The sequence below is a fragment of the Cryobacterium sp. TMT2-15-1 genome (genome assembly GCF_004402345.1).
In the GTDB taxonomy this organism is placed as follows: domain Bacteria; phylum Actinomycetota; class Actinomycetes; order Actinomycetales; family Microbacteriaceae; genus Cryobacterium; species Cryobacterium sandaracinum.
Map to the genome: position 1 here is coordinate 1 of NZ_SOGD01000050.1, position 57,123 is coordinate 57,123.

Consider the following 57,123-nt stretch of genomic DNA (forward strand, 5'->3'; position numbering starts at 1 on the left):
GGGCAACTCTGAAATATCCAACTGAACTCTCAATTCCCCGCCTCAAGTGCGGCCTGTAGTGAAACACGAACTGTCTCACTACAGGCTGACACTCAGGGCCAGAACCCCGAAAAAGCGCTTTTACGGGAGAATCTCCGTCGAATTGGTTCAACGCCGAGCGGGCCCGACCTGCGTCGGGCGGCTACGCCAGCGTCAGGAAGAGCTTCTCCAACTCCTCGACGGTGAGGGAGTTCTCCCCCTCCGGGTTGTCGAGGCACTCGCGCATCGCCGTGGAGACGATGACGAAGCCGGCCCGGTCGAGGGCGCTGGACACCGCGGCGAGCTGGGTGACGACATCCTTGCAACTGCCGCCGGCCTCGACGGCGGTGATGACCGCCGCGAGCTGGCCCTGGGCCCGGCGCAACCGGTTGAGGATCTTCTTCTGGTTCTGTTCCCCAGCGACGTCGGCAGCAGCGACGTCGGCAGCGGTAGCGGTGATTTCGGTCATGCCGGAATCCTTTCAGACTTGGCGGCGATGACGGGCATCAGGCCGAGAGCGGTTTCGCCGGCGATCCAGGTGCGGTAGCCGCCGTCGAGGTTCTGCACGTCCAACCCGTTCTGGCTCAAGATGCGTGCGGCCGTGTGCCCGCGCTGGCCCACCTGGCAGTGCACGATCACAGGTGCGTCGGGCAGCTCGGCCAGGCGGTCCCGCAGTTCGTCCACCGGAACGTTGATCGCGCCGGGAATGTTCCCGGCGGCGAACTCCGCCGCCGAGCGCACATCCACGAGCACCGCGCCCGCGGCCCGGGCGGCGGCCAGCTCGTGCCACTGCAGCGCACGCGTCGTTCCCGCGGCAAGGTTGTCGGCGACATAGCCGAGCTGGTTGATCGGGTCCTTCGCCGACGCGTACTGCGGCGCGTATGCCAGCTCGAGGCGGGTGAGAGCGGATGCCGTCAGTCCGCCGGTCATCGCCGTCGCCAGGATGTCGATGCGCTTGTCGACGCCGCTGCCGCCGACGATCTGGGCGCCGAGGATGGCATCCGTCGCCGGGTCGATCAGGAGCTTTATCGACATGCCCTCGGCGCCGGGGTAGTAAGTGGCGTGCGACGCCGGGTGGGTGTGCACGACCCGGTGCGCGCGGCCGCGCTGCACGAGACGCTTCTCGCTCCAGCCGACCATGGCCACCGTCAGGCCGAAGATGCCGAGGATGGCGGTTCCGAGCACCGGGGAGGCCGACGCGGGCTCGCCGGCAATGCTGTCGGCGGCCGCCCGGCCGTGCCGGTTGGCGAGGCCGGCCATGGTGATCAGGATGCCGCTGTTGTCGACGGCGTCGATCTTCTCGACGCCGTCGCCGACCGCGTAGATCGACGGGTCGTTGGTCCTCTGACTGCCATCGACGGCGATGCCGCCGCTCGCGCCGATCGTGATGCCCGCTCGGGCGGCGAGCGAGGTGTCGGGGAGCACCCCGACGGAGTCGATGACGAGGTCGGCCGGAACGACGGATCCGTCGCTGAGCTTGACTCCCGCGTCGACGGCGGCGGCGACGGTCGTGTTCAGGCGTACGTCAACGCCCCGCACCAGCAGCTCGTCGAAGATCGGCGCGGCCATCTCGGCGTCGAAGGGCCCGAAGACCTGGGAGCCGAACTCGACCAGGGTCACGTGCACACCGCGGCGAACGAGGTTTTCGACGGCCTCCAGGCCGATGAACCCGGCGCCGATGACGACGGCGGAGGCCTGACCCGTGATACCGGCCAGCAGAGCGGTGATGTGGTCGACGTCGTCGACCGTGCGCAGGGTGCGAGTGGCGAGGCCGGCCGGGGTGATCCCGGTTCGGGGCGTCGCCCCGGCAGCCAGGATGAGGCGGTCGTACGTCTCGGTGGTCTCGGCGCCGGTCTGTGTTTGGCGCACGGAGACCGTCTTCGCTTCCCGGTCGATCGCCGTGACCTCGTGGTCGACGCGCACGTCGAGGCGGAAGCGGGCCCCGAGGGATTCCGGGGTCTGGAGCAGGAGGTTGCTGCGGTCCGTGATCACGCCGCCCACGTAATAGGGAAGTCCGCAGTTTGCGAACGAGACATAGTGGCCGCGTTCAAATATGATGATGTCTGCCGTCTCGTCCAGCCGACGCAACCGCGTCGCCGCCGACATTCCGCCCGCAACTCCACCGACAATGATCGTTTTCATTCGAACCTCCGGGATAAGTATACCCCAGGGGGTATAGAAAATGATCGGTGACCGCCCCGGCACACTCTAGCCTTAGACACATGCCCGCCGTCCAGAGCCGATTCGTCGTTCGAACCTTCGCGACGCTCGTCTTTTTCTCCGTCCTGGCCGGCCAGTTCTGGCGCAGTGTGTTCGGCTGGTGGGGCTACGGCGCGATCGCGCTGATCGTCGTCGTGAGCAGCGTCGTCGCCCTCGTGAAGTTGAACCCGGACTGGATGTGGTCGCGGTTCCCGAAATCGCTCATCGCCTTCCTCGGTCTGGCCACCCTGTCGCTGGCCTGGTCGTTCTACCTCGGCGCCTCCCTGATCGGGGTCACCCTGCAGTGGGCAACCACGCTGGCCGCGCTGTTCCTCGCCCTGTGCCTGAGTTGGGCCGAGCTGCTGCGCACGCTCGCCGCCGCACTGCGCTGGATCCTCGCCCTGTCCCTCGCCTTCGAGCTCATCGTCGCCCTGTTCGTGCGGCAGGCCCTGCTCCCTTTCTGGGTCGACTACGGCACCCGCAACGTGCCGGAGTCGTACTACTGGACCCGCGGCATCCTGTTCCAGGGCGGCCCGATCGAGGGCATCGTCGCCAACCGCAACCTGCTCGGATTCGTGGCGCTGATCGCCGTGATCGTCTTCGCCGTGCAGCTCGCCGCCGGCACCGTGAGCCGCAACTGGGGCCTGGCGTGGCTGGGCCTCGCGGTGCTCATGCTGCTGCTGACCCGGTCCGCGACCGTGACGCTTGCCGCCGCCGCCGTCGCCCTGGCACTGATTTTCGCCCTCTGGGCCCGCCGCCGGCCCCCCGAGGGGCGCCGGCCGGTTTACCTGGTGGCCGCGGCATCCGTGGTCGTCGGCGGTGTCGGCCTGGTGGCCCTCACGCCGCAGCTCCTCGCCCTGCTCGGCAAATCCGCCGACCTCACCGGCCGCCTCGACATCTGGCGCAGCGTGGCCGGGCTGGCCGCCGAGCGCCCGGTGTTCGGCTGGGGCTGGGTGAGCTACTGGGCCCCCTGGGTCGAACCCTTCGAGGGTCTCGCCGTGCGCCGCGGCGTCGTCTACCTTCAGGCGCACAACGCCTGGCTCGACGTCTGGCTGCAATTGGGTGTCCTCGGGCTGATCGTCTTCGCCGCCGCCGTTTTCTCCACGCTGTGGCGCTGCTGGTTCCTCGCGGTCGACCGGCCCAGGCGCGCCCTCGCCGACACGGAACCCTACGCGGCCTCCGCCCTGCTCCCGCTGCTGCTCCTGGTAGCCCTGATCGCCCAGAGCCTGGCCGAAAGCCGCATCCTGATCGAGTCCGGCTGGCTGATGCTGGTCGTGCTCGCCGTGATGACGAAGCGACAGCAGGCAACCAATCAACGGATGCCGTAGGCGGTAGCGTGGGAACGTCATGACTTACCGCGCGTATCCCCCCGCCGTGCCGGACCAGTTCACGCGGCTGTTCGCCTCCCCCAAGTTCGCCTCCTCGCTGGCGCTGGTCATCATCGGCTTCGCCTTTTCGACCACTGCCCTGCGCGCTGTGATCGGCCCGCCCGGCGTCGTCGGCATTCTCGTGGGCCTCGTCGTGCTGGCCGCGTTCTCGCTCACCGCCCGCTGGGCCGGCGTCGACTGGCACGGGCTCCTGCCGATCTCGATCATGGTCTTCGTGGGCTGGTGTGCCCTGTCGGTGCTGTGGTCCAGCTACCCGCTGCACACCCTCAGCGCCTCGCTCTACCAGCTCGCCTTCACCTTTTTGGCCATCTACATCGCCCTGGCCCGCGACACCATCCAGGTCGTGCGCGCCACTGGCGACGTGCTGCGGGTGCTGCTCGGAGTGTCTCTGGCCCTGGAGGTGCTCTCCGGCCTGCTGCTCGACACGCCCTTCGTCTTCCTCGGCATCCAGGGCAACATCGACTCTTTCGGGCCCGTGCAGGGCCTCTTCGGCTCTCGCAACGTGTTCGGGTTGGTCTCGCTGATCGCGGCGGTCACTTTCGCGGTCGAGCTGCGGTCCCGGTCGGTGCGGCGCGGGCTCGGCATCGGCTCCATCGCCCTGGCCGTGTTCGGCCTGCTACTCACCCGCTCCCCCGTCATCCTCGTGGTGGCCCTGTTCGTGGGCCTAGCCGCGCTGGCCTTGATCTGGCTGCGCGCCACGCCCGTCGCGAACCGGTGGCTGCTGCAGATCGGGCTGCTCGGCGGCACCGTCGTGGCCGGCATCATCGCGGTTGCGGCCCGCGCGCGCATCACCGACCAGCTGAACGCGGGCAGCGAGTTCGAGGCCCGCACCACACTCTGGAGCGAAATCTGGCGTCTGGCCATGCTGAACCCGCTCGAGGGCTGGGGCTGGGCCGGTCTCTGGCCCGTCGACGTCACGCCCTACGGCTGGCTCAGCTTCGTCACCGGGCGCCCGCAGGCCTCCGCGCTGAACGCGTTCCTCGACGTCTACTTCCAGGTCGGCCTGGTCGGCCTCCTCTCGTTCCTCGCGCTCGTGACGCTCGCCTTCTGGCGGTCGTGGCTGCTCGCCTCGGATAAGCGCTCGATGGTCTACGTCTGGTCGCCGCTGGTGCTGGTGACCCTGCTGGTCACCTCGGCGGCCGAAAGCACCGTGCTGGTCGACTTCGGCTGGCTGCTACTGCTGATCTGCGCCGTGAAGGCCGCGCAGGGCAAGAGTTGGCGCAGCCTGCTGCAGCCCACGCCGCACCGGCAGCCGGAGTAGCGGTCGCCGGCCGGGAGCGGAGAGCTCAGACCGGCTGCACCAGATCGCGCAGAATATCCTGCAGGCCGAGTCCGAAACGACGGTAGTCACCGGCACGCCAGCCCTCGAAAACCGAGGCGACCCGGGCCGCGCGCAGGGCCGGAAGGGTGCTGCGGCGGCGTTCGTGGGCCAGCTTGGCGTCGATCAGGGCAAGTGTTGTGGCCGAAGGCGCAGGCTGCAACTGCGCGGCCCGTGCTTGCAGCGACTGGGCTCGGGCCAGCAGACGGGCGTTGCGCGCCGTTCGCGGCGCTCGCAGCCGCCCCAGCTTGCCGGCCGCGTCGAGGCTTGAGGCACCGATCTGGTTACCCGCATGCTGCCGGTAGTCCAGCAGCGGGATTTCGAGCAGATCGACCTCTCCGGTCGCTGCGGCGACGATCGACAGCCATTCGTCGTGCACCCAGGAAGCCGGGAACGGGCGGGCCTGCTGCACCAGCCCGCGGCGCAGCATCGCCGTGGCGCCGGTGACGATGTTTCGGCGCAGCAGGATATCGAAGGCGTGACCCGCATGCTCCGAGGCCCGCTCGGCGGCGGATACCCCCAGGGTGGCGAGCAGGGTTCGGCCCGTCGGCCGGCCGGCCTCGTCGACGAGTCGGGCATCCGTATGGAGCAGTTGCAGGTCGGGGCGGGCCTGGAACTCGGCGGCCAGCAGGGCCAGCCGCTCCGGGGGCCACACGTCATCCTGATCGCTGAGCGCGATCAGCTCGCCTGCACAAGAACTGAGCGCCTGCTCGAAGTTCGCAGTGACGCCCAGCGGCGCAGAGTTGCGGATCAGGCGCAGGGTCACGGCCTGCCGCGGATGCTCTACCTTCCAGGCGGCGAAGACGCTTTCCACCTCAGCCGGGGTGTCGTCAGTGGAGCCGTCGTCGGAGACGACGATCTCCTGGGCGGGTGCGCTCTGACCGAGGATGCTGCGCAGCTGTTCCTCGATGAACTCGGAGCCGTTGTAGGTGCAGAGCGCCACGGAAACGCGCGGCACGGAGGACACGGGCGGGCGGGCGGCGGCACCGGTTGAACGACTCATCAGCGTCGGTTCAGGCCGACCGAGAGCACACCGAGGAAGAGGCCACCCATGACCGTCTGCGAGCCCAGCATCATCAGCAGGGCAGAAGGGATGGCCACCCGCACGGTGGCACCGGCCTCAAGCGCGCCATAACCGCCCGCCGCCCAGCCGATCAGCTGCGACAAGGCTATGCCCAGGCCGATCAGGAACAGCACGACCCCGAGGATCGCACCGCTCTCGAGGCTGATGCGTTTCTCGAGCCGTTCGAAGTTGCGGCTGCGGGGGATGCGGAACCCCTCGTGCTGGGCGTAGATCTTGGTGAGCAGGGCGAACAGGAAGGCCTGGTAGCCGACGACCGCCAGGGCGGCCAGGTAGATCTGGCTGGAGTAGGTGAAGCCCACCTCCCCCACCACGACGGGTCCGAAGCCGAGCAGCACGGTGCCGACCAGGCCGATCAGGAACGCGGAGATGCCGGGGATCAGGAAGAGCCAGCGCGGGCTGAAGATGAGCAGGAAGCGGAGGTGCCGCCAGCCGTCATGCCAGCTGCGCAGGTGCGGCGGCCGGCTGCGGCCGTCCTTCTTCAGGGTGGTGGGCACTTCGCTCACCCGGGACCCACCCAGGGTGGACTTGACGACCATCTCGCTGGCGAACTCCATGCCCGAGGTCTGCAGGTGCAGGGCAAGCATCGACTCCCGGTTGAATCCGCGCAGCCCGCAATGGAAGTCCTTGATCGGGGAACGGAACAGGGACCGTCCGATCCAGGACAGCACCGGGTTGCCCAGGTACTTGTGCAGAGACGGCATGGCGCCGGGTTCGATGCCACCTCGGAAGCGGTTGCCCATAACCAGTTCGTCGCCTGCGCGCAGCCGCTCGACGAAGCCGTCGAGTTCGCTGAAGTCGTAGCTGTCATCGGCATCGCCCATGATGACGAAGGTGCCCCGGGCGGCCTCGATACCCCCGATCAGAGCGCTGCCGTAGCCCTTTTCCGTGACATCCACCACCCGGGCCCCGTGGGCCTCGGCGATCTGCTGCGACCCGTCAGTGCTGCCGTTGTCGGCGATCAGGACCTCACCGGAGATGCCGCTGCGCCGCAGATATCCCTGGGCCTTGTCAATGCAGATCGCGAGCGTCTCGGCCTCGTTGAGGCACGGCATCAGGATCGAAAGTTCAATGGTTTCGGTGATTGTCATGCTCGCTGCAAGTCCCGTCATTGTTGGTCTGGCTCCCTCATCGTACAGAATGTGCTGTGTGGACCTTGGACTGGTGGTGACGACGCTCGGCCGTGTCGAGAGCCTGAAACGACTCTTCGATTCCCTGTCCGACCAGCTTCTCGCCGCGGACGCCCTCGTCGTCGTCGCCCAGCGCAACCTGCCGGAGGTGGAGGCGCTCGCATCCGTCTACCGCTCGGAGAGCATGCGAATCACCGTGACGACGTCGCCGCCTGGTGCGGCCCGCGGCCGAAACGCGGGCGTCGCCGCCCTTCCGGCCGACCGGGATCTGCTGCTCAATTTTCCCAATGACACAACCTGGTACCCGCAGGGCGCTCTGGCCCGGATGCGGCTCCTGGCCGAGACGTTCCACGCAGGCGCCCTCACCGTGGTCGACGAGAACGGGCCCAAGTTCGTGCTGCCCGAGCCGGGCGCGGCCCTGACCCGGTGGACGGTCTGGAGCGTGATCGAGATGGGCATCCTGATCCGGCGCAGCGTGTTCGACCGGATCGGCGGCTTCGATCCTGAGATCGGCACCGGCGCCCCGACGCCGTGGCAGGCCGGGGAGGCCACGGACCTGCTCCTGAGACTGATCCGTGCCGGGGAGCACCTGGACTTCGTCTGGCAGCCGCCCGTGCTCACGGTGGGCGGGATCAGCGACCCGAGCGGGCTCAGCAGCGCGGAACGACGCCACAAGCTGCGCGGCTACGGTCGCGGGCTGGGGCGGTTAGTGACCCGCTGGCGGTATCCGTTGTGGTGGCGGTTCGCGTTCCTCGGCGGTGGCCTGTTCTTCGGCCTGCGCAATCGTGGCACGAACGCCCTCCTCGACGGCTGGTGGGTGTTCCTCGGCCGCCTCGAGGGGATGCTCGGGCACACCCTCGGCCCGGCTGGCACGCTCACCGCGGTGACCCGGTGACGGCCGACCTGCCCTCCCCCCTCCGGCTGCGGCGGGCCACCCTCAGCCTGATCACCCTGCTCGGGGGCGTGTCGCTGGCCGTCATCCCCGCGGCCACGGTCGCCATCTCCTCCCGGCTGTTCAGCCGGCCGGAGCAGGGCGTCATCGCCGTGGCAGTGATGGTGGCCACCTTCGCCGGCCAGCTCACCTTCGCGGTCGTGCTGGAGTCCCGGCTCGGTTCGGCCGCCACCGAACGCCGGGTGGTGTTCCCACTCTGGCTGGCCGGCCTTGCCCTGGTCGCCGCCGTGGTGATCGCCCTCAACGCCACGGACCCGGTCGTGCTCTGCCTCGGCCTGCCCGTGCTGATCGCCGCCCTTGAAGTGGGCCGGGGTGTCTCGGTCGCCGAGCGTCTTGACCTGCGGGAGATCTGGGCATCCGTTTTCGTGGGTCTGGGTGCCCTCGGCGGCGTGCTGGCCGCGTTCACCGGTCAGGACTGGGCGCTGATCCCCCTCGTGGCCGGCATCGCCCTGGCCACCCTGGTGCGCTGCCTGCCGGTGACGCACCGGGCCAGCCGCCCCGAGCCGGCCGTGATGGGCTGGGTGGTGGCCGACACGGCGATCACCGGGGTGATCTACCCACTCCTGAACACGATGATCCTGACTCTGATCGGACCGGGCGAGGCGGTGCTGTTCACGGCCATCGCAACGGTGTCCGGCCTGCTCGCGATCCCGCTGAACTTCATGCGACTTCGCCTGCTCAAAGAGCATTCCCGACTCGATATCGCGGTGTCCGCCGGCGCGGTGCTCGGGGCCGTGGTGGTGCTGGTCGTGCTCGAACTCACGGGTGTGCTCGGCTTCATCTTCGGCGGAGTCTGGACCAGCTCAGCCGCCATCCTGCCGCTCGTGCTCGCCTGCGGCTGGCGGGCTGCATCACTCGCCACGACCATTCCGTTCGCCGCGCTGCGCCGGATGGGTGAGGTGCGGCTGCTCACCGGGCTGCGCGCCGCCGTCTCCGTGATGGCGTTCGCCCTCGCCGGGGTCGGCCTGGCACTGCACAGCCTGTCCGCCGTGTTCCTCGGTCTGCTCATCGCGGAGCTGGCGTCGGCCGTGGTCTACGAGTTCGCCCGGCGCCGCCGGGTGCGCGCCGTCGCGCTGGTCGTGGCGGCCGCCGCGTGAGCCGCGTCCTCGTCGACCTGCTCTTCTTCACCGGCCGCAAGGGCGGCATGGAGTCGTATGTGCGGGAGGTTTACGGCCGGATCGACCCGGATGCCGACGGGCTCGAGTTCGTCGGCTTCGCCTCGAGTGAGCTAGCCGGCTCGGACACGTCCTGGTTTCCGGGCGAGATCATCGACTCGGGCATCAGCGGCGAGAACCGGATCGCCTGGGCCCGCGGTGAGCTCGTCTCCGTCGCCCGCGCGGCCCGGCGGCTGCGCGCCGATCTCGTGCACTGTCCGGCGAACCTCGGTCCGGTCTGGTCGCGGGTGCCCGTGGTGCTCACCGTGCATGACCTGCTGCCGTTCCGGCATCCGGAATACGTGCCCGGGGCCTACTCGCGCATTCTCCGAACCATGATCCGGGTGGCGGCGCGCGGCGCCCGCCGTGTTCTCACCATCAGCGTCGCCTCGGCAGAAGACATCGTGCGCTACCTGCGGGTGCCGGCCGACCGCGTCGACGTGGTGCCGCTCGCGGGCCAGGACGCGGATGTGAGCCCGCACGCGTCGTCCCTCCCCCGGCTGCCGCGCCACGTGCTGGCCGTGGGCAACCGGATGCCGCACAAGAACTTCCCGCTGCTGCTGCAGGCCCTCGCCCTGATCCCCATCGAGTCCCGGCCGCACCTCGTCGTCACCGGCAGCCACGGAGACGACCCGCTCACCCCCCTCGTGGCCACGCTCGGCCTGGAGGCGTGGGTGTCGCTGCGGGGCTGGCTGAGCGCCGAGGAACTGGACCGGCTCTACGCCGAGTCGAGCCTGATCGTGTTCCCGACCCTGTTCGAGGGCTTTGGACTACCGGTGCTGGAGGCCATGTCCCGGGGCTGCCCGGTGGTCTGCTCCGATATCCCGGTGCTGCACGAGGTCGCCGGAGACGCGGCCGTGTACGTGGCGCCGAAGGATGCCGCCGCCCTCGCCGCGACGATTTCCCGTCTGCTCGACGACCCGGCCGAGCTGGCCCGGCTGTCAGGGCAGGGCCGGGAACGCGCCCGCGCCTTCTCGTGGGCGCGGACCGCCCGGCACACCGTGGCGTCGTTTCAGCGGGCTCTCGCCGAGCGGTAACGCGCCAGAATCTGGTCGACCGAGGCGCTCAGGCCGTGGCTGAGCCGCTCGCGCCGGAACCAGTCCAGAGTGGTGCGGCGCAGGGGCTCGCCGGCATCGACGGCCCGAACGATGGCCGCGCCGAGTTCGGCAGGGTCCACGGAGGCGGCCACGAAGCCGTTGACGCCGTCGACGACCAGCTCCGCTGCGGCGTTGTCGGGGCCCGCCACCACCACGCTGGGTGTGCCGAATGCCGCCGCCTCGGCGATGACGAGCCCGAACCCCTCCCGCGCCGACGGGTTGACCAGCACCCGGGCACCCTGCACGAGATCCCGGAGCTCCTCGTCACTCACCCGTCCGCGCAGCTTGACGACGGCGTCCAGGCCGAGCTCGGTGACCCGCGCGGCCACGCGGGACGTTTCGGGGCCGGAGCCCACGATGATCGCGTGCAGGGCCGGAGCCTGGCTGCGGGCCTGCCGCAGGGCCGGAACGAGGTCGATCAGGCGTTTGTCCGCGATGTGCCGGCCGACGAAGATCAGGTACGGGTCGGCCGGGCGTTCGGTCGTGGCATCGGGCTCGTCTCCGACGAGATCGACCAGTCCCAGGCTGACCGGCTCTGCGCTGCGCCGATAGCGGCGCAGCCGGGCGCCGGTGAACTCGCTGTTGACGGTGTGCAGGTCACCGAGACAGATGCCCACGGTCTGCAGCAGGAACGCGAGAGTCCCGGGCACGACGCCGGCGTACTCGCGCCACTTGCGCCCGGGCCAGACCTCGAGCCAGTCGGCGACCACGAAGGCGCGGGTGCCGAGGAGGGCCAGCCGGACCGCGAAGAGGTTGAGCACCGGCAGGGTGCTGACGACCACGACGTCGTAGCTTCCGCGTCGGCGGAGGAAGTGGCGAAAGAGCGCCCAGGCGAAAGCGACCGCGCTCCGGGGGGTGCGGGCGCCGCCGGCGTCATAGATGTCGCCCTGCCATACCGGAACGAGGGCGAAGGGAACTTCCGGGGGCGCATCCGTCGGCCATTGCCGTCGGGTCACGTAGTCGACGGGGCACCCTCGGGCCCCGAAGAGCTCCGCCAGACGGCGGTAGACCCGTTCGCCGCCACCGGTGTTGACCGGGAACAGGCAATCGAAGGCAACCGCGACCCGCGGTTCACGCACGGATCGTCTCGGTCTCCGACTCGGGCGACGCGGATGCGTCAATGTAAGCTTCGACTTCGGCTTCGGCTTCGGCTTCATCGTCGGCACGGGCGGTTCGCGCTGCCAGCCGGCCCGACCACAGCAGGAAGAGGAGTGAGACGAGGCCGTAGAGGGCCACCAGGGGTATCGTCCCCAGCGGGGGTTCCCAGCCGGGGCTCTCCCAGATGGTGCTGAACGACTGGTCCGTACCGACCCCGTAGCGGCGAAGCACCAGGAAGAATGCCGCCAAGCCGTAGGCGGCCAGGAGGGTGAGTCCGATCCAGGTCAGCCGGGTGGACAGGAACGCGAGACGCCGCCCCGAGCGACCGGACAGAAGCCACGCGGCCACGAGCGTCACCCCCACGTAGAGGAAGAGGCCGTAACGGCCCTGCCAGATGATGCCGGTCTGGTGCACGCTGTAACCCTGCACGAGAGCCGGGACCAGAAGTGCGGCCCCCGTGACGATCCCCATGGTCGCCACGCTGCGCCGGTCCAGTCCTGCGAAGGCGAGCGCCACCAGGATGGCCAGGGCGGCCACGAACGGCCAGTAGGCGGCAACAGACAGAGGCGTGTCGATCCAGCCGAAGAACCCGATGGCCTGCTGGAAATAGTCCGGCGTCAAGCGAATCACATAGGCGAAGCCCTGCACGAAGGAGGCCCCCACCTGAGGCGCATCCGAGGCATCTGCCTGGCCGGACAGGCTGCCGCCGGCGAGAGTCCAGAGAATAGAGAAAAGGCCGCCGGCCGCCACGAAAGCCAGCCCGACATAGGAGGAAGCCGTCGTGAAAAGCGTCTTCACCGCCCGCCACCCCATGGCGGCGAAGCACAGGCCCACCACGACGACGAGCCACAGCGGCCCCGTCGCGCGGGCTGTGGCCAGCACGATCGATGCCACGGTGACGATCAGCCAGAGGTGACGACGGGATAGCGACGACACCACTCCCGCATCGCGGCCGTCGAAGTGCTGCAAAAGCCTCAACAGGGAGATCCAGAGCGCGCCGGCCGCCGCGACCTCGATGCCGTTGGGGTTCACGGCCCCGAAGAGGTACACCACCATGGGTGCCGCAAGGAAGGCCAGCCCGAACGGCAGCCACCGCGAACGCCGCACCGACATCGCGGTTTGGAAGGCCCAGGCCACGAAGACGGAGCAAAGCAGGCCGCTGATGATGCGCATGGCGTAGATCCCGGCCGATCCGTCGAGCAGGAGGGTCGGCCAGCCGACGAGGTAGTAGTAAATCGGGTTGTAAGCGCTCACCCAGGTGTTGAACCAGTCGGTGCCGCCCTCATCCCCGAGCTCGAACCCGCAATCGGCGGTCATCTCGGGGTGAGACAGGTAGCAGACGATCTGCTGGCTGTAGGAATACCCCTCCGGCAGGTCGACGACGGAGTGTCTGACCCCCGCCACGGCATGCCCGGTGAGGTCACCTCGCACCTGTGCGATGGCCTTGGCGGCATGGGCGTTCTCGTCCGGGACGGAGAAGATCGGGCTGGCCATGGACCACAGGGTCGCGAGCATCGCCATCAGGGCGAAGGCCGTCCAGAAGACGGACCGTCCGTGACCTCGGGTTTGGCGCTCAAGGTTGCAGTCCTCAGCCGGGCTGATCATTCAACGCCTGTTCTGCACTGCGGCGCTGTACGCCTGAACATGCGCCTCCCGACAGCTTTCCCAGGTAAATTCCTTCGCCCGAAGAACGCCGGCAGCTTGCAACTCATCCGTGCGCCGGATCGCCTCGATAATGGCTCCGGCGATAGCGGCAGGTTCGTGGGGATCGAACTGGACTGCGGCCCGCCCAACTATCTCTGGGAGAGAACCCTCACGGGACACGGCCACTGGACACCCAGAGGCCATGGCTTCGAGGGGAGGCAGACCAAAACCTTCGTACAGGCTCGGAAAAATTAGCGCTGCCGCCGCCCGATAGAGGTCCTGGAGTTCGCTCTGATCGACGAAGCCCTTTCGGTCAACCCAATCCGGGAGATCCCCGAGCTGGTCAAGCCCCCCACCGGTCAGAACCAAACGGAGCCCGGGAACGGTTTTACGAGCGATTTCCACGGCCGTGACCAGCCGGGCATGATTCTTATGCGGCCACCCACGCGCCGGATACAGAACGAAGTTTTCACGCGGGCCAAGGTTGGGAACATATCGATCGGTGTCAACGCCCAAATGGGCGACAAAGATTCGGGCAGGATCCAAGCCGAGGCGGTCGACCATTCGCTGTTTGGCGAAATGGCTGATCGTGATCACGGCGTCCGCGCGTTTGGCAAAACCTTCATAGAACTTGTGCCGGTAGATCAACTCGCTCTTGCTGAACAGGTGCGGCAGGTCAAGGTGCTGAACGTCGTGCAGGGTCTGCACGGCGGCCTGGCCGCTTGATGGGGCGGGAAGCGCCACCGTGAACGGGTAGTGGACAACGTCCGCCTCGGCCATTTTGCGCCTGAGGTCTCCTGATCGTGCGGTGATCTTCGCCATCTGGAGCAGTCTCTGCCGAGTGCCCGGACCGCCGTTCAGCCTCTGTACAAGACGTTCCGGAATGCCACGGCTGAATCCGCGCGCCGAAGCGGGCAGGAATGCCTCGGCTCGCACCGCGGACGATAGCGCAAGCTGTTCAGTGAGCGCTTGGGCGTAGGTCTCTGTCCCGCCCATTCCCCCGCGAACCAACGTGAGCATTGACAATGCCACCCGAGGGCACGTGCTTGAACCAGCGGACAACTCGCTCACGCCGTCCTGGCTGTTCCCGCAGGGCGCACCTGCTTGGCATTAGATTCGGTCATGGGGTTCAACTCCAAATGTTGACTCTGAGATGGCGTCGAAGCGTTCGATTCCCACCGGACAGAACAATCTCAGCGTAGTGCAGGTACAAATCAACCCCGTCTACGTGCCGGTTCGCCGCACGACCCAGTTAAAGGATGCAGTTGACTCACGACAAACTCATTTCCCAGCGAGACACGACAGCCGGTAACGGGCGTTCAAGCCGCAACTTCAGGTCAATTCTGCAAATTCTTGCAGTACCACTCATCCTGGTGATAGCAGGCTTGGCGATGTCGATTGCAGTGACGACACAGCATAGCGATGCTTTGTCGCCCAGCGACGAGTGGGTGTACGTGGACTACCTGCACAAGTTCCCGCATCAAGGTCTGGTCCGTCAGGGAGAACCGATCGGGCAGGAATCTCTTGAGCTGATGGCCTGCTCAGGCGTGCGTGCCTACGGGCCGATGGGACCGCCCTGCGGGGGACCTTACGATGACATATCGGACTTTCCATTCGGCGGAGTGACCTCCGCCTACGGCTACACACCACTGTATTTCGCCCCGACATGGCTTGCCGCCACCGCGATCGACACGATCACCTCCGCTGATTTCCTCACGTCCGCTCGTCTGACCGGAGCCATTTGGCTGGCGTTGACGATGATCACCCTCTACTGGATGTTCCGCGAGTTCCGAGTGAAGCGATTAGTCGCACTGGCGCTCGGACTCTGCTTCATCGGCTCACCGTATTCATGGTGGCGGTACACCTATGTCACCACCGACGCCCCGACTGTCGCCATCACAGCCCTGATGCTGATCATGGCGCTGAGGTTCCTTCGCGGGCGCATGTCAGGCTGGTGGCTTGTCCCCGCAGGAACACTGGCGATGCTCTTCAAGCCTTCGAACATCCTCACCGTCGGCCTCATCGCTGTTTTCCTGCTTATCGAGGCCGGCCGACGCTGGCGGCAGAACCGTCCAACGGGCATTTCTCTGACGTGGCGGGCATTCCTGTCCGGCCCAGGTCCGGAACACCTGGTCGGTGTGGCTGCAGCGATGGTCATCGCGAGCGGCGTGGCGCAATTCCTCTGGCTCCAGGTCCAAAAAGCCATCGCCGTTGGTCTCCCGGCCGATCAGGGCCAGGGACGCCCCTTGACCGTCGCCGACATTTTCAGTCAGGCCGTCAATTTCTTGCCGGACACGATCGTTTCCAACGTGGTCCTGTACGGCACCAACACCAACTCCTACGCTATTCCTGCATCTATTGTTGAGCCGCTCTCCTGGCTCACGGTTGCCGGGGTGGCCGGCGGGATATGGATGCTCTCACGTCGGAATTCAAACGCTTCAATCATCTCAGCAATCGCCATTTCCGCAGTGGCATTCGCGCCTCTTCTCGCCCTGATGCTGCAGCTGACCCTGGGCGAGTATTACGAGATTCCAGCCCGATACGGCGCCCCCGTGCTGGCCGGTTTTCTTCTGGCCGCAGGGTTGACAGCTCAGAACCGCTGGGTTTCATACTTGGTGCTGACCTACGGAACCGCCTTGGTCATCTACGTGACCGTCCGAGCCCCAGTCTTCGCCTGAAATTGCTGGGAACGCGCTAACCGCGGGGCGTTCCCAGCGCTCGAGCTCTGGAATTGACTCGTTTCGCCGCCGCGTCGGAGGCCCAACGAACCGGATACTGCCACAGAGGGCTTACTGGCCGGAGGTAGGCGGGCAGGTGCCGCCTCTTCACGCCTTCCGATTCGAGGCTCGAATCCAACCGGTTGGCGACAGTGAGGGAGTCGGGGTGCCACCGGAAGGCCGCCACCGAGTCACGAGTCCAGGCGAATCGCCCGAATGAGCGCAGTTTCAGGAACGCGTCCAGATCCATCGCAAACCTGAGCCTCTCATCAAATCCACCAATGGAGGCCAGGGCATCCAACCGAATCATCGTGGCAGGGTGCGGCACGAGGTCAGGGCCCCACGCGAGCAGGATACGGGCCAGACGTCCGGCATTGCTGACGAAGATGGTGCGGCCCTCGCCATCGATGTAGTCGCAGCCTCCGTAGGCCAGTACTGCACCGGAGTCAGCTTCAAGGAGTTTCGCCAAGGAGGCGAGCCCACCCGGTCGAAACAGGTCGTCGTCACCGACCCAGGCGTAGAACTTTTCCGTGGTCCGTTCCGCCAGCCCACAATTGATGGCCGCCGAGATCCCGTCGCGGGGATCGTCTGCAAGAACGGCACCGAATGATAGGGCTAGCGTCCTCGCTTCTGTCGCAGCGACCGGGGCAACGACGACGAGAGTCAGGCCGATTGTCGCCGTCTGAACAACGACTGATTCCAAAGTCTCCCTCAAGGAATCAAGCCGGTCGCCAAGGGTTGGCAGGACAACAAGTACTTGAGCGTCTGAGGATTCCACGGCAGGCCTTTCGGATCACGGCACCAAGAACCCGATGCGCGAACAGACATTGTTCGAGAGTCCGACTCTTAAGCGGATCTGGGCGCAGGCGCACCTTGATATTATCGAACTATGACTTCAGACTTTGACGGGACGCTAATTGTTGTGCCCGCCTTGAACGAAGAAGCTTCCGTTGCAGTCGTCGTGCAGGAGATCCAGCATGCAATGCCCGGAATACACTGCCTCGTCGTCGACGACGGCTCGGTGGACGCGACGGCTGTCACAGCGATAGGAGCGGGTGCTGCAGTCCTTCGCCTTCCGTTTAATCTCGGTGTCGGCGGCGCCATGCGGGCAGGCTTCAAGTACGCCGAGGCGAACGGATACAGTCGGGTCGTGCAAATCGATGCCGATGGCCAGCACGACCCTGCGAGCGTTCCACAATTGTTGCTCGCGCTCGAGACAGCGGATCTGGTCCTTGGCGCCCGCTTCGCCGGCACGGGTGACTATCGAGTCACCGGCCCGCGGCAATGGGCCATGGTGGTTCTTGCACGAATTATCAGCAGACTGGCACACACGACTCTGACCGATACCACGTCCGGTCTTCGGGCCAGCGGACCTCGGGCCGTTCGACTTTTCGCGGAACACTATCCCGCGGAGTACCTCGGGGACACCATCGAATCGCTTGTCATCGCCGCACGCGCCGAATGTCGAATAGCCCAGATTCCGGTCGCGATGAGAGTCCGATCGGCAGGGCAGCCGTCGCACGACCCGTTCAAAGCCGCCGCGTACCTCGGCCGTGCCTGCATTGCACTCGTTTTCGCAATCATGCGGCCACCAATATCTATAAGTGATGGACGCTGAAGAAATGACCCTTACGTCCTACCTGCTGGGAGTTCTCACCGCCCTGTTCACGCTGGGCGTGGTCGTCGAGATGCTGCGACGAAGGCGGCTCCGGGAGCGTCATGCCATCTGGTGGCTCATTGCGGGTTCCCTCGCTCTCGTCATTGGAATCTTCCCCATCACCCTGACGTGGGCGGCAGCCGTCCTGGGCGTGCAAGTGCCGACGAACCTTGTCTTCTTCGTGAGCCTGGCAGTGCTGTTCCTGGTCAATCTGCAGCACGGAGCCGAGCTCACCACTCTGGAAGATCGCGCTCGCGTTCTTGCCGAGCATTCGGCCATGCAGGACATGCGAATTCGGAACCTCGAGCGCTCCGCATCCGACGGACGGCCCGTCAACTGAAACCGTGACCGAGTGCAGGTCCGTGAACGGACTCCCCCATGGGTTGCAGAGCACAGGCGTCAGTTACTGACCCTCTTGCGCCGGAAGAACATCGTCAAGCTCAGGAGATGAACAAGCAAACCGAGCAGGGGACCGATGAGGAGAGACGCGAGCACACGCGGCACCAGGTCGAGCGGGAGGAACATTGCAAGCACGGTCATCCCGGCCGCAATCATCCAGCCGGCGGAGTAGGCGGCGTGCAGGCCACGCGCTAGAACTGCAGGGCCACTGACACACAGGGCCCCTATCCCGAAGGACGACAAGACCAGCAGGGCAAGCGTTATGGCTTCAATCCGATACGCGTCACCAAACATCCACTCGAAGACCTGCGGCCCGATGAAGAAGGCGATCAAGGCCAACAGCGCAGCGACGAGTGCGATCCCAGCCAGAATGACCCAGACCTTGCGCAATACGTGGGCAACCTGCCCACGGAATTGGATGACCAGAAAACTCTGAAGTGACATGAGCGGCACCACAAGCGGAGCCCTCGTCAGAGTGATGGCCAGCAGAAGGACGCCCAAGGTTGCAGCGGGTTCTGTCCCCGATGTGGCGCTGACGATGAGTGGAAACCCGCTCACGATGATTGCGGTCGAAGCGGAAGCCGCAATCGACCTGACGATGTTCCATGACAGGCGCCCGAATCGGACGTCGATGGCGCTGCGGCCACGGACGCCCTTCCTCATGAAGAGCCAGAGTATGGCGGGTGTCAGTGGGAACGGTACGACGACCGCCCATGCGAGGCTCCCGGGGTCAGTTGTCACGAGCAGGGCCAGCCCCGTGCAGACAAGGCGCAAAATACTGTCCAATGCGATCATCCACGCCAGGGCCATCCACCCGCCGAGGCCGTAGAGGGTGCCGCAGAGAACCGCCACGACGACATAACCGCCCACGCCGATGGTGAGCGGAACGACATAAGCAACCGGATCACCCGAAAAGACCGTTTTCGACCACAACGGACTCGAGACAACGACCAAACCCATCACGCTGATCACGAGTATCGCCGCATAGTTCTGGAGCTTGGATGGACGAGCTGATTGGGCAGGTGGGCCGGCTGATTCGGTATCGACTGGGTGCGTGGCGCGCGTAATTTCCTGCTGGATGCCCGCGAGAGAGCCAACAATGAGGTAAACGGCCGACCAGAAAACTGCGAACTGAGCGTAGCTCGAAGGTCCGACCTGTGCGGCTACTAGCCAAAGCACCAGGTAACCGGAGACACCCGCCACAATCGTGGCCACGGTGAGCAAACCCAGACCATCCAGCCGCCGATGGCCCTTGACAGAACTCACAAAATCACACCTCACGGGAACACGACCACTCACCGGTCTGAGTCCTCAGACCGGTGCCTTAGTCTAGGTCAGGCGATCGCCGTCAGGAATTGTCAAACGTGACAGCACAACGAAGGGGAAGCCACCTCATGGGGTCTGCGATGAAAACCTCACCAGCTCCAAGCGCCCGCTCACTCGGAATCCGGTTCTTTGCAATCGCGTTCGTCCTCTTCCTCGCCCCCATGGCAATCTGGTCTCTGGCCTCACCCCTCATGTCAGTCCCGGATGAGCCCTCGCACGTGATTCGAGCGGCCTCCGTTGTTCGAGGCGACATTGCGGGGCATCCGCGCCCCGAGATCACGTGGCAGATCGAAGCGACGGTGCCCAACTACATCGCACACGCACATGAACTGACCTGCTTCGCGTTCGATCCGACAAAGTCCGCCGGCTGTCAGGGCCCCGTTGTCGGAAACCCGGACAGCCTCGTTGTGACCGGCACGACCGCCGGTTCGAACAGCCCTGTGTACTACGCAATTATCGGCCTCCCGACTTTGATTTTTTCGGGAAGTCAAGCTCTCTATGCGATGCGGCTGACGAACGCAATCGTCTGCGCGTTCCTCGCTGCTGGTCTCATCACTTCCCTGATGCAACTACCTCGCGCACGGTGGACCATTCTGAGCACGTCGGTCGCCGTCACGCCGATGGTCCTCTTCCTCGGTGGATCAGCGAATCCAAATGGCATCGAAGTCTTCGCGGCGGCAACTCTTTTCTCGACTCTCGTCGCGACCCTCAGCACACATTCTCCTGCCCGAGTCATGTGGGGACGCGGAACGCTCATCGTCGCCTCGGTTCTCCTGCTGACCGGCACTCGCAGCATCGCTCTCCTGTGGGTTCTCCTGGCCTTTTGCTCTGCTCTGTTTTTTGCGCGCCGAAGCGTGGCGGCTGAGCTCCTTCGAACCCCGGTGGCGTGGGTCACTTTGACGGTGAGTGCATTGGTGTGCGCAGGGGAGCTCATCTGGTTCACCCGGCCCAGCGTCGGCACGCCCTCACCGGTGTTCGAGGGCGCCGGAACACCTTTCAGAAAGGCGTTCGCCCAGATGCTCGACCAGACTCTGGACTTCGGCCAGGGCTGGATCGGGCTGTTCGGATGGGTTGACCGGCCGGCTCCCATGCTGACGTTCGCTATCTGGATCACTGCGATGGGCGCACTCCTACTGGTCACGCTGGCACTCAGCCGCGGACCCGCGCTCTATGCGGTCCTTTTTCTGACGGCCGCCATCGTTGCCGTTCCGGCAATCTCCCAAGCCGCTATTGCGGCAGAGGTCGGCTTCATCTGGCAGGGGAGATACACGCTGGCACTCGTGGTTTGCCTGGTACTTGCCTGCGGGGTCGCTTTGGACCGGGCGGTTCCATTCCCGTTGACGCGGGTGTCACGGAACCTTACTGTCACTGCGCTGATCACTATCGCTGTGGGTCACGTGGTCTGCTTCATTTGGGTTCTTCGCCGATACGTCGTGGGGACCGGTTCATCATGGCCGTCCATGATCAATGCGCCCCAGTGGCAACCCCCGGGAGGATGGGTTCCACTCACCGTTGCCTTCAGCCTCGCGGTCGGAATCGCAATGTGGGCGATCTGGCGTGCACTGTCAATCCGGGAAATCGACGAGCCGACAAGAGTCGATCGGAGAGCCGACGAGAGCACGAGCGACACGGACACCGCAAACGCACGCGTAGCCACACAGGCAAGGGCCTGATAGGCCGGCTGAGATGGAGCCGGCCAGCACACCCCGCTCAGGCTCGGAGTGCGTCCGCGTGTGCGTGGTACCACTCCACGGTTGACCGCAGCCCGTCTTCAAGGCCAATCTGCGCCGTCCAGCCTGCCCCGGCGAGCTTGGACACGTCCAACAGTTTCTGCGGGGTACCATCTGGCTTCGTGGTGTCCCACTCTGTCTCGCCGGTGAACCCGACCACCCGTGCGACCGTCTCCGCGATCTCACGGATCGTGACGTCGCTCCCGGTGCCCACGTTGACCTGCTCCGGCCCGTCGTAGTTTTCCAGCAGGTGCAGGCAGGCTGCCGCCATATCGTCGACGTGCAGGAACTCACGTCGCGGCGTGCCAGTGCCCCAGTTGGTCACACTCTGCGCACCCGACTTCGCGGCCTCGTCATACCGGCGGATGAGCGCCGGCAGCACATGAGATCCCGTGGGCGAGAAGTTGTCGCCGGGACCATAGAGGTTCGTCGGCATCGCCGAGATCCAGGGAAGTCCGTACTGGCGTCGCACAGCTTGAATTTGGAGGATGCCCGCAATCTTCGCAATCGCATACGCGTCATTCGTTGGTTCGAGATGCCCGGTGAGGAGAGAGTCTTCCCGGATCGGCTGCGGCGCAAGTCTCGGGTAGATGCAGGACGAGCCCAGGAACAGCAATCGCTCCACCCCATACTTCACGGCAGCATCGAGCACATTCACCTGGATACGCAAGTTGTCGCTGAGAAAATCTACCGGGTAGGTGTTGTTGGCAAGGATGCCACCCACTTTCGCGGCGGCGAGAACGACGTACCGCGGCTGAGTCTCGGCGAAGAATCCGAAGACCGCGTCCCGGTCCTTCAAATCCAGCTCGGCCGATGACCGGCCGACGAGGTCCGTGAACCCTTCAGCCTCGAGGTGACGCCAGATCGCGGAACCCACGAGGCCGCGGTGGCCCGCCACATAGAACCGGGAAGTCCGCTCCAACGCCGTCGGAACGAAGGCGCCCTGCTCCCGGTCGCCAGCATTTGACCCCGCAAGGATAGTCATCGTCAGTTCGCTCCGGCACTGACGGGGGCCGTGCCCCAGCTCGCAAGCTTGACCTCATCGATCCACCGGCTACCGGAATGCTCCAAAGCGGTGATGTCAGCGTCAACCATGATGCGAGCCAGTTCAGCGGTATCGACAGTGGCCTTCCAGCCCAGCTTGGCTTCAGCCTTGGAAGCGTCACCGACGAGCGCATCGACCTCGGTCGGGCGAAGGTACCGCTCGTCGAACCGAACGTGGTCCTCCCAGTTGAGGCCTGCGTGGCTGAACGACGTCTCAACGAAGTCGCGCACGGTGAAGTTGCCGCCGGTGGCGAGAACGAAGTCATCGGGCTCATCGACCTGCAGCATGCGCCACATGCCCTCGACATACTCCGCCGCATACCCCCAGTCCCGGATCGAGTCCAGATTACCGAGATACACGTGGTCCTGCGTGCCGGCCTTGATCGCCGCAACAGCACGGGTGATCTTGCGCGTCACGAACGTCTCGCCGCGGCGCGGGGACTCATGGTTGAAGAGAATGCCATTGACGGCGAACATGCCGTAGGCCTCACGGTAGTTCTTCGTGATCCAGTAGCTGTACACCTTCGCCGCACCATACGGGGAACGCGGATAGAACGGCGTCTCCTCATTCTGCGGCGGCGGGGTAGCGCCAAACATCTCGGATGAAGACGCCTGGTAGAAGCGTGTCGTAATGCCCGACATCCGCACAGCCTCCAGCAACCGGATGGTGCCCATCCCGGTCGTGTCCCCCGTGTGCTCCGGCTCATCAAACGACACCCGGACATGCGACTGCGCGGCCAGGTTATACACCTCATCCGGCTTGATCTCCGCGAGGAGCGTCACCAGACGGCTGCCATCGCTCAAGTCACCGTAATGCAGGAACAACTTGGCCGCCGGGTCATGCGGATCCACATACAGGTGATCAATACGCGACGTGTTGAACGTGGACGCTCGACGAATCAGCCCGTGCACCTCATACCCCTTCGAGAGCAGGAGTTCCGCCAAGTAGGAACCATCCTGGCCCGTGATACCGGTGATAAAAGCGCGCTGAGCCAAGTGAACCCCATCTATTTGTTCAGGTGAGCTGGATGCCGATAATTTGATCCGCGATCCCATCTCCGTACGATGCAAATATATGTATTTTAGATCAACTTCAGCCAGGCCTCGGAACGAACGGCGTTCCGACTGGAGGAACTCGGGCGGAGCCCGGGCTTCATCAGGCCGCGGCGCCCGAGGGAATGAGCCTCCCGAATGACCCCGGGACGTTCATCCAAGGAGTTCCATTACTCAAGGCCGCGAAGCGGGCCATGCTGGAAATTGAATGCTTCTGACCGCCGGCAAGCTGGTACAGACTTCCATCAGGCGTTCTGATGAACGCCGTGGCCGGAATACCGATGGTGAGTTGGCTGCAGGTGAACTTGTCCATGGATACATAGTCGAATGGAAACAGACTCAGCTGGTCCTGACCTACTGCGTGCAGACTTCCGTCACCGCTCACGTACTCCACTCCCCCGCACAAAACGCCATATGTCAGTGGCTTGCTTGAGATTGGATAGGCCTTGATTCGTTCATCCTGCGCAAACACGAAACCGTTGATACCCGCGCCCGATGGGAACTCAAAGTTGCTGAATGGAATCCGCGAGGTGACGCCATCGATCAAGTACACGGTGGCGTCCTGTGGTGAACGCACGAGGGTGCCCGCGGTGAGGGCAACAATGCCCTTCGGCAAGCCGTCAATGACACTATCGGGGAGAGTCTGGATCACGGGGGTGCCAGTCGGCGAGATCGCGAGGAGTGCAGCCCACGAGTTGATAGGGCGAACGTCAGTCGGCATGAGGACGTACACCGTCCCACTTGTCGGCGATTTGATCAGCGACCCGTCCTCGACCACGCCCTTGACCGGGTAGGCGTCCAGCAGCTGTTGCGCAACGGGGACCGGAGCCAGTCCCGATCCGCGGACAGCTGACTTCCACTCGTATCGACCGTCCGAGGCAAGGATGCTGATGCCGCTCTGGCCGGCCAGACTTGCGACGCCGGTGAAGGCCACGGGAGCGTTCTGAATCAGCTGGATGCTCGACGCGCCGAGCGAGCCGCTGTTTCTTGCCCCGACCCCTGAACCGTTCACGTTCACCGCGCTGATGGAATACCTCAGCCCGCCCGCGAGTAGGGAATACGTGGAAGTGGACCGGGTCCGCACAAATACTGAGTCCCGAACGATCGGCGTTCCAAGCTTCAGGGCGGACACAGCATTCTCACTGAGCACGTTGAAGCCAGCCGGGATCCCGGCTGCCTTCTGTGACGCGTCGTCGAGGATTTCCCGCTTCTCGCCCGCCTTGATGTAGTAACGGCTGCCTTCGACGGTGCCGAGCACAGAGGTCAGGGCTGGCCCCGTCTTGAACTCACCGATCTGGTAGGCGGTCAGCTGCACGTATCCGTTGGAGGCGCAGCTGGATCCATAATCGGCTGCCTGCGTGCAGGACGTGAATGGAAGCTTGATGCCAGAGTCGTAGAAGTAGATCGTTCCGTCCGGAGAGCGCAAGCTCCTGCCAACGTTGTGGGCGGTGGTGAATCGATCGAGATAACTCTGGGAGACGTAGCCGACATTTCCCAGGGGAGCCAACGAAATGAGGATTCCGATGCTCGGGACGGCGTACTTTATTTTGCCTGAAACGAGGTAAACAGTACCGTTATCAACGGTCCGGAGGAGGCTCGAGGAGGTGGTGGGTGAGCCGAACCAGTCTGAGAACATCCGCCAGAAATTGCGGTTGCCGTAGGAACTGCATGAATCGCCCGAACCATACAGGTTCGCGAGAGCGGCGCCGTTGGGCTGGTAGGGCGTGTAGTTATAGAGACCAGCCGTTGCCTGGTTCTGAATGAGAACTGAGCTCGAACCACAGGCGGAATTGGGGTGGAATCGGACGAAGTTGGTGCGTCCCGCCACGTGATTCCACCGCGTGGGGTTGGCGGCATAATACTTGAACTGAAGCGCGGCTGAATAGACTTGGTTGAAGAAGCCGTAGTAGTTCACATCACAGTCCGCGGTGTCAGGGCACCCGTATCCGGTCGCGCTTCGGTACTGACGGTCTGTGGGCCAGTCATCGCTGACGAGGCCTTGTTCCTTTTCAATAAGCACGAGCATTGCTTTTTGGCTCACGCCGCAGGCGATTCCGACTCTGGAGATAATATCGGCGGCTGACTCGTTTTGCCCGCTGTAAGCCGCACAAGCTCCACTCACCGCCGCTTTGCTCGGCGTCACCGTCCGGAAGTCCTTCAGACAGATGTATCCAGAGCGGCAGGTCGCGACCTTTGAGTTCAAAAAACTCTGAACGGATGAGGCGCTCATGGCCTGTCCGTCGTAGAAAGTGGCATCGCTGATGATGTTTCCGGGATCGAAGTCATTACCCGTTGCGGCCACCGCGGCGTCCGGTGCAACGACACTGCCCACACCCGAGAGGAGGGACACCCCGAGCAGGGCCGCAGTGGCGAGTGCGATCAATCGGCGAGTTTTCACGGGATCTCCATTTCAACGGGGACCCCGGTGACGGGGCCTCCCCCAACTGACGTGTACAGCAATGCCACATTCCATTCGCCTTTAGAAAGGCTCTCCACCGGGACCTGAGCGGAACGGCAGGAAGTGCCCGATGCGTTCGCGATCGAATCCGTCTGAACCTCGACCGTCGAGTCAAGATCGGTGAAAACAAACCGGCACAGGCCACCGTCCTCGATGATCCCCGAGACATAACCTGAAACGGTCACGTTCAGACCGTCGACGTCGACCCCGGCAACGACGATCACCGTCTCCGGCACGGCCGACGACATCGCGGTCGGTGTCGGTTTCTCACTCGGAATCTGGGTGACCGGTGGTTGCGGCCGCTCCGTTGCTGTCGGGATCGACGCGGAGCAGGCGCTGAGAAAGACGGCGACCGCGCCAACGAGCAAGACGGAGTGAAGGGTGCCACGGATGCCGTGATCGGCCTGCATCATACGGATATCTCCTCAATGCCAAGACGATCAGCTTCGCAAGGCTATCTGATGCGCCTCGCGCGCTTCCGCCGCAACACGCTAAGGTTTTCCGCCTAGAATCGAAGCTGACCTTTACCGACAAATGAAATGTGGCCTATGACAGGCTCTGCTGCAGACCAGCGCGCCCTCAAGATATCTGAAGAACCGCTCCGCCCCGTGGGGCAGCAATACGGCTTCGTCACCGGGACTGTGGAATCAATCAAAGATATTTGGGCACATCGCGAGCTGATGGGTCTCTTGGTTCGACGCGAAATCAAGGCTCGTTACAAGGACAGCTCGCTCGGATTCCTCTGGAGTCTCGTGCGACCGCTGACGCAATTGTTGATCTATTACTTCGCAATCGGCCAGATCATGGGCTTGGCGCGTAACATCCCCAGCTTCGCCATATTCGTGTTTGTGGGTCTGACGATCTGGGGTTTGTTCACAGAAATTGTTTCCAGCGGCACGACCTCCATCATCAATAACTCTGGCTTGGTGAAGAAGATCTACCTACCCCGGGAAATCTTTCCCTTGGGAAGCGTGGGTGGTGCGCTCTTCAACTTTGCGATTCAGTTCGGTATTCTTCTGCTCGCTACGCTCGTTGCGAGGCAGTTCCCACTGACGACTAACGTTCTGTACGCGCCCCTGGCTTTCCTCACCATTCTTATTTTCGGCACAGCGCTCGGGATCTTCCTCTCCAGCGTGAACGTTTATCTTCGAGATGTGCAGCACCTCGTCGAGGTTGCCTTGATCGTTCTCTTCTGGGCGTCGCCGATCGTTTACTCCTTCAGCTTCGTCCATGACAAGCTGAACGGAAATCTGCTGGAGCAGATCTACCTGCTAAACCCGATCACTCTCGCTGTTCTGGGCATGCAGAAAGCTCTGTGGGTTGCGGGAACTACGGAGTCAACAACGGCGAACTGGCCTCCGGACCTTGGCGTCCGGCTTCTGATCGTGATGGCCATCGGGCTCGTTCTCCTCTGGCTCTCCCAGCGCGTGTTCTCACGACTCCAAGGTAATTTTGCACAGGAACTTTGAAATGAAACAGCCAGCAACCATCATCAGCGTTACCGACGTTTCCAAACGTTTTGTGCTTCACAAAGACAAATCGGTGAAGGAACGACTGCTCAACTTCTCTCGCGCCAGAGCCCATCGCGAGGATTTCTGGGCTCTGAAAGACATCTCCCTCGACATTGCGACCGGATCCACCGTCGGCCTCGTGGGGCATAACGGTTCCGGAAAGAGCACCCTGCTCAAAGTCATTGGCGGGATCATCCAGCCAACAACAGGTTCCGTGCTTCGCCGCGGCCGAATGGCGGCGCTCCTCGAGCTTGGGGCCGGCTTTCACCCAGACCTCACGGGCCGGGAAAACGTTTACCTCAATGCCGCACTTCTGGGCCTCTCCAAGCAGGAAACAGACCGGGAATTCGATGAAATCGTCGAATTCTCGGGCATCGAAGAATTTATAGACACGCAGGTCAAGTTCTATAGCTCTGGCATGTACGTGCGCCTGGCTTTCTCGGTCGCCATTCACGTTGATCCTGATGTACTCCTCGTAGACGAGGTACTCGCCGTGGGCGACGAGCCTTTCCAGCGAAAGTGCATGGACAAGATCGCACAGTTCCAGAGTGAAGGTCGGACGATTGTCCTTGTGAGCCATTCAAGCGAGCAAGTCGGTCGGCTCTGCGATCGGGTCGTCGTGCTCGACAAAGGCAAGATCATGCATGATGGAGACCCGACTGAGGGCATTCGCATACTTCGCGAGGGATACGATGCGGCTTCACATCGTGTGGACACCTCCCTCACAGTTCCACGACCGCGGACGCCATATTCGCTGGCTGGAGCACGAGCACACACCCATCACGCGAATGGACGGTTGGATCTTGAAGTTGACATCGATGTCGATGTCAACGAACCTCAAGACCATTGGGGTATCGGACTGTCAATCGAGAACACCCTGGGCATGAACCTCTACGGAATGACAACGTTCACCATGGCAACTGAACTGCCAAACACCCCGGGCCGCCACATGATCCGTCTGGCCTTCCCCGACATCCACGTCGGTACGGGAAAGTACTTGGTGAACGTCGGCCTGGGCGACTCTGCGGGCACCACATTCGACCGTAGAAGCGGCGTCACATCCTTCAACGTGGTCGACGAGGGCCCCGGCAACGGCATCCTCAGCCTGAGGCCTGAAATCGTCCTCACGGCTGACGAAGACCGATAGCCGTATGTATACCACGCTGGGGAACCTCCTCTACGACTCGGTCAGCCCCAACACGGGCGACATCGCCATTGGTCTCGCGGGCCAGCAGGCTTTTGCTGAACTTGACGTTCGTGCCCGCATCATCGACCCCTTCGAACCGAATATGCCCAGTCCTCTGATCGTTGGCGGCGGCGAGCTGATCCGCGTCACCGGTGATCCGTTCTACGATTCATTTCGTCAGCGCGGTCGGCACATCCTAAATGCCGCGGGAGTATGGTCTTCGGCCGACGACCTTGACTATCTGAGGGAGTATGCTTTCGTTTCCGCCCGATCACAGCGTGAAGTCGAGGTACTTCGGAAGTGGGTGCCGGACGCTGAGGTCGTTCCGTGTGCAACGACGATCCTCAAGAGTGACCATTTCGAGATTCCCGGCGTCGAACAAGGGGAACCGTTGGTCGGTATCCATATGGTTCCTCATTCTCTGAGGCTGATTGAGGACCTGATTCCGCTCATTGATGCGATTCCCTACAAGAAGGTTTTCATTCCATTCACGCATTACAACAGTGACGCGTCGTTCATGAAGTCCCTGCCGTTCGATCGTACGAATAGCGTCATACTCGACCGTCTGACACCGCTGCAGCTGCATTCCGTCATCGGCCAGATGAAGTACGTCACCGTGTCCTCCCTGCACGCGTCGATCTTCGCGTACAGCCAAAACGTCCCCTTCATTTCTGTCCATCAGAAGAAGGCTGAGTATTACTTTGCGGACCGGGGGCTCATCGAAAATCTGGTCAAGTCGCGTGCGGAGTTCGTTGAGCAGCTCAATCGCCTCGAGGAGGAACGGCCGGATTACAGTTCGCTCGTCGAAGCGGACCAAGCCCGTGTCCGAACCACCTTCTTACGGTATCGCGATCTTATCTCAGACCACTCGACCGCCGACTGGCGGGAGTCCCCGGCCGCTCTATCCTCGGTCCGTGACGTCATCATGCTGGACCAGGCCCAGCACGTCATCGGCGATCGTGATCTGGCTCTTTCCTATTCAGAGTCGCGACGACTGAAACTGCGTGCTGACGCGAATCATCTCGCCATGGACCTGAGTCGGGCCCACACCGAACTCGACGAGTTGACTACCGCATACGACCTGCTGCGCACCGCGTGGTGGGTAGTGTTCGTTCGGGAGACGTCAGGCTTCGTGCGTCGAACTTTCAGACAAATTGCGGCTGTGTTCAAGAGATCCTGACTTGATGGCGTCGGGATCCGTCAGATCCGTCAGGGTCGACGCTCGGTAGCTCGTCCACTTCCGCACCTGGTAGCGGGGATTCATGGCGAGCCAGAAGAGCCGGCGCTTCCAGCTGAAGTCGGGGTCTCGGAGAATGCGCAGCGTGTCTCCGGCGATTCCCCGTGCGGTGAGGCGGAACTGTGCCCGCCCCGTCATGGGTGGGATCGGGAAACCGATCTGGCGCAGACCGATGGTCTCGTCGAAGATCCGCTTGCCGTATTCGGCCAGGGTGAGGTCGTTCGAGTGCTCGACCGCCGCACGACCTGCGTACGCCTTGCGATAGCCGGCCTCGATCAGGTCCTTGCCGAAGAGCTGGTCCTCCGCGTATCGCACATCGCGGTACGGGATGGTGTCGAGAAGAAAGTCCCGCCGCGCGGCCGAATTGACGTCGGAATAGAAGCTGATGGCGTTCAGCACACCCTCACTCTGCACGAACGCATCCTTGTAAAACACGGACGTACCCCAGTCAGGTCCGAAGCCCGCGAAAACACCCTGGATCTCGTACTTGAGCAAGGGGAAACAGCCGGAGCGAGGAATCTGCTTGCCCATCACGGCGACAATGCGCTCATCGAGCCGGAACGGTTCGAGCAACTCGCGCAGCCACTGGCGGGAGGCGGGGATGGCATCGTGGGTCAGGTATGCCACGAACTCGCCGGTCGCCAGCTGGGCGGCCAGGTTACGGGTCTTGCCGTGCCCGAACTCTGAGTTCGGGATCTCGTGCAGGCGCACCGAGGGGAATCGGCGCACGATGTGGAGGGTCGAATCCGTCGATCCTGAATCGATCACCAGCACCTCGACCGCTCCGTCGAGCTCCTGGCCCAGTACTTCGGTAAGGATGCGTTCGAGGTAGACCTCGCCGTTGTAAGTCAGGATCGCGACCGTCGCACGGATCGGGGTCGCAGAGGTCTGGTCAGTCATTCGGATGCTCTCGGATTTCTTCGTAGGTGAGCCTGACACCCTCGTCGAGCTCGGTCATGTCGGTGGTGCCGAACTCCAACCCGTAGCGCTCGGTGTCCAGCACCACCCGGTCCACGAATGTGGGCGGGGCGGGTCGTTCCTCGATGGCAAAGTCGATGCCAGTGACGCGGCGCAAGGAGTCGATAATGTCGGTCACCGAGTAGCCGATGCCACTGCCCAGATTGTAGAGATCAAATTCGGTGTCGACGCCTACCATCGGGGTCACCATCCGAACCAGGTCCTCGACGTAGACGTAGTCTCGCACCATCGACCCGTTGCCCAGCCGGATCACCGGTCGTCCCATGGAGATCTGTCGCAGAGCGATCGGAATCAGGCCCTGCTTCTTGTTGGGCTTCTGGCGCGTCCCGTAGGGGTTTGAAATGCGCAACGCGGTTGAATCGAGGCCGTGCTTGGTCTTGAAGTAATGCAGGTAGTGCTCAATCGACAACTTGCCGATCCCATACGGAGAAATCGGCAGCGCCCGGTCGATCTCGGAGTACTCCGCCTTGCCCTGCGGTCCATATATGGCACCGCCGGTCGAGGCGAAGTAGAACCGTTTGATCCCTGCGGTCGCGGCCGACTCGAGTAGCTCGACGGACTGGGCGACGTTGGTACGGATGTCCAGGGTCGGATCGCTTTCAGCGGTGGCCGGACTCGTGGTCGAGAGGAAGTGGAAGACGTAGTCCTGGCCGTCCACGGCACCTTCGAGATCGGAGCGGCTGAGGAACTCCCCCTGCAGGACCCGCACGCCGGGGGCATCGAACGTCGGGTTCTGAGAGCTGAACCGGTCGAAGGCGGTGACGTCATGCCCTGCGGCGGCGAGGGAATCGACCAGGTGGGAGCCGATGAAGCCGTTGGCGCCGATGACGACTGTCTTAGCCACGCATGGCCCCTTCGAACGCCGAGAGGAATTGCACGCCGGAATCCGACCAGTTGACGTGCGCGACCGACTCTGACATCGCGATCGATCGTTCGACCGCATCGGGATGGTCGAACACCTCGGCCATTTTGCGGGCAATGGCCAGCGGCGAGGCGGGCACGTACTCGATGAAGGGGTTGTCCGAGACCATCCGGTTGTTCGGCCCGTCGTTGACCACGGGAGTGACACCGCTCGACAACAGCTCTAGCGGCAGCAGGGACATATTCGAGAGCGACATCACCAGACCCGCGGCGCAGCGATTGTACACGGCGTTGAGTTCGGAGATGTCGAGGCTTGAGAGGTTGGTGTATTCGAACGGGATGTTCCAGTTAGAGACGTCCCAGCCGGCAAGGTTGATGCGCACATCGGGCTTGAGCTGGGCGAACTCCGCCAGGGCGAGCAGCCCGAATTCGAAGGCGCGGCGCGGGGTGACGGGCCGGGCGTAGAAGAAGACCTCGTTGCGCCGTTCCACATTCGTGACGCTGTAGTGGGTCTTGTCGACCGCGAAATCAAAGTGGTCCGTGGTCATGCCGTACTCGGTGGAGAGCTTGTGTGCCAGCCATCCGCCGGCGGTGATGCCGTGGAAGCCGAATTTGTAGGTGTTGCCAGCCAACAGGGATTCGGAGCCGAGAGGGTAGAAGCTCGACTCGTAGTCCTGCACGAAGTAGAACCGGCGGGCGTGAGACATGTCGAGGTACGCCGGGTAGGCGGTCTCCCAGCCCGTGGCGAAGATGGCCTGGGTGTTCTCGTCGACGCCCTGCTCGCGGTCGTACATCGTGATGCGGGCGGCCACTTCCGGGTACGCCGCGGCCGACTTCAACATCGCGCGAATGTCGGGGATGCTCACTTCGGCGGCGCTAGTCGTATAGAGATAAATCGAGCAGCGGTGCCCGGCTTTCTCGGCGATGTCGATGAACCGGAACAGGTTCTGATGCCCGCCACTTTCGAGGCCGGGAGGCGACATGATCCAGGCGATGTCGACTAGCCCTTCTGTGACCACCGTCGGGGAGACTCGCCAAGGCGGTGACTGGGTCCAGTCCAGCTCCGCCGCATCCCTGTTCGCGACGAGCATGACGGTCTCATGACGCGCGATCTTCGAGCTGGCCTTGGTCAGGCTGCGCACGATAAAAACGCGCGGACCCTCCGCACGCAGAACTCGCGCGGGCCGCAGGGCGATGTGCAGCGCCTTGCCTACAAAGACTTTGGGACCCTGTTCGCGGATAATGCGGAGGCTCCTGCGGAACACGGTCAAGAGATCCCCTTGTCGGTCGTCATCGGATCGGTGTCAGTAGTTATAGGCATGTCCGCCTCATTCTATCAACGGGCCCGGGACAAGCCTGATCCCGGCCGATCGCGACGGAGACCCGGGACAACATGGGCACTGAGTATGCTTGACTCTGATGTCTAGCCCTCTCCTTGAGACCACGATAGTGGTCACGGTTACCTACAATTCGAGCTCCCACCTGCCGAAATTCCTCGACTCGGTGCGGACCAGCGAAGATCACCAGCTCACCGTGGTCGTGGCCGACAACCACTCATCTGACCTCGAGGCCACCACGGAAATCGCCCGCCTGCAGGGCGCGCGGCTCTTAGCCCTCGACGAGAACCGGGGCTACGGCGGCGCCATCAATGCGGCGATCGCGTCCCTACCCCCGCACATCACCTCGATCCTGATCTCGAATCCGGACGTCGAGCTTGGCCAGGGCGCGATCAGCGCACTGATTCTTGAACTCGCCGCTGATCCCCTCGTCGGCTCGGTCGGTCCGAGGGTGCTCAATGCCGACGGCACCACCTACCCGTCCGGGCGGCAGCTGCCCTCTCTCCGAAACGGAGTGGGGCATGCGCTTTTCGCACGCGTCTGGCCCGCCAACCCGTGGAGCCGCTCTTACCGGGCTGAGAGCCAAGGCTCGGAGGTGCGCCGCCCGGTCGGATGGCTGTCCGGAGCCTGTCTCCTCGTGCGGCGCACCGCGTTCGAGGAACTCAACGGTTTCGACGAGGGTTTCTTCATGTACTTCGAAGACGTCGATCTCGGCTACCGGATGGGGAAGGCTGGGTGGAAGAACATCTACTCGCCTCAGGCATCGGTCGTGCACACCGGTGCGCACTCGACCAGTGCTGAGTCGGGCAAGATGGTGCTGGCCCACCACGACAGCGCGTATCGCTACCTCGAGAAGAAGTACTCGGCTCCTTATCTGGCTCCCGTACGCTGGGTGCTCAAGATCGGCCTGGCGGTGCGGGCCCGCCTGTTCACCCGCACCGGCCGACTCGGCTAGTTCAGTTGTTCGTGGCGATGAGCCCGGTCAGGTAGCGACCGTAGCCGCTCTTCTCAAGCGGCTCCGCCAGGGCTTCGAGTTCGGAATTGGAGATCCAGCCGGCGCGCCACGCGATCTCCTCGATGCAGCCGACCTTGAATCCTTGACGGTCTTCGATCACACGCACGTACTCGGATGCCTGCATCATCGACTCGAACGTCCCGGTATCGAGCCACGCCGTGCCGCGGTCGAGAACCTGCACGTGCAGGTTGCCCTGTTCGAGATAGCGCTCGTTGACGGTGCTGATCTCGAGTTCGCCGCGCGCGCTGGGCTCGATGGTCTTCGCGATCTCGACGACCGAATTGTCATAGAAGTAGAGGCCGGGCACCGCGTAGTTGCTCTTCGGCTTCGTCGGCTTCTCCTCGATCGACAGCGCGGTCATGCTGTCGTCGAACTCCACCACGCCATAGGCGGTGGGGTTGCTCACGTGGTAGGCAAAGATCCGTGCGCCCACCAGATCGGCGTTGCCGCGAAGGGCCGAACCCAGCCCGGCACCGTGGAAGATGTTGTCGCCGAGCACGAGAGCGACGCTCTGGTCCCCGATGAATTCCTCGCCGATGATGAACGCCTGGGCGAGCCCGTCCGGCGACGGCTGCGAGGCGTACTCGATCCTCAGGCCGAGGTGAGACCCGTCACCGAGCAGCGCCCGGAACTGGTCGTTGTACTCGGGCGTGGTGATGATCAGGATCTCGTTGATGTCCGCCATCATCAGCGTCGACAGGGGATAGTAAATCATCGGCTTGTCGTAGATGGGCATCAGCTGCTTGGAGATGCCCTTCGTGATCGGCCAAAGCCGAGAGCCCGAACCGCCGGCAAGGATGATTCCGCGCATTGTTACTTTCCTTCGTTCATGGAGGTGTAGAGGGCCCGGGCGTCGGCCCAGGTAGGCAGCAGGCCGCTGGCGGCGGCTTCGGTCAGGCTCGGGGCATCCGTATCCTTCGGGGACAGGAGCAGCTCGCCGGCCTCGGGCGGGAAGACCAGACCGATGTCCGTGTCGAGCGGGTTGATGCCGTGCTCGCGTCCCGGGTTGAAGGGCGCGGTGACGAGGTAGCTGACCGTGGCATTGTCGGTGAGTGCCACGAAGCAGTGGCCGAGGCCCTCGGCGATATAGATCGCGCGACGGTCGGTGTCGTCGAGCAGAACGCTGTCCCACTGGCCGAAGGTCGGCGAGCCGACCCGGATGTCGATCACGTAGTCGAGCACGGCACCATGCGTCGCCGTGACATACTTCGCCTGGCTCGGCGGGATGTCGGCGAAGTGGATACCGCGCACGGAACCACGCTTGGACACGGACGTGTTGGCCTGGGCGATGTCGAGGCGGTGCCCGATCGTCTCCTCGAGGCGGTCGAAGCGGTACCACTCGAGGAAAACCCCCCGGTCGTCGCCGAACTGCTTCGGAATGATTTCATAGGAATCGGGGATGGAGAGTTCGCGGATCTTCACCGGGGAAGTCTACCAAGCGCGTTCCAGTAGAATCGCGAGGGCACTTTCATCGAACGGAACGGTTACCTCCATATGAAGATCCTCGTCACCGGCGGAGCCGGTTTCATCGGCTCGAACTTTGTTCGGCGCACCCTCGAAGACGCCTACCCGGGCCTCGAAGGAGCCGAGGTCGTCGTGCTCGACGCCCTCACCTACTCGGGCAACCTCGAGAACCTGGCCCCCGTCGCCGGGTCCCCGCGTTACTCGTTCGTGCACGGCGACATCCGTGACGCCGCACTGCTCGACGAGCTCTTCCCTTCTCTCGACGCCGTGGTGCACTTCGCCGCCGAGTCCCACGTGGACCGCTCGGTGCGCGACGCCTCGATCTTCGTCGAGACGAACGTGCTCGGCACGCAGCAGCTGCTCGACGCGGCGCTCCGCCACAACCTGGCCCGGTTCGTGCACGTCTCCACCGACGAGGTCTACGGATCCATCGCCGAGGGATCGTGGAACGAGGAGCGCGCGCTCGAGCCGAACTCTCCCTACTCCGCATCGAAGGCCGGCAGCGACCTGCTCGCGCGCAGCTACCACCGCACGCACGGTCTGAATATCTCGATCACGCGCTGCTCGAACAACTACGGGCCGTACCACTTCCCGGAGAAGGTCATCCCGCTGTTCGTCACCAACCTGATCGACGGCTTGCACGTTCCCCTCTATGGCGAGGGAAACAACATCCGTGACTGGCTGCACGTGGACGACCACACCCGCGCCATCGCGATGGTGCTCTCACGCGGCCGCGCCGGTGAGATCTACAACATCGGCGGCGGCACCGAGCTGACCAACAAGGAGCTCACGCAGATGCTGCTCGACTCCGCCGGCAAGGACTGGTCCTACGTCGACCGCGTCGCCGACCGCCTCGGCCACGACCTGCGCTACTCCGTGGATATCTCGAAGATCCAGGCCGAACTCGGCTACGCGCCCCTGGTTCCGTTCGAGCAGGGGCTCGCGGACGTCGTGCAGTGGTACCGCGACAACCGCACCTGGTGGGAGCCGCTCAAGGCCCGTGCGGCATTGAGCTGATGACCCGCTATCTGATCACCGGCGCGGCCGGGATGCTCGGACGCGACCTACAGGCCGCGCTCGCCGGCCGCGACGTCACAGCGTTCGACCGCACCGAGCTGGACATCACCGACCGGGCCGCTGTTCTGGCTCAGGTCGTCGGCTACGACGTCATCATCAACGCCGCCGCATACACGCAGGTGGACGACGCCGAGACGAATGAGGATGCCGCGTACGCGATCAACGCGACCGGCCCCCACAACCTGGCGCTGGCCGCATCCGCCACCGGGGCGAAGCTCGTGCAGATCTCCACCGACTACGTGTTCGACGGCAGCGCCACCGCACCCTACGCGGAGGACACCGAGATCGACCCGATCTCCGCCTACGGCCGCACCAAGGCCGCCGGCGAGGCGTTCGTAATGCAGGAACACCCGGCGGGCAGCTACATCGTGCGCACGGCCTGGCTCTACGGCCAACACGGCCCGAACTTCCCCAAGACCATGCTGAAGCTGGCTGCAGCCCGCGACACCCTCAGCGTCGTCGACGACCAGGTCGGTCAGCCGACCTGGACCGCCGACCTGGCCGCGCAGATCGTCACCCTGCTCGATTCCGACGCGCCCGCCGGCATCTACCACGGGACCAGCTCCGGCGTGACGAGCTGGTTCGGCTTCGCCCAGGCCGTCTTCGCCACGGCCGGCCTTGACCCTGAACGGGTCACTCCGACCGACAGTTCGCAGTTCGTGCGCCCGGCCCCCCGTCCCACGTATTCGGTGCTCGGCCACGATGCCTGGGCTGCCGCCGGGCTGTCCCCCATTCGCGACTGGCGCGAGGCTCTGGCCGCGGCGGCCGAGCAGGGGATCTTCGCGGACCGATGACCACACTGAGAGTCGTCCTGGACCAGATGATTGCACCGGTCCCGGGCGGCATCGGGCGTTACACCGAAGAACTGACCCGGGCCCTGATCGCGGCGGCGCCGGTCGGTTGCGACCTCGAAGGAATCGTGTCGTCGGCGTCGGCCGAGCACTACGCCAGGGTCGAGGCGTCCCTGCCGGGTCTGGCCAGTCTGCACAAGACCACGTTGCCGCGGCGCGAGCTCACGGCGGCCTGGCAACTGGGCATCGCCAACAGTTCCGGGTCGGGCATGATCCATGCCCCCTCCCTGCTGGCGCCCCTGCGCAAGCACAGCATCGTCAACGACGGCACCCAGGTGACCGTCACCATTCACGACGTGCTGGCCTGGACGCATCCGGAGGCGCTCACTCCGGCGACCGTCGCCTGGACGAAGGTCATGGTCAAACGCGCCCGCAAACACGCGGATGCGATCGTGGTGCCCAGCCACGCCGTGGCCCACCAGCTCGCGGACATCGTCGACCTCGGCGACCGCGTACGGGTGATCGGCGGCGGAATCGGCAGCGGCCTCCGCCTTCCGTCTAACTCCTCCGCGACGGAGATCATCGCGGAACGCCTGGCGTTGCCGAACGAGTACATCGTCACCGTCGGCACGCTCGAGCCGCGGAAGGCCATCACGGCGCTGATCACGGCCCTGGGCCTGCCGGGAGCGCCGGATCTCCCGCTGATCGTTCTGGGACCGGCCGCCTGGGGTGAGCTCGACATGGCATCCGTCGCGGACGAGGCCGGCCTCCCGTGGGGCCGGGTGCGCGCCCTGAACGGGCTGACCGACGAAGAGTTGGCCGTGGTCATCTCCCGGGCGGCCGTGTTCGTCTACCCCAGCCGGGAAGAAGGCTTCGCCGGGCCGATGATCCAGGCGTTCCACCTGGGCACCCCGGTCGTGCATTCGGACGCCCCGGCCCTGGTCGAGGCCGCCGGCGACGCGGGGCTGGTCGTCGAGCGTGAGAAGGCCTCCGGGTACCCCGAACGACTGGCTGCGGCCGTCACCCAGGTGCTGAGCGACACCAATCTTGCAAACCGGCTGCGCATCTTCGGTACCGATCGAGCCCAGGCCTTCACCTGGCGCGATTCCGCCGAGCGCATCTGGTTGCTGCACGCGGACCTGTAACAGCACCACCGATTCCGGGGCCGTTCGACCGACCCCGGACCCAACCGACCCTACGGGACCGGTTCCGCCGTGGGCGGCGGAACCAGGGCGGCTTCGATCAGGCTGCGGATGACGTCATAGTCGGGATCCTCCGGGTCGATGTCGTTTTCCGGCACCAACTCGACGGACTGGATCGGCAGCGCCTTCGTCTTCGACGCCAGGTGCGTGAAATAGCCGAGCATGCTCTGAGGGATGTCGGTCTTCACGACCTGGCTGCCGGCCGATGCAACCGCCTGGAACTTCGTCAGCACGTTGGCGGGGCTCGCCTGCTGCAGGATCGCCTCCTGCACCTGCCGCTGCCGCACCATCCGGTCGTAGTCGCTCGTGTCATGGCGTGAGCGGGCATACCAGAGCGCGTGGTAGCCGTCCATATGCTGCATGCCGGGCTCGAACCAGAAGGCAACCTCGGTGAAGGTCTCGTCGGTGTGCACCGGGACACGGTGGTCGACGTTGATGTCGACTCCGCCGAGCGCGTCGACGAGGTCGGAGAATCCCTGCATGTCGATCAATACGTAGTACTGGATTGTCAGCCCGGTCACGCCCTGGGCCGCGTCGCGCATGCCTTCGATGCCGGGTTCGCTGCCGCTGTCGACAGCATCCGGGTACATCTCCGGGCTCTTCACCTCCACCTCGGTGTAGATCGAGTTCAGCATGCACGCGGAGACCTCACAACCGTCGATCGACCCGTACCCTTCCGGGTACAGGTCGGCGAGTGGCCCCGCAGAGAACGGCACGTCCTCCAGGTTGCGCGGCAAGCCGATCATGCTGGCCTGGCCGGTCTCCGCATCGATGCTGACCACGGAGATGCTGTCGGGGCGTAGACCCTCACGGTCGGGGCCGGCGTCGCCGCCGAGCAGCAGGATGTTGTAGCGGCCGTCGGCGGGCGGCTCCGTCGGGCCTGCCACGAAGACCGACGAGAGGAACCCGCTGGCCGTCGTGGCCACGTAGGCGCCGTACCCGGCCGTGCCGACCACGCCCACCATCAGTACCGTCGCGAGCCCGGCGATGATCGGGCGGGCCTTGGGGGTGGCGCGCACGAGCCGCACGAGACGCAGGGTGTCCAGGGACAGGATCAGCCAGACCACACCGTAGAAGGCCAGCAGCAGGGCGGCCGCCCACAGGCCGATCGAGTTGGTGAACACGGTCAGAGCGACGGCAGGCCAGAGAGTGTAGACGACCCCCACGACCACCGCGAGGGCGAGCAGCGTGAGCGTCATGCCGAGGCCGAACCGGCCGAGCCGACGGTTGCCGGCCAGCACCTGCGCGGAGCCGGGCAGCACGCTGTTGAGCACGACGAGCCACCAGGCCCGTTTGGTCATGATCGGGGCGGACCCGAGATCCGGATGCCGGATCGGCGTGCGTGCACTGATCATAGTTTTGCTTGGAGGTCCATGTTCTTCTGCTCGACTTGTGCGGCGAGCATCTCCCGATAGCCGAGCAGCTTGACCCGCAGGGAGTCGTCGGCGATGGCAAGGACCTTGACGGCGATCAGGCCCGCGTTGCGTGCTCCGCCGATGGAGACGGTGGCCACGGGCACCCCGGCCGGCATCTGCACGATCGACAGGAGCGAGTCCAGGCCGTCGAGCCGACCCAGCGGAACGGGCACGCCCACCACCGGCAGGGTGGTCACGGCCGCGAGCATGCCGGGCAGGTGAGCGGCGCCGCCGGCGCCGGCGATGATCACCCGGATGCCGCGCGCATGGGCGCTCTGGCCGTACGCGATCATCTTCTCCGGGGTGCGGTGCGCGGAAACGACCTGCACCTCGAAGGGAACGTCGAAGTCGCGCAGGAGTTGCGCCGCGTCGCTCATCACCGGCCAGTCGGAATCGGAGCCCATCACGACGCCCACAAGCGGCGTCAGGGCGGTCTCGCGCGGAGCGGTCTCGAGCACAGGGTTGTCTGTCACGCAGTCGATCCTATTTGGTCAGTCCTGAAAAACTGCCGCTGCGGCCCGCGCCTGGTACGCGACGAGGTCCAAATCATCCCCGCCGACGGTCACATGGCCAACCTTGCGCCCCGGCCGGGGATCCTTGCCGTAGATGTGCACCTTGGCAGCCGGGTGGGCCTCGAACACGGCCGGGAAGCGCGCAGACAGGGTCCCCGACGCCGGTCCGCCGAGGATGTTGACCATGACCGTCCACGGGTCCCTGACGTCGGTCGCCCCGAGGGGAAGGTCGAGCACGGCGCGCAGGTGCTGCTCGAACTGGCTCGTCGTCGACCCCTCGATCGACCAGTGGCCGCTGTTGTGTGGGCGCATCGCCAACTCGTTGACCAGGATGCGTTCATCCGTCGTCTCGAACAGTTCGACGGCCAGCATGCCAGTGGCGCCGATGCCCTCGGCGATGCGCACGGCGATGTCGGCGGCGGCCCGGGCCAGCCTGCCCTCGGACTGGGGTGCGGGCGCGATGACCTCGGCGCAGACGCCGCCCTGCTGTACGGTCTCCACCACGGGCCAGAGTGCGATCTGGCCCGACGGTCGTCGCGCGACCAACTGTGCGAGTTCGCGACGGAACTCGACCAGCTCCTCCACCAGGAGGGCGCCGTCGTTGCCGTCTTCGGCGAGCGCGGCGAACCAGTCGTCGGCCTCGTGCTCGTGGGTGACCAGCCGAACGCCCTTGCCGTCGTAGCCGCCGCGGGCAGTCTTGACGACCGCGCGACCGTTGTGGGCGGCCAGGAACATACCCAGCTCGGCGGCGTTCTCGACCCGCGCCCAGTCGGGCACGGGCAGGCCCAGCTCGCTCAGGCGCTGACGCATCAGCAGCTTGTCCTGGGCGTAGAGCAGCGCGTCGGGGCCCGGGTGCACGGCCACGCCCCTGGCCACGAGCTCGCGCAGGATCCCCTGCGGCACGTGCTCGTGGTCGAACGTAACGACGTCGACGGTGTCGGCGAAGGCCAGCACCACGTCTCGGTCGCGGTAGTCGCCCACCTGCACCGCGGCCAGGTCGGCCGACATGCCCTCGTTCTCGGCCAGAACCCGGATCCGGATGCCCAGGTTGACAGCCGCCGGAATCATCATCCTGGCCAACTGGCCGCCGCCGATAACGCCCACAGTCGTGTTCATCGCTCCACCAATTCCTTGGTACCGGTCATTCTCCGGTACGGGTTCTCTCAGGCTGCAGGCTGGACCTCGCCATAGACTCAGGCTCTCGACCTCTATCTTTGCCCATCATCCGGAGGGATGCATGCCGAGTACACAGCGCCGATCAGCACGGCTTCTGGCTTTCGCCCACCAACTCGGCAAGTTCGGGGCTGTCGGCCTCGTCGGCTTCGTCGTGGACTTCACGGTCTTCAACCTGCTGCGCACCACGGTTTTCGACCCCACCGTGGTGGAGTCCGGACCGATCTACGCCAAAGTCGTGTCGACCACGCTGGCCATCATCGTGAACTGGATCGGCAACCGCTTGTGGACCTTCGGGGCCAACCGGCAGTCGCGCACGCTGCGCGAGGCGGCCGAGTTCTTCGCGGTCAGTCTCGTCGGGATGGCCATCGGCCTCGCCTGCCTCTGGGTCAGCCGCTACGGGCTCGGCTATACCAGCCTGCTCGCCGACAACATCTCGTCGAACGTGATCGGGCTGGGCCTGGGCTCGGCCTTCCGTTTCGTGCTCTACCGGCACTGGGTTTTCTCCCCGCGGCGCACGGCGAGGGCCGCGTCGGAGCGGGCGCTGGTTGCCTAGCGGGAGCCCCAGTGCGCGGTCTCGTCGGCGAGTGCTGACTGTTCCTGGCGGCGCAAGCCCATCAAGGTATGCGAGGACTCCATCAGGTCGTGCAACACCTGTTGCACCAGGGCGGCGTTAGGCACGTCTTTCAAGACGAGCGGATGCTCCAGCCCGGCGTTGATCAGAACGTCACCCGAGTGGGCCAGCGACTGCAGCCAGTTCTGGCGAACCGTCACGTCGTAGCCGCGGCTGTGCAGCAATTCCTGGCGGGTGCGCACGAAGAATCCGTGGCGGAAGATGATGCGCCGGGTGGTGATCGTGTAGCGGTTGTTCAGCCACGACGCCAGCGGCAGCAGCCAGAGCAGCAGCACGAGGGCGGCCGCGGCTGCCAGCAGTGCGATATTCTGCCACGGCTCCGGCAGGGAACCGTAGAAGTACCCGGTCGCCGCGGAAATGGCCAGCAGCGCCAGGGTGGGCCAGAACAGAACTCGGGCGTGCGGCCGGAGCCCGGCCACGACCGACTCGGCCGGGGGAAGCGCCTCGGCCGCCACGAAGCCCGCTGTCTTTGTCATAACCTATTAATACCGCAGGTGGGTGACATCCCCGGCGGCGACAGCCTGCAGTTCACCGTTCGCCTGGTCCTCGACGATGAGCCGGCCGCTTCGGTCGAGAGCAATCGCGGTACCGACCAGGTCGGTGCTACCGGGAAGTTCCACCCGCACGACCCCACCGAGTGTGCCGCACACTTCGGTCACCGCGTGCAGCAGCCCGCTTTGGACCGGGTCGCCCTCCGCGTCGAGGAATGCCCGGGTGAGCTGCCGCAGTTCGGTGAGGTAGCGGGCGAGCACGGCATCCGGGTCGGGGGCCGAACCGGTCACCAGCAGCAGCGACGTCGAGGTGAGCGTGGGCAGGTCGTGCTCGTCGAGGGACACGTTCAGGCCGGCGCCAATAACCAGCCCCTGCGCGTCGGGCAGCAGCTCCGAGAGGATGCCCGACACCTTGTAGCCGTCGATCAGCACGTCGTTGGGCCATTTCAGGGTGACCTCGTGCCGGGGCGCCTCCTCGCCGGCATCGTCCACCCGGGCTGCCAGGCTCGCCTCGACGACCGCGCGCACGGCCCGGGTCATCGCGACTCCAGCGAGCAGGGGAAACCAGCCGAAATGGTCGATCGGGAGCGGGGCGGCCGAGGCCCTCGGGCGGAGTAGCACCGAGATGGCCAGCGACTTTCCGGTGGGGGCGAGCCAGGTGCGACCCAATCGGCCGCGACCGCGAGTCTGGGTGTCGGTGACGACCGTCGACAGGTCGGGCCAGGCTGCGGCATCCTCGCCCGCAGCGTGGGCGACGAGCACGTCGTTCGTCGACCCGGTCTCGGGCAGGTACTCGAAACGCGGCACGACCTCGCGGCTGAGCGGAAACTCCATCTGGTTCTCTCTCCCTGTGGCTAACTCCTGTAATTCTGGCGAATACGGGCGCAAATGGCACAATTTCCGGCCCGAATCCGCCAATCCTCAGGAGTTGGCCACAGGAACGCAGACGCACCCGACCAGCAAACCGGCCGGTTTTTGTAGACAATCGTCAACGATCGGGAGCAGGGGCTGGCCGGTAGAGTGAACCGCGTGACTGAGAACTCGCCCCTTGCGGGCCCCGACCTGTACACGACGGCTGGAAAGCTCGCCGACCTCAAGCTGCGCTATCACGAAGCCGTGACCGCCAGCGGCGAGGCCGCGATCGAGAAACAGCACGCCAAAGGCAAGATGACCGCGCGGGAGCGCATCGACCTGCTGCTCGACCAGGGCTCCTTCGTCGAGATCGACGAGTTCGTGCGACACCGCACGCACGCATTCGGCATGGAGAAGAAGCGGCCCTACGGCGACGCGGTCGTCACGGGCACCGGCACCATCCACGGCCGCCAGGTCTGCGTCTACTCGCAGGACTTCACCATCTTCGGCGGCTCGCTCGGCGAGGTTGCCGGCGAGAAGATCATCAAGGTGATGGATCTCGCCCTCAAGACCGGTGTGCCCATCATCGGCATCCTCGACTCCGGCGGAGCGCGCATCCAGGAGGGCGTCGTCGCCCTCGGCAAGTACGGCGAGATCTTTCGCCGGAACACGGCCGCGTCCGGCGTCATCCCGCAGATCTCGATCATCTGCGGCCCCGCCGCCGGCGGCGCCGTCTACTCCCCTGCCCTGACCGACTTCGTGATCATGGTCGACAAGACCAGCCAGATGTTCGTAACCGGCCCCGACGTGATCAAGACCGTCACCGGTGAAGACGTCGGCATGGAAGAGCTCGGCGGCGCGCTCACGCACAACACGATCTCCGGTGTGGCGCACTACCTGGCCAGCGACGAGCCCGACGCCCTCGACTACGCCCGCACCCTGCTCAGCTTCCTGCCGGACAACAACCTGGCCGACCTGCCCGTCTTCGACAGCGACATCGAGCTCGAGACGACGGATGGCGACCGGGGCCTGAACACGATCATCCCCGATTCCGCGCACCAGCCTTACGACGTGAAGACCGTGATCGAGCACATCGTCGACCACGGCGACTTCCTCGAGACGCAGCCGTTGTTCGCCCCGAACATCGTCGTCGGCTTCGCCCGCGTCGAGGGACGCTCGATCGGCATCGTCGCCAACCAGCCCAACGCCATGGCCGGCACGCTCAACATTCCGGCCGGCGAGAAGGCCGCCCGGTTCGTGCGTTTCTGCGACGCGTTCTCGATTCCGATCCTCACCCTGGTCGACGTGCCGGGCTTCCTTCCCGGCACCGACCAGGAGTGGACCGGAATCATCCGCCGCGGCGCCAAGCTGCTCTACGCCTACGCGGAGGCGACCGTGCCTCTGGTCACCGTCATCCTGCGCAAGGCCTACGGCGGCGCGTACATCGTGATGGGCTCCAAGCAGCTCGGCGCGGACATCAACCTGGCCTGGCCGACCGCGGAGATCGCCGTGATGGGCGGCCAAGGCGCCGTGAACATCCTGTACCGTGCCGAGATCAAGAAGGCCGAAGCAGCCGAGGAGGATGTTGCCGCCGTGCGCACCCGGCTGGCCAACGAGTACACCTACAACGTGGCGAGTCCCTTCCTGGCGGCCGAGCGCGGCGAACTGGACGGCATCATCGAGCCGGCCACGACCCGCGTCGCGGTGACCAAGGCCCTGCGCGCCCTGCGCACCAAGCGAGCGAGTCTGCCGCCCAAGAAGCACGGAAACATTCCGCTGTAGGCGGGTGCTATGACCGATTCATCGAATGTTGCGAATGACCCGAGCTCCCCGAGCTCTTCGAGCTCAACCGAGGAGACCGAGGAGACCGAGGAGACCGAGGTTCCCCCGGTGCCCGGGCTGCGTTTCCTGACCCGCGGCGTCTCCCCCACAGAGGCGGCCGCCGTGTCGGCCGTTCTGCACGGCCTCGTGCGCGAGGAGAGCGACAACCTGCGCCAAGCGCCCGTGCGCGGCCAGAGCGCCTGGCAACGCAGCCAGCGCAGTGTCCGGGTGGCTCTGACCCCCGGCGCAGGCCGCTGGCGCGGATTCTCGGCCTGACCCTTCGGTTCCCAACCGTCGGGGGCTCCCGGTCCCCCTAAATGCCGACTTTTTTTACCGAACCGGTTAGACCAGTGTTGTTATTGCTCGGTGATGCTCTCTAGAGTTCACAACTAAAGCCCGTCGACTAGGGTAAGCAGTCGGGTTTTGGGGGCGCGTCAGGGTGACATTCGGGTTGTCGCCCTGGCACGAAAGTCGAAAGGGATCAACCACGGTTGGTCCCTTTCGCATTTGCCGGCGTGACCCCGGCGTGGCCATGGCGTTGCCCGGGTGTAACCTCGCGGGCCGACCAGCTAGCCCGGGCTGGAGGACGTCAGGACCGGGTCGCGCGGGATCTCCAGCCACAGGTGCACCTCAGGCTCCGGTGACTCCTGGCCGAGGGCGCTCAGCTTCGCGTCTGCGCTGCTGAGACCCACCACGGTGACCGCGGTCGCGGACCCGTCGCCGGCGGTCCGGGCGATGATCGTGTCCGCCAGGGTGGAGTCGATCGCGGCCGCCAGAGTGTTGAGCACCGATTCCAGCTCCGCGCCGCGGATGTCGTCGATACTGCCCTCGTCGAGCAGGGTGACGATGGCGCCGCGGCGACGGGCGGCCATGACCGCGTCACGCACGGCGTCATTGAGCAGCTTCCGTCCGCGGATCTCGTCCCGCACTGCCGCCTCCAGGTAGCGGGACTCCTGACGCTGCTCGTCGTTCAGCATCCCGCCCTGGTCGATGATCCGGCGCAGCATCGGGGCCGCGAGCCGGATGGTCTGGGCGAGCCGCACCTGGCGCTCGTAGAGGTGCGCGTCCTGGGCGGCCTGCCACTCGGTGGCCTCCTGCTCGGCCAGGGCGTACTGCCGGGCGTCGCGACCCGCCTTGGCCAGCGCCCGCACCAGGATGACCGCGACCGCGACCCAGACCACACTGCCGATGACGCCCATGGAGCCCAGGGCCGCCGGGCCAGCCCAGAAAATCGTGTGCACGACCAGCGCCGCGGCGCCGACCCAGGCCAGGCCCGAGCGCCGGCGGGTGGCGGTAATGGTCATCAGGGTGCCCACGGCCGCGACATACCAGGTGGCGTAGCCGTTGTCGACGGAGCCGTCGAGCTGGCTCCCCACGAGCAGCGGCAGCATCGCACAGACAGCGACGTTGAAGAACGCCAGCCACACCGGCATCCGCATCGGGCTGGTCGGCCAGAGGCTGAGCACGGTCGCCACACCGTAGACGAGCAGCGCCAGGATCGTCGGCACCGGGCTGCGCGGCTGGCCCAGCGAGTAGAAGCCGAGCACGACGTGGTAGGCGGAGAACATTGCGGCCAGGGAGAGCACGAGTCCGCGCGGAACGGTGATCACTCGGGACCTCCTTCCGGGGCCGGCGGCCATTCGATGGTGATCGTCGTTCCGCGGCCCATCCCGGCGCGTACGCGCACGGATCCGCCGGCGCTGGCCACCCGGTCCTGGATCGAGATGCGCAGTCCGAGCCGTTCCGCCGGCACAAGCTGGGGGTCGAAGCCCACGCCGGTGTCGGCGATCGTGATCGTGCAGCCCCCGCGAGCGTTCCCGCTCATCGTGAGGGCACGGTCGGGCTCGAAGCTCGGCGTGCCGGCATGCTGGGCGCTGTTCACCATGGCTTGCACGCTCGCGGCGAGGATCGCCTCGCTCGCGTGGACCGGGAGGCGCAACCCGTCGATCTCGCACTCGTCGACGGTGAACGGCACCGGCAGCCGGTCGGCGGCGGCCCGGATCTGCGCGCTGAGCTCGCTGAAGGCAACCGTACTGTCGTCACCGGCAGGCACGATGGCGGCGTCGTTGAGCCGGGTGAGGGCATCAGAGGCCATGCCGGCGGCCAGCTCGGCCGCCTTCGGGCTGCCGGCCGCGGCCGCGGCGAGGAACGTGGCCAGCACGCTGTCGTGCACGATCGAGTCGACCTGCACGCGCTCGACCTCCGTCGCGTGCTGCCTCACGGCGTTCCCATACTGGTGCAGCGCGTTGGTCTGCGCGTTGTCGACCGCGAGGGCCGTCTGCCGCAGCATGAAGATGATGATCAGGATGACCTGGCCGAGGATTATCGCGTAGACCGTGTCCAGGGACGACAGTAGAACATCGGCGTTACCGCCGGACGGTGTCGACCGCACCACGCCGTAGACGATCGGCACGACCACCGTGTAGATGACGGCCGAGAACACCGGGAAGGCCAGAGCGGCGCAGGCCGTTGCGATGGTGCATATGTACCAGAGCCACGGTTTGCCGTCGAGCACGGCCGCGGGGTCACGCATCAGCATGGGCCAGGCCAGCAGCGCCGCCAGATAGAGCATCGCCACGGTTCCGGCGGATGCCCGCACCCCGACCTTGGTCACGGCGGCCACCACGACCGCCGCCAGCGACAGACCGAGCAGCAGCGGCGCGAGCAGACCCATCACCGGCACCCGCACCGGGGCCTGCGCGAGCATGATCGGCATCGCCTGGAGGGCGAAGACCACGCCGACGCCGGCGACGGAACGCGAGGCCACGACTTCGATCCGGGTGCGGCTGATCGGGTTGCGCGGCTGTTTGGGCCCCACGATCGGGTCGGAATCGAGCAGCTCGGCGTCCGAGTGCGCCGCGGTGGAGCCCAGAGGGCCGGAGCCCGCTGGCTTACCCGCGGGCATCTCCGCCATCCGGGTCGAGGCCCGGAAGGATTCCGTCTTCGACGGCGCGCCGGAGCAGGTCCACTTTGGTGGGTGCCGGACGGCCGACCTCCACGTATTTCACCCGGATCCGGTCGAGGTACTCACGGGCGGTCGAGTGAGCGATGCCAAGCTGCATCGCCACCATTTTCAGCGGGAGCCCCGACGCATAGAGGTGCAGCACGTCACGTTCGCGCCGCCCGAGCTGGGCCTTGGCGAAGTCGCGGTCGGCGTCGATGGCCGTGGCCCACTCGAGGTTGTTGAGAACGTCACCGCGGGCCACGGATGCGACGGCCGCCATGACCGTGGTGGTGGGGGACGATTTGGGGATGACGCCGGCCGCGCCCGCGGCAAGCGCCTCGCGCACCAGGGCGACCCGATCGGCGATGCTGTGCACGAGGACCGACGCGCCCGTGCTCTGGGCACGGTGCACATTGTCGGTGACGCGGGATCCATCGCCCAGCGACAGATCCAACACGATGACGTCCACGGCGCGGCCGTCGATGCCGTCCACGAGTTCCTGCACGGTGGGCGCGGTGAAAACGACCTCGTAGCCGACGTTCTCACAGGCCGCCTTGATGCCCAGGCGCACCGACTCGTGATCGTCGGCGATGCCCACCCGCACGGGATGGCCGAGTTCGAGGGCGCCGGGAATTCCCGGGGCCGAGGGGAGAGGTGTTGCTGGCTGGTTCACGGTTCCTACGTCCTCACGTTGTCGTACAGGTCAACGATAGCTACCGGGACAGGAGCGCGACGGCTTCGACATGGTGGGTATTGGGGAACAGGTCGAAGGCACGCAGCCGGCGCAGGGTGTACCCGTGTCCGGCGAGGAGGGCGATGTCGCGGGCCAGGGCGACGGGGTCACAGGCCACGTAGACGATCTGGGCCGGTTCCACGGCGCCGAGCAGGTCGATGACCTCCTTGCCGGCACCGGAGCGTGGCGGGTCGAGAATCACCGTGGCGGCCGACTGGCGAGCCTTCTCGGCGGCGCTCGAATCGCGCACGAGCGCGTTCAGGAACCGGTCGACGCGGGAGGTCTGCACGCTGGCCCCCACCCATTCGGCGAGGTTCTCGGCCGCGAAGTCCGTGGCCTGCGGGTCACTCTCGACGCTGGTCATGCGCACCGTGCTGCCGAACCGGTCGCCCACGGCGGCGGCGAGCAGGCCGACCCCGCCGTAGAGGTCCAGGTTCGCGGCCCGGGGGTCGAAGGCGTCCGCGTCGATGGTGTCCTGCACCGCGCGGTAGAGGGTTTCGGCGGCGCTGGTGTGCACCTGCCAGAACCCAGCGGCGTCGAGGCGGAACTCACGCTCGCCCACTACCTCGCGGATCAACGTTTTCGGGGTGTGCCGGCGTCGGCCCTTGTCGTCCTGCTCCGCCACCAGGATCTGCACGGAGCCCAGGCTCGGGGCGACGATGTCGACGGATGCGGCGCCGGGGAACATTTTGTCCAGCGGCGCGGCCGCCTCGAGCAGGCGGTCGGCCAGCGGCAGGTCACCGACCGGGATCACCCGGTGCGAGCGGGCGGCATAGGGGCCGACAGAGCCGTCCTCGTCCACGTGCAGGCGCACGCGGGTGCGCCAGCCGGTGCCGTCGGCGGCGTCGCCGGGCGAGGCGTTGGGGCCGACCGGGACCGGCTCGACCGTGACCTCGGACTCGATGCCGGCCATCCGTTTCAAGGCGTCGGCCAAAACCTGGCGCTTCAGCTCGCGCTGGAAACCGAGCTCGATGTGGCCGAACTCGGCGCCGCCGGCGCGGTCGACGGGGTCGCGGTCGAGGGCGGCGGCGGCCCAGATGTGCGGCTGACGCTCCGGTGCCGGGGTGAGCACTTCGACGGTCTCCGCCCGCCAGAAGCTTTTGTGGCTGGCCGAGGTCAGCCGGGCGCGCACGCGCTCCCCCGGCAGTGTGTCACTCACGAAGACCACGCGGCCCTCATTTCTCGCGATGAAGATGCCGCCGTGGGCTACGTTGGTGACGTCGAGTTCGAGTTCCGCGCCCACTTCTGCGGAGTGCCCGTTCGAATCTGCCTGAATGTCATTGCTGGTGCCCATCCTTCGATGATCCCACACCGCTTGCACCCCCACCGAAGGAAACCCATGCGCTTGTACCTGGCGTCCACGTCTCCGGCCCGGCTGATGCTGCTTCGCACCGCGGGGATCGAACCCGTCACGGTCGCGCCCGACGTCGACGAGGACCTGGTCGCCGCCGACGCGGCCCGGTTGGGCGGTGGACCACTGACTCCCCACCGGGTCGTGGAGTTGCTGGCGCGGGCCAAGGCGGAGGCCGTGTCCCGCGTGTTGACCGACAGCGGCGACATCACCGACGGCCTCGTGCTCGGCGGCGACTCGGTCTTCGTGATCGACGACGTCATCTACGGCAAGCCGCACACCGCCGCGAAGGCGCGCGAACGCTGGCACCTGCAGCGCGGCCGTACCGGGCAGCTGTATTCGGGCCATTGGCTGATCGACCACTCGGCCGGCGTGGCCGGGCGCGGTGTCGGCGCCGTCGCCGTCGCCGACGTCACCTTCGCCGACGACATCGGGGATGCGGAGCTGGACGCCTATATTGCCACCGGCGAGCCTCTGCTCGTGGCCGGGGCCTTCACCATCGACAGCCTCGGGGCGCCGTTCATCACCCACATCAGCGGGGATCCGTCCACCGTCGTCGGGCTCTCGCTGCCGACGCTACGCCGGCTGGTGACCGGTCTCGGACACGCGTGGCCGAGCCTGTGGAACCGCACCGACGACTGACAGATTGCCGGCTTTCGAGGCTGTTTGTAGGCATCCGCACCTTTCTCCGGCCTCTTTTTGTGGGAGAGAACCAAAAACCCGGTCGCTCTGCCCCATAAGCTAGGGCACTGTGCCCCCAATAACGAAGGTCCTCATCGCAAACCGGGGCGAAATCGCCGTCCGGGTGATCCGAGCCGCAAAAGACAGCGGCATTGCCTCGGTTGCCGTCTACGCTGACCAGGATCGCGACTCGATGCATTCGCATCTGGCCGACGAGGCCTACGGTCTCGACGGAACCACGAGCGCCGACACCTACCTCGTCATCGAGAAGCTACTCTCTGTCGCCCGACGGTCCGGCGCCGATGCCGTGCACCCCGGCTACGGGTTCCTCGCCGAGAACGCCGACTTCGCCCGCGCCGTGATCGGGGCCGGCCTGATTTGGATCGGCCCCTCCCCCGACGCCATTGAGAAGCTCGGCGACAAGGTCTCCGCACGGCACGTCGCCGAGAAGGTGCATGCGCCGATGGCGCCCGGCACCCTCAACCCGGTGGCGGATGCCGCGGAGGTGCTCGATTTCGTCGACCTCCACGGCCTGCCGGTCGCGATCAAGGCGGCCTTCGGCGGCGGCGGCCGCGGCCTCAAGGTCGCCCGCACCCGCGAGGAGGTGCCCGAGCTCTTCGACTCCGCCACCCGCGAGGCCATTGCCGCGTTCGGCCGTGGCGAATGCTTCGTCGAAAAGTACCTGGACAAGCCGCGCCACGTCGAGACCCAGTGCCTCGCCGACGCATCCGGCACGGTCGTCGTCGTCTCCACCCGCGACTGTTCCCTGCAGCGCCGCCACCAGAAGCTGGTCGAGGAAGCCCCCGCGCCGTTCCTGACCGACGCGCAGCGTAACGAGATGTATCGCGCGTCCAAGGCGATCCTCGCCGAGGTCGGCTACGTGGGCGCCGGCACCTGCGAGTTCCTGATCGGCCAGGACGGCACCGTCTCGTTCCTGGAGGTCAACACCCGGCTGCAGGTCGAGCATCCCGTGTCCGAGGAAGTGACCGGAATCGATCTGGTGCGCGAGCAGTTCCGCCTGGCCGAGGGCGGTCGTCTCGACTACCCCGACCCGGAGCCGATCGGACACTCCTTCGAGTTCCGCATCAACGGCGAGGATGCCGGCCGCGGCTTCATGCCGGCCCCCGGCCCGGTGCACGTCTTCAAGCCCTCCGGGGGTCCCGGGGTGCGCGTGGACAGCGGCGTCACCGCCGGCGACGTCATCTCGGGTTCGTTCGACTCTCTTCTCGCCAAGCTCATCGTCACCGGCGCCACCCGCGAGGAAGCGCTCGAGCGTTCCCGCCGGGCCCTGGACGAGTTCGAGGTCGCGGGCCTCCCCACGGTGCTGCCGTTCCACCGCCGGATCGTGCGCGACCCCGCGTTCGCTCCCGCCAACGGTGCGCCGTTCTCGATCTTCACCCGGTGGATCGAGACCGAGTTCGTCAACGACATCGAGCCGTGGAACGGCTCGCCGGAAGTGCTGACCGGCCCCGCTAAGCGCCACAACGTCGTCGTCGAGGTGGAGGGGCGACGGATCGAGGTCAGTCTGCCGGTGCGCCTGCTGCCCGGCTCCGCCTCCGAGAACACGGTCGGCCCGGCACCCCGTCGGCGCGGCGGCTCCCCGTCCGTCAGCTCGGCCACCGGCGACGCCGTACACGCCCCGATGCAGGCGACCATCGTGAAGCTGGCCGTGGCCGAGGGCGACCTCGTCGTCAAGGGCGATCTGCTGCTGGTGCTGGAGGCCATGAAGATGGAGCAACCACTGACCGCCCATAAGGACGGCATCGTCGGCAACGTGGGGGCGATCATCGGCGCGACCGTGGCCTCCGGCTTCCTGCTGATGGCCGTCATGGACGCCGTGGAAGCAGTGGACGCCTGACCCGCGTCACCGGCTGACACGTCAACGCCCCCGTTCCCTGAACGAGGGCGTTGGCTTTTCTTTCGTTTGTGGTGTCCCTCGAAGGCGTCAGAGCACGATGTGCATGGCGCGGGCGGCATCCGTGATCGAATGCGTCAGCGACGGGTAGACCGGGAACGCTCGTGCGACCTCGTCGACGGTGAGCCGGTGCTCCACGGCCAAAGCGAGCGGGAAGATCAGTTCGCTGGCCTTGGGGGCCACGATCACGCCGCCGATGACGGTGCCGGTGGTGGTGGTGGCGAACAGCTTCACGAAGCCGTCCTTGATGCCCATCATCTTGGCCCGAGGGTTCGAAGCGAGCGGGAGCTTATAGATGCTGCCGCGGGTGAGGCCGTCCTCGATCTGCTTCTGGGTCCAGCCGACCGTGGCGATCTCCGGCTGCGTGAAGATGTTGGCCGCGACGTTTCGAATCTCGATCGGGTTGACCGCGTCGCCCATGGCGTGGAACACGGCCGTGCGGCCCATCATCGAGGCGACGGATGCCAGCGGCAGCTCGGTCGTGCAGTCCCCGGCCGCGTAGATGTTCGGCATCGACGTGCGCGCGACCCGGTTGACCCGGATGTGACCGGAGTCGGTGAGCTGCACGTCGGCTTCCTCGAGGCCGAGGCCCTTCGTGTTCGGCACAGACCCGACCGCGATCAGGCAGTGGCTACCCTCGACGGTTCGGCCGTCGGCCAGCGTGGCCAGCACTCCGCCCACCGTGCGCACGACGGACTCGGCGCGGGACGTGCTGAGCACGACCATGCCGTTGCGCTTGAATACGTTCTCGACCACGTTCGCGGCGTCGGCGTCCTCACCGGGCAGCACGCGGTCGCGGCTGGAAATCAGGGTGACCTTGGCACCGAGGGCGCGGTAGGCGGAGGCGAATTCGGCCCCGGTCACCCCGGAGCCCACGACGATGAGGTGTTCGGGTACGGCCCGCAGGTTGTAGAGCTGCGTCCAGGTGAGGATGCGCTCGCCGTCGGGGAGCGCGGTGGGCAGGATGCGCGGGGTTGCCCCGACGGAGACGACGATCGTGTCGGCCTCGATCCGGTCGAAGTCCGTGCCGGAGCCGTCTTCGGCCGTGGACACGATCACGCCGCTGGTGCCGTCCAGTCGGCCGTGGCCGTGCACCAGGTTGACCCCGGCGCGCATCAGGGTGGACTTCATGTCTTCGGACTGCTGCCGGGCCAGGGCCAGGAGCCGCTTGTTGACCGCGGCGAGGTTGATGGCCACCTCGGGGCGGGCCGGCTTGCCCTTTTCGCCACGCACGAACAGCTGCACGCCGAGCTCGGTCGCGTCGTGGATCGAGTTGGTGGCCTCGGCCGTCGCGATGAGAGACTTGGACGGGACGACATCCGTGATCACGGCCGAGCCGCCGATGCCGACACGCTCGATCAGGGTGACCTCGGCGCCCTGCTGAGCGCCGGCCAGGGCGGCCTCATACCCGCCGGGACCTCCGCCGAGGATAGCGATGCGCTGCTTGCGTTCGAAGTCGTAGGCCATGCTCATATTCTCCTGCCCCGGCGCGCCCGCCGCCAAACCCGGGGCTCCGCTCCCCCGTCGACGAATCAATTCGACGGGGATTCTGCCCAAAATTGACGTTCCGTCCCCTCTTCGGCTGCTCATATGCAGAATCTCCGCCACTTTCGGACAACGGACCGTGTACGAAATCGGGGGGCAATTAGAGTAGGGGGATGCTGAAGACCGACAATAATCCGCTTGACGCGCCAGAGACCGATCCGTTTGATGTTGCACGGACCGCCGCTTCTGAAATCGCCGAAGCCACGGGCGTAGCCCGCCACGACATCGCCCTGACCCTGGGCAGCGGATGGGGCAAGGCCGCCGATCTCATCGGCGAGACCACGCACACCCTCGACGCGCAGTACATCACCGGTTTCAGCGCACCCGCCCTGGCCGGCCACGCCGGCACGCTGCGTTCGGTGCTGCTGCCCAGCGGCAAGCGCGCCCTCCTCATCGGCGCCCGCACCCACTATTACGAAGGCCACGGTGTGCGCCGGGTCGTGCACAGCGTGCGCACCGCCGCCGCCACCGGCGCGACGACCATGATCCTCACCAACGGTGCCGGCGGCATCCGGGAGACCTGGAAAGCCGGCACCCCCGTGCTGATCAGCGACCACATCAACCTCACCGCCGACTCGCCCCTCGAGGGCGCGACGTTCGTCGACCTGACCGACCTCTATTCACGCCGCCTGCGCGACCTGGCCCGCACCATCGACCCGTCGCTCGACGAGGGCGTGTACTGCCAGTTCCGCGGCCCGCACTACGAGACGCCGGCCGAGGTGCAGATGGCCAAGGTCATCGGTGGCCACATCGTCGGCATGTCGACCGCCCTCGAGGCGATCGCCGCCCGCCAGTCGGGCATGGAGATCCTCGGTCTGTCGCTGATCACCAACCTCGCGGCCGGAATCCAGCAGGACCCGCTCAGCCACTCGGAGGTGCTCGAGGCCGGAAAGCTCGCCGAGCCCGTCATCAGCGCGCTCCTCGCCCGGATCGTGGCCGCACTGTGAGCCTCGACAACACCGACCCGCAGCTCACCGGCCGGCATTCCGCCGACGCCGACGCTGCTCCCGCGTCCGATGCCGGCACCACCGAAACAGTCCTGCCCGACACGATGGTCATCAACACCATCGACGCCGACGACGACGCAGACACCAGCACCGGCACGGATGCCGTGAGCGGCAGCGACACCGGCACCGACTCCGCTCCGGCCGCTGCTGCCACGCCGACCGTGATCGCCGTGGCCAATGCCTGGCTCAGCCAGGACCCCGATCCCGAGACCCAGGCCGAGCTGCGCCTCCTGCTGCGCGGGGCCGGCGACGGCGACGCCGTCGCACTCGCGGAGCTGCACGCCCGCTTCGACGAGCGCCTCGCCTTCGGCACGGCGGGTCTGCGCGGCGCCATCGCCGCCGGCTCCAACCGGATGAACCGCGTGCTCGTCTGCCAGGCAGCCGCCGGCCTCGCCGCGTTCCTGAAGAAGAACACCGCCTCGGGCCGGGTCCCCTCGGTCGTCATCGGCTATGACGGGCGTAAGAACTCGCAGGTCTTCGCCACTGACTCGGCCGCGATCATGGCCGGTGCCGGGGTGCGCGCCATCCTGCTCCCCCGCCTGCTACCGACCCCCGTGCTCGCGTTCGCTGTGCGCCACCTCGACGTCGGCGCGGGCATCATGGTCACCGCCTCGCACAACCCTCCCAACGACAACGGCTACAAGGTCTACCTGGGCGGCGCCAACCAGGGCTCCCAGATCGTTTCGCCCGACGACGCCGCGATCGCGGCCGAGATCCTGCGCGTCGCCGCGGAGGAACGGGTTCCCGACCTGCCCCGGGCACCCTACGAGACGGCGCCCGAGTCGATCGTGCAGGCCTACATCGACGCGACGGCAGGTCTCGCCCGCCGGCCCCTCGCACAGGTCAACACGGTTTACACGGCCCTGCACGGCGTCGGCTGGGACACCACCCGCCGGGTGTTTGAAGCCGCCGGCTTCGACCTGCCCACGCTCGTCGACGCCCAGATCGCCCCGGATGCCGCCTTCCCCACGGTCTCCTTCCCCAACCCCGAAGAACCCGGCGCGATGGACCTCGCCTATGAAACGGCCCGTGAGACCGGCGCCGAGCTGATCATCGCCAACGACCCCGACGCCGACCGCCTTGCGATCGCCATCCCGCAGGAGGGGTCCCCCGACGGGTACCGGCGCCTCAGCGGCAACGAGGTCGGGGCGATCCTCGGCTGGCGAGCCGCGGAACTGGCCGCGAGCGCCACCGGTGACGGCGGTGCCACCGGCACCCTCGCGTGCTCCATCGTCTCCACCCCGGCGCTGGAGGCCGTGGCGAAGGCTTACGGGCTGCGGTTCACCGACACCCTCACCGGCTTCAAGTGGGTGTCGCGCGCGCCCGACCTGATCTTCGGCTTCGAGGAGGCCCTCGGCTACCTCGTGAACCCTGAAACCGTGCGCGACAAAGACGGCATCTCCGCCGCCGTGGCGCTGCTCTCCCTGGTCAGCAATCTGAAGGCGGAGGGCGTCACCCTCGCCCAGCACCTCGACCGTTTCAGCGAACGGTTCGGCCACTTCGCCTCCGGCCAGATCTCGGTGCGCGTCACCGACCTGACCGAGATCGAGCAGGTCATGGCGCGGCTGCGCGAGACACCCCCGGCCTTCGTCGGTAGCATCGCCGTCGACCACATCGACGACCTCTCCGAGGGCTTCAACGGCCTGCCGCCCAGCGACGTGCTGCGCATCCGGCTGACCGACGGCTCCCGCGTCATGGTGCGCCCGAGCGGCACCGAGCCCAAGCTCAAGGTCTACCTCGACACCAGCAGTTCCGTCGGCACGGTCGCCGAACGCCGGGCCGCCGCGGAGGCAACCCTGGCCGAGCTCGACCGGGGTATGCGCGTGCTGATCGCCTAGACCCGCGAAACGCGGTGCAGCATCCGTTCGCACGGCGCGCGGGTGTTGCGCCGCTGCGCGGGTGGCGTGCCACACGCGCAAGGGCGCAA

General features: G+C 65.7%; 51 protein-coding genes. 23 read left to right on the forward strand and 28 right to left on the reverse strand.

The genetic code is table 11. The features are described 5' to 3' along the window. Window positions 1-181 precede the first annotated feature (181 nt). Window positions 182-487, reverse strand: a complete 306-nt coding sequence (locus E3O62_RS13155; RefSeq protein ID WP_134398803.1) for a metal-sensitive transcriptional regulator — start codon at window positions 485-487, stop codon at window positions 182-184. Then, complete coding sequence (locus E3O62_RS13160; RefSeq protein WP_134398804.1) at window positions 484-2,160, reverse strand: FAD-dependent oxidoreductase; 1,677 nt, start codon at window positions 2,158-2,160, stop codon at window positions 484-486. Before E3O62_RS13160 ends, E3O62_RS13155 begins: the two co-directional genes overlap by 4 nt. Window positions 2,161-2,240: 80 nt before the next feature. Between E3O62_RS13160 and E3O62_RS13165 the strand changes: the two genes are divergently transcribed. Together E3O62_RS13165 and E3O62_RS13170 are read left to right on the forward strand one after the other, a co-directional pair. After that, window positions 2,241-3,545 (forward strand): O-antigen ligase, encoded by a 1,305-nt coding sequence (locus tag E3O62_RS13165; protein ID WP_134398805.1) that lies wholly within the window; start codon window positions 2,241-2,243, stop codon window positions 3,543-3,545. 19 nt (window positions 3,546-3,564) lie between these two features. Then, entirely contained in the window at window positions 3,565-4,866 is a 1,302-nt protein-coding gene (locus E3O62_RS13170) for an O-antigen ligase (RefSeq protein ID WP_134398806.1), read from the forward strand. A gap of 25 nt (window positions 4,867-4,891) precedes the next feature. Here E3O62_RS13170 and E3O62_RS13175 read toward each other — a convergent pair whose 3' ends face one another. Both E3O62_RS13175 and E3O62_RS13180 read right to left on the reverse strand, forming a co-directional pair. Next, a complete protein-coding gene (locus tag E3O62_RS13175; RefSeq protein WP_134398807.1) occupies window positions 4,892-5,926 on the reverse strand; it encodes a glycosyltransferase family 2 protein in 1,035 nt (344 codons plus the stop codon). Further along, entirely contained in the window at window positions 5,926-7,095 is a 1,170-nt protein-coding gene (locus E3O62_RS13180; RefSeq protein WP_241973491.1) for a glycosyltransferase family 2 protein, read from the reverse strand. The genes E3O62_RS13175 and E3O62_RS13180 overlap by 1 nt, the downstream gene beginning before the upstream one ends. Before the next feature lie 58 nt (window positions 7,096-7,153). Between E3O62_RS13180 and E3O62_RS13185 the strand changes: the two genes are divergently transcribed. The 3 genes from E3O62_RS13185 to E3O62_RS13195 are packed head-to-tail and all read left to right on the forward strand — an operon-like array spanning window position 7,154 to window position 10,277. Beyond that, entirely contained in the window at window positions 7,154-8,029 is an 876-nt protein-coding gene (locus E3O62_RS13185) for a glycosyltransferase family 2 protein (protein ID WP_134398809.1), read from the forward strand. Then, window positions 8,026-9,183: a hypothetical protein gene (locus E3O62_RS13190; RefSeq protein ID WP_134398810.1), complete on the forward strand. Its 1,158-nt coding sequence runs from the start codon at window positions 8,026-8,028 to the stop codon at window positions 9,181-9,183. Before E3O62_RS13185 ends, E3O62_RS13190 begins: the two co-directional genes overlap by 4 nt. Beyond that, on the forward strand, window positions 9,180-10,277 hold the full coding sequence (locus tag E3O62_RS13195; RefSeq protein WP_134398811.1) for a glycosyltransferase family 1 protein: 1,098 nt from the start codon (window positions 9,180-9,182) through the stop codon (window positions 10,275-10,277). Before E3O62_RS13190 ends, E3O62_RS13195 begins: the two co-directional genes overlap by 4 nt. Here E3O62_RS13195 and E3O62_RS13200 read toward each other — a convergent pair. The 3 genes from E3O62_RS13200 to E3O62_RS13210 are packed head-to-tail and all read right to left on the reverse strand — an operon-like array spanning window position 10,253 to window position 14,099. Beyond that, window positions 10,253-11,416: a glycosyltransferase family 4 protein gene (locus tag E3O62_RS13200; protein ID WP_166786485.1), complete on the reverse strand. Its 1,164-nt coding sequence runs from the start codon at window positions 11,414-11,416 to the stop codon at window positions 10,253-10,255. The genes E3O62_RS13195 and E3O62_RS13200 overlap by 25 nt on opposite strands. Continuing rightward, window positions 11,409-13,040, reverse strand: a complete 1,632-nt coding sequence (locus E3O62_RS13205; RefSeq protein ID WP_134398813.1) for a DUF2142 domain-containing protein — start codon at window positions 13,038-13,040, stop codon at window positions 11,409-11,411. Before E3O62_RS13205 ends, E3O62_RS13200 begins: the two co-directional genes overlap by 8 nt. Then, window positions 13,041-14,099 (reverse strand): glycosyltransferase family 1 protein, encoded by a 1,059-nt coding sequence (locus E3O62_RS13210; protein ID WP_134398814.1) that lies wholly within the window; start codon window positions 14,097-14,099, stop codon window positions 13,041-13,043. A 245-nt stretch (window positions 14,100-14,344) separates the two neighbouring features. Between E3O62_RS13210 and E3O62_RS13215 the strand changes: the two genes are divergently transcribed. Then, window positions 14,345-15,757, forward strand: a complete 1,413-nt coding sequence (locus tag E3O62_RS13215) for a glycosyltransferase family 39 protein (protein WP_166786487.1) — start codon at window positions 14,345-14,347, stop codon at window positions 15,755-15,757. A 16-nt stretch (window positions 15,758-15,773) separates the two neighbouring features. Here the strand turns inward: E3O62_RS13215 and E3O62_RS13220 are convergent, their stop codons facing one another. Beyond that, window positions 15,774-16,574 (reverse strand): glycosyltransferase family 2 protein, encoded by an 801-nt coding sequence (locus E3O62_RS13220; RefSeq protein ID WP_134398816.1) that lies wholly within the window; start codon window positions 16,572-16,574, stop codon window positions 15,774-15,776. A 111-nt stretch (window positions 16,575-16,685) separates the two neighbouring features. Between E3O62_RS13220 and E3O62_RS13225 the strand changes: the two genes are divergently transcribed. Both E3O62_RS13225 and E3O62_RS13230 read left to right on the forward strand, forming a co-directional pair. After that, window positions 16,686-17,414: a glycosyltransferase family 2 protein gene (locus E3O62_RS13225; protein WP_134398817.1), complete on the forward strand. Its 729-nt coding sequence runs from the start codon at window positions 16,686-16,688 to the stop codon at window positions 17,412-17,414. A gap of 4 nt (window positions 17,415-17,418) precedes the next feature. Then, window positions 17,419-17,793: a DUF2304 domain-containing protein gene (locus tag E3O62_RS13230; RefSeq protein WP_134398818.1), complete on the forward strand. Its 375-nt coding sequence runs from the start codon at window positions 17,419-17,421 to the stop codon at window positions 17,791-17,793. Between the two features lie 59 nt (window positions 17,794-17,852). On the opposite strand, the gene E3O62_RS13235 is transcribed toward E3O62_RS13230, so the two are convergent. Continuing rightward, window positions 17,853-19,118, reverse strand: coding sequence for a hypothetical protein (locus E3O62_RS13235; RefSeq protein WP_134398819.1), 1,266 nt, complete (start codon window positions 19,116-19,118; stop codon window positions 17,853-17,855). Window positions 19,119-19,258: 140 nt separating this feature from the next. Between E3O62_RS13235 and E3O62_RS13240 the strand changes: the two genes are divergently transcribed. After that, the gene (locus tag E3O62_RS13240; protein ID WP_166786488.1) at window positions 19,259-20,851 is read left to right on the forward strand and encodes a DUF2142 domain-containing protein; all 1,593 of its coding nucleotides are present in this window, start codon (window positions 19,259-19,261) and stop codon (window positions 20,849-20,851) included. A gap of 37 nt (window positions 20,852-20,888) precedes the next feature. Here the strand turns inward: E3O62_RS13240 and E3O62_RS13245 are convergent, their stop codons facing one another. From E3O62_RS13245 to E3O62_RS13260, 4 genes are all read right to left on the reverse strand, one after another. After that, window positions 20,889-21,893 (reverse strand): GDP-L-fucose synthase, encoded by a 1,005-nt coding sequence (locus tag E3O62_RS13245; protein ID WP_134398821.1) that lies wholly within the window; start codon window positions 21,891-21,893, stop codon window positions 20,889-20,891. A gap of 2 nt (window positions 21,894-21,895) precedes the next feature. Then, window positions 21,896-22,948, reverse strand: coding sequence for a GDP-mannose 4,6-dehydratase (gene gmd, locus E3O62_RS13250; protein WP_134398822.1), 1,053 nt, complete (start codon window positions 22,946-22,948; stop codon window positions 21,896-21,898). A gap of 160 nt (window positions 22,949-23,108) precedes the next feature. Continuing rightward, window positions 23,109-25,388, reverse strand: a complete 2,280-nt coding sequence (locus tag E3O62_RS13255; RefSeq protein ID WP_134398823.1) for a hypothetical protein — start codon at window positions 25,386-25,388, stop codon at window positions 23,109-23,111. Between the two features lie 11 nt (window positions 25,389-25,399). Further along, complete coding sequence (locus tag E3O62_RS13260) at window positions 25,400-25,876, reverse strand: hypothetical protein (protein WP_134398824.1); 477 nt, start codon at window positions 25,874-25,876, stop codon at window positions 25,400-25,402. A gap of 135 nt (window positions 25,877-26,011) precedes the next feature. On the opposite strand from E3O62_RS13260, the gene E3O62_RS13265 reads away from it, so the two are divergent. Genes E3O62_RS13265 through E3O62_RS13275 form a run of 3 tightly spaced genes read left to right on the forward strand, consistent with a single transcriptional unit; the run spans window position 26,012 to window position 29,340 of the window. Further along, window positions 26,012-26,932 carry an ABC transporter permease gene (locus E3O62_RS13265; RefSeq protein ID WP_134398825.1) on the forward strand — a complete coding sequence of 307 codons (921 nt, stop codon included), beginning with the start codon at window positions 26,012-26,014 and terminating at the stop codon, window positions 26,930-26,932. A gap of 1 nt (window position 26,933) precedes the next feature. Further along, entirely contained in the window at window positions 26,934-28,121 is a 1,188-nt protein-coding gene (locus tag E3O62_RS13270; RefSeq protein WP_134398826.1) for an ABC transporter ATP-binding protein, read from the forward strand. Window positions 28,122-28,125: 4 nt separating this feature from the next. Beyond that, window positions 28,126-29,340: a polysaccharide pyruvyl transferase family protein gene (locus E3O62_RS13275; RefSeq protein WP_134398827.1), complete on the forward strand. Its 1,215-nt coding sequence runs from the start codon at window positions 28,126-28,128 to the stop codon at window positions 29,338-29,340. Here the strand turns inward: E3O62_RS13275 and E3O62_RS13280 are convergent. From E3O62_RS13280 to E3O62_RS13290, 3 genes are read right to left on the reverse strand one after another with little or no spacing between them, the layout of a single operon-like run. Beyond that, on the reverse strand, window positions 29,284-30,297 hold the full coding sequence (locus E3O62_RS13280; RefSeq protein WP_166786489.1) for a glycosyltransferase family 2 protein: 1,014 nt from the start codon (window positions 30,295-30,297) through the stop codon (window positions 29,284-29,286). The two genes, E3O62_RS13275 and E3O62_RS13280, sit on opposite strands and share 57 nt — an antisense overlap. Continuing rightward, the gene (locus E3O62_RS13285; RefSeq protein WP_134398828.1) at window positions 30,290-31,219 is read right to left on the reverse strand and encodes an NAD-dependent epimerase/dehydratase family protein; all 930 of its coding nucleotides are present in this window, start codon (window positions 31,217-31,219) and stop codon (window positions 30,290-30,292) included. Before E3O62_RS13285 ends, E3O62_RS13280 begins: the two co-directional genes overlap by 8 nt. Further along, window positions 31,212-32,501 (reverse strand): glycosyltransferase family 1 protein, encoded by a 1,290-nt coding sequence (locus E3O62_RS13290; RefSeq protein ID WP_241973496.1) that lies wholly within the window; start codon window positions 32,499-32,501, stop codon window positions 31,212-31,214. The genes E3O62_RS13285 and E3O62_RS13290 overlap by 8 nt, the downstream gene beginning before the upstream one ends. Window positions 32,502-32,655: 154 nt before the next feature. Here E3O62_RS13290 and E3O62_RS13295 point away from each other — a divergent pair, with 154 nt between their 5' ends. Continuing rightward, entirely contained in the window at window positions 32,656-33,528 is an 873-nt protein-coding gene (locus E3O62_RS13295) for a glycosyltransferase family 2 protein (RefSeq protein WP_134398830.1), read from the forward strand. A 1-nt stretch (window position 33,529) separates the two neighbouring features. Here the strand turns inward: E3O62_RS13295 and rfbA are convergent, their stop codons facing one another. Both rfbA and E3O62_RS13305 read right to left on the reverse strand, forming a co-directional pair. Then, window positions 33,530-34,399: a glucose-1-phosphate thymidylyltransferase RfbA gene (gene rfbA / locus E3O62_RS13300; RefSeq protein WP_134398831.1), complete on the reverse strand. Its 870-nt coding sequence runs from the start codon at window positions 34,397-34,399 to the stop codon at window positions 33,530-33,532. 2 nt (window positions 34,400-34,401) lie between these two features. Then, entirely contained in the window at window positions 34,402-35,010 is a 609-nt protein-coding gene (locus E3O62_RS13305) for a dTDP-4-dehydrorhamnose 3,5-epimerase family protein (RefSeq protein WP_134398832.1), read from the reverse strand. A gap of 72 nt (window positions 35,011-35,082) precedes the next feature. Here E3O62_RS13305 and rfbB point away from each other — a divergent pair, with 72 nt between their 5' ends. Genes rfbB through E3O62_RS13320 form a run of 3 tightly spaced genes read left to right on the forward strand, consistent with a single transcriptional unit; the run spans window position 35,083 to window position 38,065 of the window. Next, window positions 35,083-36,069: a dTDP-glucose 4,6-dehydratase gene (gene rfbB, locus E3O62_RS13310; RefSeq protein WP_134398833.1), complete on the forward strand. Its 987-nt coding sequence runs from the start codon at window positions 35,083-35,085 to the stop codon at window positions 36,067-36,069. Further along, window positions 36,069-36,923 (forward strand): dTDP-4-dehydrorhamnose reductase, encoded by an 855-nt coding sequence (rfbD, locus tag E3O62_RS13315; RefSeq protein WP_134398834.1) that lies wholly within the window; start codon window positions 36,069-36,071, stop codon window positions 36,921-36,923. The genes rfbB and rfbD overlap by 1 nt, the downstream gene beginning before the upstream one ends. Beyond that, window positions 36,920-38,065 (forward strand): glycosyltransferase family 1 protein, encoded by a 1,146-nt coding sequence (locus E3O62_RS13320; RefSeq protein WP_134398835.1) that lies wholly within the window; start codon window positions 36,920-36,922, stop codon window positions 38,063-38,065. The genes rfbD and E3O62_RS13320 overlap by 4 nt, the downstream gene beginning before the upstream one ends. 50 nt (window positions 38,066-38,115) lie before the next feature. Here the strand turns inward: E3O62_RS13320 and E3O62_RS13325 are convergent, their stop codons facing one another. From E3O62_RS13325 to E3O62_RS13335, 3 genes are all read right to left on the reverse strand, one after another. Then, entirely contained in the window at window positions 38,116-39,474 is a 1,359-nt protein-coding gene (locus E3O62_RS13325; protein ID WP_134398859.1) for an LCP family protein, read from the reverse strand. Then, window positions 39,474-39,941, reverse strand: a complete 468-nt coding sequence (gene purE, locus E3O62_RS13330) for a 5-(carboxyamino)imidazole ribonucleotide mutase (RefSeq protein WP_134398858.1) — start codon at window positions 39,939-39,941, stop codon at window positions 39,474-39,476. Before purE ends, E3O62_RS13325 begins: the two co-directional genes overlap by 1 nt. 87 nt (window positions 39,942-40,028) lie before the next feature. Beyond that, on the reverse strand, window positions 40,029-41,165 hold the full coding sequence (locus tag E3O62_RS13335; protein ID WP_134398836.1) for a 5-(carboxyamino)imidazole ribonucleotide synthase: 1,137 nt from the start codon (window positions 41,163-41,165) through the stop codon (window positions 40,029-40,031). A 121-nt stretch (window positions 41,166-41,286) separates the two neighbouring features. Here E3O62_RS13335 and E3O62_RS13340 point away from each other — a divergent pair, with 121 nt between their 5' ends. After that, window positions 41,287-41,778 carry a GtrA family protein gene (locus E3O62_RS13340; RefSeq protein ID WP_134398837.1) on the forward strand — a complete coding sequence of 164 codons (492 nt, stop codon included), beginning with the start codon at window positions 41,287-41,289 and terminating at the stop codon, window positions 41,776-41,778. Here E3O62_RS13340 and E3O62_RS13345 read toward each other — a convergent pair. Further along, window positions 41,775-42,332, reverse strand: a complete 558-nt coding sequence (locus E3O62_RS13345) for a PH domain-containing protein (protein WP_241973492.1) — start codon at window positions 42,330-42,332, stop codon at window positions 41,775-41,777. The two genes, E3O62_RS13340 and E3O62_RS13345, sit on opposite strands and share 4 nt — an antisense overlap. A 6-nt stretch (window positions 42,333-42,338) precedes the next feature. After that, window positions 42,339-43,181, reverse strand: coding sequence for a biotin--[acetyl-CoA-carboxylase] ligase (locus E3O62_RS13350; protein WP_134398838.1), 843 nt, complete (start codon window positions 43,179-43,181; stop codon window positions 42,339-42,341). A 186-nt stretch (window positions 43,182-43,367) separates the two neighbouring features. On the opposite strand from E3O62_RS13350, the gene E3O62_RS13355 reads away from it, so the two are divergent. Together E3O62_RS13355 and E3O62_RS13360 are read left to right on the forward strand one after the other, a co-directional pair. Next, window positions 43,368-44,981 carry an acyl-CoA carboxylase subunit beta gene (locus E3O62_RS13355; protein ID WP_370247467.1) on the forward strand — a complete coding sequence of 538 codons (1,614 nt, stop codon included), beginning with the start codon at window positions 43,368-43,370 and terminating at the stop codon, window positions 44,979-44,981. 9 nt (window positions 44,982-44,990) lie between these two features. Then, entirely contained in the window at window positions 44,991-45,296 is a 306-nt protein-coding gene (locus E3O62_RS13360) for a hypothetical protein (protein WP_241973493.1), read from the forward strand. A 293-nt stretch (window positions 45,297-45,589) separates the two neighbouring features. Here the strand turns inward: E3O62_RS13360 and E3O62_RS13365 are convergent, their stop codons facing one another. From E3O62_RS13365 to E3O62_RS13380, 4 genes are all read right to left on the reverse strand, one after another. Beyond that, a complete protein-coding gene (locus tag E3O62_RS13365; RefSeq protein ID WP_134395253.1) occupies window positions 45,590-46,630 on the reverse strand; it encodes a hypothetical protein in 1,041 nt (346 codons plus the stop codon). Beyond that, a complete protein-coding gene (locus E3O62_RS13370) occupies window positions 46,627-47,925 on the reverse strand; it encodes a sensor histidine kinase (RefSeq protein WP_134395254.1) in 1,299 nt (432 codons plus the stop codon). The genes E3O62_RS13365 and E3O62_RS13370 overlap by 4 nt, the downstream gene beginning before the upstream one ends. Further along, the gene (locus E3O62_RS13375) at window positions 47,912-48,598 is read right to left on the reverse strand and encodes a response regulator transcription factor (RefSeq protein ID WP_104171437.1); all 687 of its coding nucleotides are present in this window, start codon (window positions 48,596-48,598) and stop codon (window positions 47,912-47,914) included. The genes E3O62_RS13370 and E3O62_RS13375 overlap by 14 nt, the downstream gene beginning before the upstream one ends. Window positions 48,599-48,677: 79 nt before the next feature. After that, window positions 48,678-49,991, reverse strand: a complete 1,314-nt coding sequence (locus E3O62_RS13380) for a class I SAM-dependent RNA methyltransferase (protein WP_134398839.1) — start codon at window positions 49,989-49,991, stop codon at window positions 48,678-48,680. A gap of 45 nt (window positions 49,992-50,036) precedes the next feature. On the opposite strand from E3O62_RS13380, the gene E3O62_RS13385 reads away from it, so the two are divergent. Further along, the gene (locus tag E3O62_RS13385) at window positions 50,037-50,690 is read left to right on the forward strand and encodes a nucleoside triphosphate pyrophosphatase (protein ID WP_134398840.1); all 654 of its coding nucleotides are present in this window, start codon (window positions 50,037-50,039) and stop codon (window positions 50,688-50,690) included. A 109-nt stretch (window positions 50,691-50,799) separates the two neighbouring features. Then, window positions 50,800-52,587 (forward strand): biotin carboxylase N-terminal domain-containing protein, encoded by a 1,788-nt coding sequence (locus E3O62_RS13390; RefSeq protein WP_134398841.1) that lies wholly within the window; start codon window positions 50,800-50,802, stop codon window positions 52,585-52,587. Window positions 52,588-52,674: 87 nt separating this feature from the next. Here the strand turns inward: E3O62_RS13390 and E3O62_RS13395 are convergent, their stop codons facing one another. Then, complete coding sequence (locus tag E3O62_RS13395) at window positions 52,675-54,111, reverse strand: NAD(P)H-quinone dehydrogenase (RefSeq protein ID WP_134398842.1); 1,437 nt, start codon at window positions 54,109-54,111, stop codon at window positions 52,675-52,677. 191 nt (window positions 54,112-54,302) lie between these two features. On the opposite strand from E3O62_RS13395, the gene E3O62_RS13400 reads away from it, so the two are divergent. Both E3O62_RS13400 and E3O62_RS13405 read left to right on the forward strand, forming a co-directional pair. Beyond that, window positions 54,303-55,136, forward strand: a complete 834-nt coding sequence (locus E3O62_RS13400; protein ID WP_134395259.1) for a purine-nucleoside phosphorylase — start codon at window positions 54,303-54,305, stop codon at window positions 55,134-55,136. Between the two features lie 104 nt (window positions 55,137-55,240). Continuing rightward, window positions 55,241-57,034, forward strand: coding sequence for a phospho-sugar mutase (locus E3O62_RS13405; RefSeq protein WP_134398860.1), 1,794 nt, complete (start codon window positions 55,241-55,243; stop codon window positions 57,032-57,034). The last annotated feature ends 89 nt before the right edge of the window (window positions 57,035-57,123 follow it).

Coding starts and splice junctions, on each gene's coding strand:
- E3O62_RS13405 (WP_134398860.1), top strand. CDS start 55,241: ATGGTCATCAACACCATCGACGCCGACGACGACGCAGACACCAGCACC.
- E3O62_RS13370 (WP_134395254.1), bottom strand. CDS start 47,925: ATGCCCGCGGGTAAGCCAGCGGGCTCCGGCCCTCTGGGCTCCACCGCG.
- E3O62_RS13270 (WP_134398826.1), top strand. CDS start 26,934: ATGAAACAGCCAGCAACCATCATCAGCGTTACCGACGTTTCCAAACGT.
- E3O62_RS13155 (WP_134398803.1), bottom strand. CDS start 487: ATGACCGAAATCACCGCTACCGCTGCCGACGTCGCTGCTGCCGACGTC.
- E3O62_RS13225 (WP_134398817.1), top strand. CDS start 16,686: ATGACTTCAGACTTTGACGGGACGCTAATTGTTGTGCCCGCCTTGAAC.
- E3O62_RS13360 (WP_241973493.1), top strand. CDS start 44,991: ATGACCGATTCATCGAATGTTGCGAATGACCCGAGCTCCCCGAGCTCT.
- E3O62_RS13230 (WP_134398818.1), top strand. CDS start 17,419: ATGACCCTTACGTCCTACCTGCTGGGAGTTCTCACCGCCCTGTTCACG.
- E3O62_RS13295 (WP_134398830.1), top strand. CDS start 32,656: ATGTCTAGCCCTCTCCTTGAGACCACGATAGTGGTCACGGTTACCTAC.
- rfbA (WP_134398831.1), bottom strand. CDS start 34,399: ATGCGCGGAATCATCCTTGCCGGCGGTTCGGGCTCTCGGCTTTGGCCG.
- E3O62_RS13345 (WP_241973492.1), bottom strand. CDS start 42,332: ATGACAAAGACAGCGGGCTTCGTGGCGGCCGAGGCGCTTCCCCCGGCC.
- rfbD (WP_134398834.1), top strand. CDS start 36,069: ATGACCCGCTATCTGATCACCGGCGCGGCCGGGATGCTCGGACGCGAC.
- E3O62_RS13400 (WP_134395259.1), top strand. CDS start 54,303: ATGCTGAAGACCGACAATAATCCGCTTGACGCGCCAGAGACCGATCCG.
- E3O62_RS13180 (WP_241973491.1), bottom strand. CDS start 7,095: ATGACAATCACCGAAACCATTGAACTTTCGATCCTGATGCCGTGCCTC.
- E3O62_RS13350 (WP_134398838.1), bottom strand. CDS start 43,181: ATGGAGTTTCCGCTCAGCCGCGAGGTCGTGCCGCGTTTCGAGTACCTG.
- E3O62_RS13205 (WP_134398813.1), bottom strand. CDS start 13,040: ATGATCAGCCCGGCTGAGGACTGCAACCTTGAGCGCCAAACCCGAGGT.
- E3O62_RS13280 (WP_166786489.1), bottom strand. CDS start 30,297: ATGACTGACCAGACCTCTGCGACCCCGATCCGTGCGACGGTCGCGATC.
- E3O62_RS13170 (WP_134398806.1), top strand. CDS start 3,565: ATGACTTACCGCGCGTATCCCCCCGCCGTGCCGGACCAGTTCACGCGG.
- E3O62_RS13385 (WP_134398840.1), top strand. CDS start 50,037: ATGCGCTTGTACCTGGCGTCCACGTCTCCGGCCCGGCTGATGCTGCTT.
- E3O62_RS13395 (WP_134398842.1), bottom strand. CDS start 54,111: ATGGCCTACGACTTCGAACGCAAGCAGCGCATCGCTATCCTCGGCGGA.
- rfbB (WP_134398833.1), top strand. CDS start 35,083: ATGAAGATCCTCGTCACCGGCGGAGCCGGTTTCATCGGCTCGAACTTT.
- E3O62_RS13340 (WP_134398837.1), top strand. CDS start 41,287: ATGCCGAGTACACAGCGCCGATCAGCACGGCTTCTGGCTTTCGCCCAC.
- E3O62_RS13240 (WP_166786488.1), top strand. CDS start 19,259: ATGAAAACCTCACCAGCTCCAAGCGCCCGCTCACTCGGAATCCGGTTC.
- E3O62_RS13275 (WP_134398827.1), top strand. CDS start 28,126: ATGTATACCACGCTGGGGAACCTCCTCTACGACTCGGTCAGCCCCAAC.
- E3O62_RS13165 (WP_134398805.1), top strand. CDS start 2,241: ATGCCCGCCGTCCAGAGCCGATTCGTCGTTCGAACCTTCGCGACGCTC.
- E3O62_RS13210 (WP_134398814.1), bottom strand. CDS start 14,099: ATGCTCACGTTGGTTCGCGGGGGAATGGGCGGGACAGAGACCTACGCC.
- E3O62_RS13175 (WP_134398807.1), bottom strand. CDS start 5,926: ATGAGTCGTTCAACCGGTGCCGCCGCCCGCCCGCCCGTGTCCTCCGTG.
- E3O62_RS13380 (WP_134398839.1), bottom strand. CDS start 49,991: ATGGGCACCAGCAATGACATTCAGGCAGATTCGAACGGGCACTCCGCA.
- E3O62_RS13265 (WP_134398825.1), top strand. CDS start 26,012: ATGACAGGCTCTGCTGCAGACCAGCGCGCCCTCAAGATATCTGAAGAA.
- E3O62_RS13320 (WP_134398835.1), top strand. CDS start 36,920: ATGACCACACTGAGAGTCGTCCTGGACCAGATGATTGCACCGGTCCCG.
- E3O62_RS13160 (WP_134398804.1), bottom strand. CDS start 2,160: ATGAAAACGATCATTGTCGGTGGAGTTGCGGGCGGAATGTCGGCGGCG.
- purE (WP_134398858.1), bottom strand. CDS start 39,941: ATGGGCTCCGATTCCGACTGGCCGGTGATGAGCGACGCGGCGCAACTC.
- E3O62_RS13335 (WP_134398836.1), bottom strand. CDS start 41,165: ATGAACACGACTGTGGGCGTTATCGGCGGCGGCCAGTTGGCCAGGATG.
- E3O62_RS13260 (WP_134398824.1), bottom strand. CDS start 25,876: ATGATGCAGGCCGATCACGGCATCCGTGGCACCCTTCACTCCGTCTTG.
- E3O62_RS13245 (WP_134398821.1), bottom strand. CDS start 21,893: ATGACTATCCTTGCGGGGTCAAATGCTGGCGACCGGGAGCAGGGCGCC.